Raw genomic sequence first — 57,671 nt, 5'->3', positions numbered from 1 at the left:
AGATTCTCAACGTGGTCGAACGGGCTGTCGAACGCACGATCATGGAATCACTCGGCCGCGAAGATCCCGAGTTGTCGGAAGAAATTCGTCGTTTGATGTTCGTCTTTGAAGATATCATCAAACTCGGCGATCGCGATATTCAGTCGCTGCTCAAGAACGTCGAGACCGCTCAGTGGGCGATGGCGCTCAAGGGTGCCAGTTCCGGGTTGCAGGAGAAGGTGCTCCGCAACATGAGTTCCCGAGCAGCCGAAAATCTCAAAGAAGAAATGGGCTACCTCGGCAGCGTTCGAATCAGCGAAGTCGAGTCGGTGCAACAGAAGATTGTCGACATCGTCCGGCATCTCGAAGACACCGGCGAAATCTCGAGACCATCGGGCGAAGCCGAAGAAGAATACGTCACCTAGATCGTATCCAAAAATGATGTAGGCAATGTTGCCAGGTTTGGGTTGCCAGAATTCGGTGGCGTGATTTCCGAAATCACCTGGATTCCGGTGGTTTGATTTCTGGCGAATGCAACTACGGGATTCGGGCACATCAATATTCGAAACGTTTTGACGTTTCCTGAACCCTTGGTTGCCCGACCCTCGAGAGTCATCGTTCTGCACAGACCCGTTTACGGCGTTCCGTATGCCTGCGTCAGAACGGGACGTCGTCGTTTTCGATCGCGTCTGGGATTGCTTTTTCGATTGGATACCGATCAAGGATGTTGGCGTACGCCGTGGCAGTACCCGGCGGTGGAGTTTCGGTCTCGGCAACGCCTTCTATTTCGTCGCACTCGAACAGTGTTAGTTGCGAGTCGTTTGTGTTCCGAGCAGCGCGTTTCGGTGGGATGAGTTTCTTCAGCGGAAGGGCTTCGGTCTTGTTCTTTTTCTTCGGTGCGAGCGACGCAAGTGATTTGAGAATTTCATTGTCGTATGTCGGGGCACCGTGTCGGTCGTATGCGATGGCTCCGGCTCGCTCGAGTTCTTTGAGCGCGGACATTCCATGATCGGGCGTCGGCCCGCGAGCTTTAACGACCGCATGAAGGCTGCGTTTGCGTTTGGGACGCGACTTGGCTCCGCGACCATTGAACGAACTCGCAATGCGGCTAGCGAGCACAGAGACCTCGGCAGTTGTGGGAGGTTTTACTGCGACCTGGGCCGAAGAGTCGATTCGCGTGGCCTCGAATCCGGTGCGAGTAAGCAAGTCGACGGCGTGTTCGAGGTCTTTGTCTTTGGAGGCGACTTCGAATATCGCGTCTTTGGGGAGTTCCGCGGACAGTCGACCGGCGATAAACGTCAATCCGAAGTCGGCCGAATTCTTTCCCGCCGGCATTGCCCAGATTTCGATCTTGCCTTCGGCGATCAAGAGGCCGAGAACCGACGCCATGCCGAGTGGAACTCGTGGTTCCTGACGACCATGAGAAGCGATGATCAAATCATATCGCTCTGCAGTCGTGGTAAGGTTGAGCACCTCATGAGGACAATTGTCCAAATCGATCAGCAGTACCCGCGTCCTGCCTGGAGCGACGTGTTTGTTTGTTGAATGCCTCACTGGCAAACCGCTGCGATGAAGTGAAGGTGCCGCCTGCAGAGGGGCCGACGCATGACGCATCGATCATAAGACCGCTGCGGTCGATCCTTCTCAGTCTAACGAATTGGTTGCCCGACTCAACGACCTTCACGTCTCATCGTTAGCTCGCGTTGGATTTCCTTCCCGACGAAAAACTGAGCAGGCACGAATGTATTGACGTCCAATGGAACGGTCAGGCGGACGGTGACGTCGTCGGTATCGTCGTCAATGACAGCGGGGGTGACGACGAGCGAAAAGTCTCGCAGCCCGATGGTGCTCAGAACACGTTCGGCTTCGGCTCGGACTTCCGCGTTCGTTCCGCCCGGTATGATTCCACGGCGAGCGCCCTCATACACCGCGTTATCGACCGTATGTCGAATCATCGCCACGCGGCAAAATTCAAACCCGGCAAAGAAGAACAGGAACAACAGCGGAGCGACCACTGCGAACTCAACGGCCACGGCACCGGTGCGATTGCTGCGGCGTGGTGCAACGCGTTCGATCCGGCGGACGGCATTGTTGTGATGGGGAGAGGTAATCAGAGGCATGTTGCAGTCCGGGGATTATGGTGCAATCCGGGTATTGATTTGATCAACGGCAGCGATGGGGTTACCGACAACTCCGAGCGAACCGAGGACGGGCTCGGATGTGGCGGCTCAATCCGTCAGAACGGTGCCGAGGGTCAATGCGATTTCGCGGTAGACTTCCTGCAGTTCTGCACCGGTCAACGCGTGGTAGTGTCGACCGCCACCGATGTCGGCGACCTCTCTCATGCGAGCGATGTCAGCACCGTTGCCAAACGTGATCGTGTGAATGGTGACTTTTTCGTCGGCGAGATCTTCGGCAACGATTCGAGGTTCGATGCCGCGGTTGTGTTGACCGTCGGTCATCACGATCATCGTTCTCTCGACAAACTCGGGCGGACGGCCGCGGCTCGCAATGTTTTGTCCGGCCTGCATTCCGCGCGAGATGCTCGTGAATCCACCGGTGCGAATCCGTCCCATTGCGGTGGTGATCTCGCCGAAGTCTTCGGTCAACTGGACGTCTTCGGAGGCACGGTCGTTGTACGATGCCAACCCGACCTGTTCCTCGACGGGAGTGGAACTGAGCAGATCGGTGAAGATCTGAATCGCGGCGGCTAGGTCAGCAAACTTTCGTCCCGACATCGAACCGCTGCGATCGATCACCAACGTGATGTCGCGTTCGATGTAAGTCGCCGTCGCGGTCATCGACGGTTCGAAGATATTGGTGCCTGTCACGTTTCCAAAGAGCAACGGGACGGCGCCGGAACGTGATCCCACGGTACGACGTCCGTTGACGCGAACCCCGTTGAGAGGTTCGCCACCGGTGGTGAACGCGTATTTGCCGTTTGCTTGTCGTTCGCTGCGTCCAAAATCGAAGTCACCGGGGGCGAGCAGCAGCGGATCGTTGTTGACCCGGTTGGCCGCTGCGATCTGTTGACCGCGGGCGATTGCCGCGTTGCGATCGAGTGTGTCGGCGAGCGTCGTTGCCGCTGCGTTGGCGGCCGCGTCGGAAGCAGTTCGCAGTTCGGCACGGGAGAGATGCATTTGTGCGATGTCAATCGAAAACGCCATCGTGACCAAAAACATGAACAGCATAATCGCGATCAGGATCAACATCGCCCCACGTCGTGGTTGCCCAGGACGTCTCGCGCCACCTGATCTTTTGTGTTTGCCGAGAGTTCTGCGAGTTTTCAGGTGTCCCTGCGGGCGGAATCGTTGGTCGTTCACGAGCGTTGCGGGGATGGAGGCCAAAGGATTCAAATTCATGTGAGTGATCTCCGCGCGAACAAGCGTGGGCGACTTTGTCGGATTGAAAGACAGTGTCGGGATTAAAAAGGGGCAAGCGTTATTGTTTGATCATCACGACGCGAGCGGTCAGCACGCGGTTGGCTACGAATTGGCCGATCAGCGGACTGTTCGGTGCGCTCGGTGCACTGACTTCGACGACCACCTCATCGCCACGATCGGTGTCGAGTGCTTCTCCGTTGGGGAATCGGATGTCGAACCCGTTGACCGCACGGCCTTCGAGAATCCGACGGGCCGACAACGTGCCATCGGCGGTGCTTTGTCCGTCCCGGATCGCAACGCGACTTGCTTCGTAGGCGGCAACATTCAACGTTTGCTTCAGGAAGATCATGCACGACGCTTCGATCGAACCGAAAACCAAAAGCATCAGGATGGGGAGGCAGACAGCGAACTCGACCGCCGCGGCGCCACGCCGGCTAAGACGTCGGCGGGAACCGCCACGGAGGCGAATGGATTCGTGTGGCAATCTGCGTTTGGCTCGGTGAATCATGTTTTCGTATTCGGCGGGCAATTTCGTGGGGCAGTGACGTTGTCCGTCTACTATTTCGCAGCGTTCGTCGCGTCGTTTTGTTCGGCGGAAAGGCCGGCGCGGTCGATCAAAGCGTTGAACCCGTCGGCGATTTCACGCCAGTAGTCGTTGTTGCGGAATTTCAAGTGGCGTACCGGTCGACCTTCCGCCGCGTTGTTGATTTCGGTCCGGAGTCGTGAGACCGGACCCGCGAATCGGTTGGTCAGTTTCAGCGTGTCGAGTATGAACGCGGGGAGTAGGGCTGTCGTGATCACGAAGAATGGCAAGAATCGACGGAAGCTATCGCCGACGGTTTGTTTCCAACTGACATCGGGCTGTTCGAAAAGTCCGACCCAGATCACCAACGCGATCGAGTTGCATGCGAAAAGGGCCATCCAATGCACGGCGATTTTCCAGACAACGCCGTACTGCACTTCGCGATCAATAACCGTTTGTGAACGTTTCTTGTTGGTCGGCTTGTTATTCGGTTCGGCTGACATTGCAGTGTGAATTTTGCGATATGAGTGAGAAGGTGAATCCGCGTGTCGAAAACGCAGTCAGCAAACGGCAAACTCTCCGCCGATGCCATCAACGCTAGGTCGCCCCCCTAATCGGAGAGGCAGTAAAGTCCGAAAACCGATCTGTCTGGGGTATCCCTACGTCAATGCGTGACGGTTGTGTCGGTTATCCGGATTGGCGCGAGGGCGGTGTCGGGGTGGCGAACGGGACGGTTCTCGGGCGGGGCGGATCTCAGGGCGGTGCTCGGCAGGATGGTTCCTGCGAGGGATATTGAATCGGTGATGGGGGTGGTAACTTAGGCAGTTCCGATGAAACTGACTCGAACCTTGACTGCTCCTCCGATTTGCAGGAATCGATTTCCCGATGGCGTTGAAACGAATTTCCGAGACCGTTACCGAAGAAACCGCGGGACGCACCGATGCGTTTGTTCGCCGTGTGTGTGAGACCTCGCACAGCCAGTCCAGAGGATTGGTTGATCGCGGGTGCGTTTGGATCGACGGTGAACTGTGTTCTGATTCGGCGAGGTCGCTCGAGCCCGGGGATTGCGTCGAAGTTCGGTTCGACCCGACGCAACGTTATCGAGAAAAGAAAGAGCGTCGGTGGGATGACCGAACATTCACAATCGCATACGAAGACGACCACGTGATCGTGGTCGACAAGGCGGCCGGTACGTTGACGGTCCCCACGGATCGTGGCGACCCAAATACATTGGTCGATCGCGTGTCGATCTATCTGAGTCACTCACGTGCCGAACGTGAGGCCTGTTTGGTCCATCGGCTCGATCGGGATGTCAGTGGATTGTTGATTTTCGGAAAACACCTCGCTGTCGCTGAGTTGCTCATCGAGCAGTTCAAGCAACAAAAGCCGGAGCGGATTTATTCCGCGATCGTGGCCGGAGAATTGCCTGATGACGAAGGCACTTTTCGGACGCATTTGGCAACGGGTAACAACCTCGAACGTTATGTGACGGCGCCCTCCAAACACAGCGAAGAGGCGATCACGCACTACCGTGTCCTGAAACGAATGGAGGACGCGACGTACGTCGAAGTTTCGCTGCCGACGGGCAAACGCAATCAAATTCGAGTGCAGTTCGCTCACGCTAACCATCCGATTTTAGGAGACAGAAAGTATGAGGCGAAACGAGCCGTGCATCCCCGGTGGATCCGACGAAGGATCGCGCTGCATGCGAGGTCATTGACGTTTCATCATCCGGTGACGGGCGAACAGAAAACGGTCGAATCACCTTTGCCGGCGGCCATGGAAAAGTTCCTACGTGGCAGCAAGAAGCGATAGCGCGGTTGGCCCCTCACAGCGAATCTATCACGGGACCGGTGTTATCCGTCCGCTCGGCACAATCGGAACCTTCGTGACCTATTCGACGCGAATGTTCAGTCCTGCCTTTGATTCGCGTATCTGTTCCCAAATACCTGTCCCATTGTTCAGCGTGGGGCAACGGATAGGTTGGCAAGTCTTTGCGGACCAGTGACCCGTCATCAACTAGATTACGTGGGAAAATAGAGGGCATGAACGCGTACGCTGGAATCATTAACGAATTGGAAACGCAACATCGAGAACCTGTTGCGTCACGCACAGGCAATTGCGTCTCCATGAAGCACTGCCGGGTCCTTTTGATTGAGGATGATCCGATGGATGCCTCAATCATTCAGCGATCGTTTCAAAAACAGGACAAGGCCAACATCTCGGTCGACCATGTCAGCAACATGGGGTCAGCGATCGATCAACTGCAGGCCAACAGCTACGACGTTGCCCTCGTCGATATCAACCTTCCCGATGCACGCGGCGCCGAATCGTTCGAGCAACTCCGAGCCTTGGACTCGTGCCTTCCCATCATTGTGTTGACCGGACAAGATGATGATGAACTCGCGATTCATGCGATTCAGTGTGGGGCACAAGACTACGTCGCCAAAGGACATTTCACGACCGCATCGCTGATCCGAGTTATTCGTTTTGCAATCGAGCGGCAACGCATGGTTCTTGGTTATCTCGCCGAGGCTGACAACGATCCGTTGACCGGGTTGTCCAATCGCCGGAATCTGCAACGACGTTATTCGCGTTTCCTCGCCGATACGCAAACGATGGGTCAGGCTCTGTTCGTGGCTCTGATCGATTTGGACCGTTTTAAAGAAATCAACGACACCTATGGCCACTGCGTTGGCGACGTGGTGTTGCAACGTTCGGCTCGGGTGTTGGTCGAGACCGCTTCGGATTCATCGTCGATTGTTCGTTTCGGCGGCGAAGAGTTCTCGGTGATGATGGTGGGTGACTCGTTAGCCGAGGCCCGAGAGCAGATCCAGACGATCCTCAAACGTTTGGAAGAAATGACGATGCAGATCGGCGACTACGAAATTCGAGTCACCGCGAGTGCGGGATTGGTGCAAGCCGGCAGCACTGAGAATTGGGAAGACGTTTTCAGCCGGTGCGACGAAATGCTCTACCGGGCAAAGGCGTCCGGTCGCAATCGCGTGGAAGCTATGTCAGAATTAGCCAGGACGTAGTCGCCGCGGATGAACGCGGAATTCGGTTGTATCTGCGATTGAAGATTCGCACGAGATCGTTGCAATGGCTCCTCCCCGTCGTCCTCAATTGACGAGTCCTGAACCCGGTTGGGTGATCGAAATCACCGACGATCAAAGTCGCACGTTGGTCAACGTGGAAACGGATGTGTCGTATCACAGTCGATGTGGTGCGGCGGCGGAGTGCGACCACGTGTATCGATACAACGGTGGCTTTTCGCAAGAAGACCGTGACGCGTCAACGAGGCGGCGGCCGCGCACGATTCTCGAGATCGGGTTGGGTACCGGGCTCTCGATGCTTCGCACGTTGGACCACGCCGTTTCGCGTGACTGCCCGCTGCGATACATCAGTGTCGAGGTTGCTCCGTTAAAGACCGAAACGCTCCGGCAACTCGATCTCGGAAGAGGTCTGGGGCATCCGGAGTTGGTTGAAGAGTATCTGCGCTGGTACGAGCAGCACATCGAGCCGCTGCGAACGGTCGACGATGTCGGGGTTGCTCAACAAGAGCGTGGCTTGCGCGAGCAACAGCCTCTGACGCGAGTAAGTTGGACGCCGTCGGCGAACCGACGTGTCGAGATCACCGTTGGGAACGCGGTCGATTTTTTGCCTTGCGAAGATGTACTCGTCGACACGGTTTACCTCGATGCGTTTGATGCCAAGACGAGTCCAGAGTTATGGACGGTCGGGTTCCTGCGGGCGCTCGCGGAAAAAACTCGGCCCGGTGGTCGACTGGTGACCTACTGCGTTGCGTCCGAGATTCGGCGACGGATGGAGTCCGCCGGTTTTACGGTGCAGCGTGTTCCGGGGCCTCCCGGTGGTAAGCGGGAAGTGATGATCGCGTCACGCGTGGTGGTCGATTGATGTGTTTCGGTGGCGGATCGCGCCGACCGAAAGATTAAGCCCCGGTGTTAAGCGCGAGGATGAAACTCGCGATGGACGCGTTGCAGTCGGCTGTGTTCGACGTGGGTGTAGATTTGTGTCGTTTGAATGCTCGCGTGACCGAGCATCTCTTGAACTTGCCGCAGATCCGCACCGCCGGCGAGTAGGTGGGTCGCAAAACTGTGGCGTAAAGAGTGGGGGCTGATTTCGGAAAGGATACCGGCGCGATCGGCGTATCGTTTGACCAGTCGCCATAGCTGCACGCGATCGAGAGGGCGGCCGCCTCGGGAGAGAAACAACTCGTCGCAAAGGCTCGGGCCTCTCGCTGCCAAAATGCCGCGGGCGTGTGAGAGATACAATTCGATCGCTGCGATGGCTCGACCGCCGATCGGCACCATCCGTTGTTTGTCACCTTTTCCATGGCAGCGGAGGTGCTTTTCCGAAAGCGACAGGTCGCGGACCCGCAGCGAGCAAACTTCCGAGGCACGGCATCCCGTCGCGTAAAGAACCTCGAGCAGTGCCCGATCGCGTTCCCAAAACTGATCGCTCTTCTTTACCGCCGACAAGAACGCGTCGACTTCCGACGGGGATAGGACCCCGGGCATTCGCTGCCAGGACTTTTGCGTCGCGAGCAGTTCGGCGGGGTTTTCGGTCGCGATGCCTTCGAGTTGTAGGTATTTGTAAAACGTGCGAACGGCGACGATGTTGCGAGAGATCGACGCGGGGGCGAGTTCCCGATCGTGTAAAAATCCGATGAAATCCGATAGTTCGCTCACCTTCATCGTTTCCGGCTTGCGTCCGTCGAGCCATTTGACGAACTGCATCATGTCGCGGCGATACGCGTCGACGGTGTTCTTGGCGAGGTGGCACTCTCGCTTCAGATAAACCAGGAAATCCGCACAAATCGAATCGCTCGCGTCGACTTTCTTCGGAGCGGGTGCTCCGTTTTGCAACATCTGCAACTTGGTCAGTCGTTTTGCCATGCGAAATTTCCCGTCGCCGGTTGTTTGGTCGTGGGGCCGTGAGGACGTGGGGGCTGCGGTAACTCGTGGGCCTGGACGCCCGTGTCCCGTGTTAGCAAATCACTCGATTGGTTACCATGCGATTCTTATCGACGATTGTCCCTCTCGGATTGATTTTGATGAACGTTTTGGTTGTTGGTGGAGCCGGATATATCGGTTCGCATGCGGTCGCACGGTTACTCGCCGAAGGTCACCGCGTCGTTGTTTTTGATAATCTTTCCCGCGGTCACGCGCAGTCGGTGCCGGCGGAAACGTTTGTCAAAGGTGACCTGACCGATTCCGCATTGGTCGAGAAAACGCTGCATGAGAACGAAATCGACGTCGTGATGCATTTTGCGGCGTTCGCCGAAGTCGGTGAATCGGTTCGCGAACCCGCGATTTACTATCAAAACAACGTGGTCGCGACGTTGGCGTTGCTCGAGGCGATGCGTCAGATAGACGTTAAGAAAATCGTCTTCAGCAGCACGACGGCGACGTACGGCCAGCCGGAAAAAATGCCGATCGCGGAGACGACGCCGCAAAATCCGATCAACCCCTACGGCTTCACCAAGCTGGTCATCGAACGGGCGTTGGCCGATTACGCGAAAGCCTACGGGTTTGGTTATGCGGCGTTGCGCTACTTCAATGCCGCCGGTGCGAAACCGAGCGGCGAGATCGGTGAACATCACGACCCTGAGTCACACCTGATTCCGATCGTGCTGCAAGTCGCGCTCGGCCAGCGGGAAAGTATCACGATCTTTGGCGACGATTATCCAACCCCGGATGGAACGTGTATCCGCGATTACATCCACGTTGAGGATCTCGCCGACGCGCACCTGCGGGCGCTCGAGCGGCTAAAACCCGGCGAGGGAATTTGCGTGAACCTTGGGACCGGAAAAGGAATCAGCGTTCGCGAAATCGTCGACGCCTGTCGCGAAGTAACCGGTCATTCGATTCCCGCCGTCATTGGCGAAAGACGACCGGGCGACCCGGCGGAGTTGGTCGCTGATGCGAGGCTCGCCGAGAAGGTATTGGACTGGAAAGCAAAATACACCAACGTCAAAGACGTCGTCGCTACCGCGTGGCGTTGGCATCAATCCCATCCGCACGGTTATGAGACCTGAGGCGTTCCATTTCAGAACGCTCTCGTATTCCGACGTGGCTTGGTTTTCGGGTAGGCGGTAGTGATCTTGTGAAAGATCCTGATGCATGAGGATCTTTCACAAGATCCACTACCCAACATCTGAGCCGGACATGCGGCCAACTACTCTTTCTTCTTTCGCTTCGGTTGGTTCGTGTTGTTGTTGGCCGGGATGGGGCTTTCGTAGCCTTCGTACATTTCGGGTTTGATCCCGAGAGCATGGGTTTGGTTGCCGTACGTGTTGGGTTGAAACGGGCCGACGAAATCGATGTTCAGGTCGGGCGTTATTGCCGCTTCTTGACCGATCGCCCAGAAGATGCCGTTGATCATCAGGCGACGGTATCCATCGTTGGTGAGGTCTTCCGGTGTGCCGTAGAGTGAAGTGAAGACGCGGAAGTCTTTGCCGTCGGCCGATTGGTAGGTGCGTGTCCATTCGGATGGTTGAGGGGGAAGGCTTTCAACGATGGGCGAGTCCGGCGTCATGCCCTCGAGCGGTTGTGCCATCGTTAGGATTTGTCCGTCGATCGGTTTGCCAACATACGCACCGGCTTGAACCCAAACGTCCTTGACGCCTTGGACGATCGGGTGATCTCGCATTGCATCAAGGACTGTGATTCGTGTGCTCTGACGATGATTGCGTCCGTAGTGTCCGACCCAAGTTTGGCCGAGTACTTGATGGCCGAAACCGAGTTTGTAGTCGGCTGCTTCGCTCTTGAATGAGTACTTCTCGTACGGTTGACCTTTGGGAATTTGAAACGCGTGCGTTGACGTTCGCATGCCGACGACCGGCCCGCCACGTTGCAGGTAATCGTCGAAGTGTTTCATCTGATCAGCAGGAAGGTTTTGGAAACGCAGAAAGACAACGGCCAAATCTGCCGTTTGGAGTGCTTCCATCCCAGGTATGTTCGACGGAGTGCCCGCGACGATCTCGCCCGATTTTGGGTCGATATTGAATAGGACCGTGCACTTGAATCCGTGGTGTTTCGCCAAAATCCGCGCTAGTGCCGGCAACGACTCCTCGGACCGGTATTCGTGATCACCGGCCAAGAAAACAATGTGTTTCCCCTTTCCAACGCCTTGTTCACCTTCGAATACCAACGGTGCGGCGAACGACGGTGTGCACTGAAACAAGCAGGCGACGAGAAGGATTGTTTTGATAGAGGGCATGATTGTTGTTTTTCAAATGGGGAAGTGTTTTCTGGCAATGTGGCGTGAACCAAAAGTCTTATCACCGATCAGAAAACTTTTTTCAATGGATGCGCCGGCGGCGCTCGCTGCGGTAGCGTCGTATCAACCTTGGCGAACGCCAAATGGCTGATGGGGTCTCAGAAAGACTGCTGCCATTTTCAAAGGAATGGAGTTGGAACGAGACAGTTTAACTGCAACTCGATGTGGTGTTAGCCCGTCGTGGTTGTTCGCGACTGTAGTCGTTCCGGATTGTAATCGTGTCCACCGTGCTTCGTTGATTGTGGTGGCCTGTCTCTGCGGAAGCCAGTCGCTACAAAAGCCAGTCGCTGCCAAAACCAGTCGGCTGTGGCGGCCAGTTTGCTGCGTGAATCAGCCGAGATCGTGGATTGCCGACGCAACGGTGTCTTTTGTGATGCCTTGCACGTGCACGGTTTTGACGCGTGAGGTGAGCCCCGCGGTGATTTCAACACTCGATTTACTCGTGCCGAGCCATTTCGCGATGGATGCTTCGACGGCGGAGTTCGCTTTGCCGTTTTCCGGTGGAGCGGCCACGGCGACCTTGAGTGCTCCGTCGTGTTCCCCGCCGATGGATGGTTTTTTGGCTTTCGGGGTGACACGAACCGGGAAGACGCATCCGTCTTTTGTTTCTCTGATTTCAATCATGATGTTCGGGGGTTCACTCGTGATTACTGTCCTCGGTTCTGCAAACCGAGGATGTTTTTACCTCGTAAGGTTTTGGCCCTCAGATTGCGTTTTCGCCATCCGATGGGCGAGTCTGCAGCAGACGCAGTGCGTTGAAGATTACCAGCAGCGACGCGCCGGTGTCGGCGGCAATCGCGGCCCACAGCGATGCGTATCCGAGAAAGGTCATGACGACAAATAGGAATTTGATCCCGAGCGCGAACGTGATGTTTTGGCGAATGATCGAGAGTGTTCGCAGAGAATGGTCGCGGAGCCACGGTATCAAATCGAGATCGTCGGTCATCAAAGTAATGTCTGCGGTCTCGATTGCGGCGTCACTGCCGGATCCGCCCATCGCGATACCCAGGGTTGCGATCGCGAGAGCGGGCGCGTCATTCACTCCGTCGCCGATCATCGCAACGTTGCCGTATTCTTCGACCATCAATCCGACGACTTCGACTTTGTCTTCGGGCAACAATTGAGAGTGGACGTCGTCGATGCCCGCCGCGTCGGCGACTCGCTGTGCCGCGGAATCATGGTCACCGGTCAGCATCGACACGTGTTGAATGCCGGAGGAGCGGAGTTTTGAAACGACGTCTTTCGCGTTTTTGCGGATTGGGTCTCGCAGCAGGATGACGCCGAGAACGTCTTCGCCGCGTCCGAGAATCACAACGCTGTGATCGCGATACTCGGGAGTATCGATTCGCTGTGTAATTTGTTGGCAGCCGGCTGTTTGGTCGTGCATCAGTCGCCGTGATCCCATCCAGTAAGACCGACCGTCGATCGACGCCATCGTGCCTTTGCCCGGGATCGCGGTTACGTCCGCTGCGGACTGGGGTTGGACCTGTTGTTTTTTGGCGTAGTCGACAATCGCGAGCGAAAGTGGATGGCTACTTTGGGATGCGATTGCCGCGGCGAGCGATAGGAATTCGTCTTGATCGAGTTGAGTCGATCCAGGCTGTTGTTCGGGGAGGACAACGTCGGCAACAGAGGGGGCGCCGTGAGTCAATGTGCCGGTCTTGTCGAACGCGATCGCATCCAGGTTCGCGGGTAGCTCGATAAATACACCGCCTTTGATGAGAACGCCATGTCGGGCCGCCGACGTCAGTGCCGAGATAACACTCACCGGCGTGCTGATTACCAACGCACAAGGGCAGGCGATGACCAGCAGTACGAGAGAGCGATAGATCCAACTTTCCCACGAGGCGGCGAGCAGCAGTGGCGGGACCAGCATCACGAGCAAGGCGGAGATGAATACGATCGGCGTGTAAATCGCGGCGAACTTTTCCACCCACTGTTCCGACGCGGCGCGTTTGGATCCCGCCTCGCTGACCATTCGAATGATCCGGGCGAGTGTGGAGTCATCGGCGGTTTTCGTCGTTTGGATCGTCAAAACGCCGTCGCCGTTGATGGTGCCCGCGTAAACGGTGTCACCCACAATTTTCTCGTCCGGGATACTCTCTCCGGTGATCGGTGACTGATCGATGTCGCTCGTACCCGATTTCACGATCCCGTCGAGCGGAACTTTGTCACCCGGTCGGATCTGCACTGTCGATCCGATGGGAACTTCGTCGGGTGAGACTTCATGAACGTGTCCGCATTCGGCGAGCACCCTTGCGGTCGGAGGCGTCCACTGCATCAGGGAACTGATCGCGCGGCGGGCTCTTCCGATGCTCCAGGATTCCAGTAAGAGAGACAGGGAGAACAAAAACGCGACCGTGGCGGCTTCGACCCATTCGCCGATTGCGATCGCACCGACCACGGCGACGCACATGAGCAGGTTCATGTCGGGGCGAAGTGAACGGAGTGACCGCCAGGCCTTCGGAAGTACGAGAATCAACCCTGCGACGATACCGACGATGAACGTCGTCGCCGCGGGCAAAGAAATGCCATGCAGTGACGAGTCGATGAGCAATCCATCATCCGGCATCGTGTGCGCTTCGCCGCGTTGCAGTAACCATCCGAGCAAACCGCAGATACCGCTGACCACAGTGAGGATGGTGCGTCGATGTTTTTGCCAGGACGACTGCGTGTTTTCATCGGGCGACGATTCAACCCAAGGTTCGTAGCGCAGGCCGGTGCGTTGGATCGCGGCGTCGATTTGTTCGCTGGAGAACGTTGTGTCGTTGAGATCGACGGTGAGTTTTGCTCGGAGAAGATCAAACGTTAGGCGTGATTCGTCGTTGAGCAACGGCAACAGTTCTCGCTTGAGCAACGAGACTTCTTCGGCACAGTCGAGACCGTGGATTTTGCGTTGCAACGGGGCACGAGATGGCATGTGCGGTCTTGGGGATGTCGAGCCGAAACATTCTTTAGGATGGATTGCCGAGTGGTCAGGATAACCGATACGATTGATGCCTGTAGATACCGGGGCGTTTCGCCCCTCGGGGGATTCGATCTTCCCGGTTTGTTCACCGACCTCCTGTAGAAGTTTCTTAAATGACCACAGCCGCTGAAGACAAACTGGTGCGGATTGATGCCGATGGTGCGATCGAACGATTTCTCGATTTGACAGCGATTCCGGGGCGAAGCGGTGAGGAAGCGGGAGTGGCCGACGCGATCGTCAAAATGTTGATCGATGCGGGAGCCGAGTCTGATTGGATTGTCCGCGATGATGCTCATCAGCGAACACGCATACAAGGAAACTGCGGCAACCTGATTGTGAGTTTGCCGGGAAATGCTTCGCTGCCACGTACTTTATTGTCGGCTCACATGGACACGGTCCCGATTTGCGTCGGCGCGAAGCCGGTGATGAAGGAAGATTCGGAGTTGGGGCGAGTCGTCGTTGCGGAAGGTGATACGGGGCTAGGTGGTGACGATCGATCGGGGTGTGCGGTCATCTTGACTGCCGTGCTTGAAAGACTGCGTTATCTGAAAGAGCATCCCGATGCGGATTTGCCTCCCGCGGTGGTTTGTTTTTTGATCCAGGAGGAAGTGGGGCTCGAGGGGGCGCGGCATCTCGACCCGGCAAAGATTGGCGAGGTGGATCAAGCGCTCAACTTTGACGGCGGAACGTTGGATAAAATTCGTCACGGTGCGATCGGTGGAGAACGCATGCAGGCCACGGTTCATGGGTTTGCGTCGCATGCCGGCGTGGCTCCTGAGAAAGGGGTCAGCGCGATTGCGATTGCCGCCAAAGCGATTGCGGCATTGCACGACGCGGGATTGCACGGATTGATCGAACGCGATGGCAAACGGGGAACTTCCAATGTCGGAGTATTCCACGGCGGCGAGGCAACCAACGTGGTGACGCCGGAGGTTAAACTGAAGATCGAAGCGCGAAGTCATGACGCGGCGTTTCGCAGTTGGATCGTTTCGGAAATCAAGAATGCGTTGGAGAAGGCCGCTGCCGAGGTGACCGACGTCAGCGGTCGGTGCGGTCGGATCGAGTTCAGCAGCCATGTCGACTACGAAGCGTTCGCGTTGGATTTGGAGCACCCGTCCGTTGCGGGGGCACGTCAGTGGATTTCGCTGCTCGGGCGAGATCCGGTTTGTGAAGTTGCCAACGGCGGGCTCGATGCGAACTGGTTGTACATCCACGGGATCGAAGCCGTTACACTTGGATGCGGGCAGGCAGCGATTCATACCGCCGATGAACACTTGTTGGTTGATGAGTATCTCGACGCGTGCCGTTTGGCCGCGTCAATCCTGATGGCGAAATAAGCTGCACCGGTACTAGGTTCCGCGTCTGCTGAACCTTATAATAACTTCACGAAAAACCCGCCCCGTAACTAGCATTTTGGCCGTTGTCGTTTGTCTGAGTCTTGGCATCCCGGAGTGAATGTCTCGGAGTTGACCCATGTGGGGATGCGTCGGGCAAACAATCAAGATTCGTACTCGGTCATGGTTGCCGAGTCGGCCGAGCGTTTTGAGCGCCGCGGGCATTTGTTCGTCGTCGCCGACGGGATGGGGGCTCACGCGGCGGGGGAACTCGCGTCGAAGATCGCGTGCGAACAAATCGCGATGCGATACATCAGTTCGCAAAAAACGGACAAGGGGCAGGCTCTCGGTGAAGCCGTCCATCAGGCGAACACGGCCATCTATGATCGCGGGCAGAGCAATCCCGAATTTCACAACATGGGCACAACGGCGAGTTCGTTGGTGTTGTCCCGTGGGCAGGGATATGTCGCCCAGGTGGGTGACTCTCGAATCTACCGTTTGCGAAAAGGTGTGTTGGAGCAACTGACCTTCGACCACTCGTTGGTTTGGGAAATGCACGCGAGCGGCCAGATCCCCAGTGACAGCCCGCTCGGGAAATCGATTCCCAAAAATGTGATCACTCGATCGCTAGGGCCGGGCGCCCATGTGATGGTGGACATCGAAGGTCCGTTTGATCTGAAGCTCGGTGACCGTTTTCTGTTGTGCAGTGACGGTTTGACCGGATTGGTCGACGACGAAGACCTTGGCGTGCTGATGGACAGTTTGCCGATCGATAAGTTGACGCCGGTTCTCGTGGACTTGGCGAACCTGCGCGGTGGGCCTGACAACATTACGGTCATCGTTGTCGATATCACCAGTGATCAAATGGTGAAAAAGAAGAAGCCTGCTGCCGACAACGGGCAGGGTGGTTTTCAGTGGAATCGTCAGCATTCGTCGAGTGCCCTGTTGGCCGCGACGACGATTTGCTGGATCGGTGCGGCCGGATTCGCTGCGGCTGCTTACTGGGGCGGATCCAAATGGGCCGGGTCGGCGATCGCGGCTTTCATTCTCGGCGCGATCGCTCTAGCCGTGTGGGCGAGCGGGATCTTGGCGACGGATGATCATCGCCGGGCGCTCAACGCGAGGCGGCGAAACAAATCGGCATCGCGAAGTCCCGTGCAGGGAAGCTATGAATCAGGTTTGGAGGAGTCGGTTCTCGCCACGGGAAGCGGACCTTATCGACGATATGATGTGAACCAGCATCAAACCGTTTGTGTTCGTTTGGCGGGCGTCGTTTCTGAAATGAAGCAGACGTTCGACCAAAACCACTGGATGCTCGATTGGAGCGAGGTTCAGGATTTGCAAGACAAATCCAATGCGGCCCAGAACGCGGGGCAGTGGAAGGTTGCGATCGGTCATCAGTGTGACGCTGTGATCGCCGCCATGAACGTGCTGCGTCAGCATCAAGATGACTCGGCGAGCGATACCGCGGTCGATCTTTAGTAGTTGATCGCGTTTAGTCGCGATTGGATGGGCTTTTCGCTTGGCCGTTCTCGCGTAGTGGGTCTTGTTAAAGATTCTGCTGAATGAGGATCTTTAACAAGATCCACTACCGCTGGCGTGGAAAGCAAACCGCGTTGGAATGCTTCGCGAGATCGGCTACGTCAAATCTGAAAACGTGCTACGGACGTCGCTTCTTTTTCCGAGTCATCGGGTTGAGGCTGCGTCGGACTTCGGTTGGCTCTTCGTCCTCTTTCGCTTCGAGGACTGCGGCGGCGGTCGGTACCGGTTCAAAGCCTTCGATGGAATCGCGAACGAGTTCCTTGTTGATGCGTTGTTCGATGCTCGTCAAAGTATCGCCTTCGCCGGGAACCACGAACGTGAACGCGACACCGTCGCGGCCCATCCGTCCGGTTCGTCCGACACGGTGGACGTAATCGTCGCAGTCTTGCGGGACGTCGAAGTTAACGATGTGCGAAATCGTGGTGATGTCGATCCCGCGGCCGACCACGTCGGTGGCAATCAGCAGTTTGAGTTTGCGGTCGCGTAGGTTTTGCAGAACGCGGTCACGTTCGCGTTGTTGCAAGTCACCATGGATGCACCCACATGCTCCGTGATAGGTGCGAGAAAGACGCCGATGCAGTCGATCGGTACCCCGTTTGGTGCGGCAGAAAATAATTGCCTGTTCGGGATCTTCTCGTTCGAGAAGTTGTTCGAGCAGTTCGACCTTTCGATCGTTTGCGACGGTGAAGTAACGCTGTTCAATCGTGTCGACAGCCATCTCATTGCGACAGCAATCGATCACGACCGGTTCGGACATGTAGCTCTCGGCGAGGCGTCGCACGACCGGCGGGAGGGTTGCCGAGAGTAGCAGCGTTTGTCGGTTGCGAGGGCATTTGCGTAGGATTCTCTCGATTTGCGGTCGGAAACCGATATCGAGCATCCGGTCGGCTTCGTCGAGAACGACGCACCATGTTTTGTGCAGTCGCAGGGTGCCGCGCTGCAGGTGGTCGTGAATCCGACCCGGGGTTCCGACTACCAATTGGACGCCGTTTTCGAGTTGGCGCAATTGGCGGTTCATGTTTTTTCCGCCCGACAGCACCGCGATTTCGGTGGGTACACCGTGGGCGAGACGTGCGGCTTCGCCGGCGACCTGGTCTGCCAATTCCCGGGTGGGAACGACAACGACCGCCTGCGGGTCGCGGCATTCTTCCAGAGAATCGAGTTGTTCGAGGATCGGAATCGAGAACGCGGCGGTCTTGCCGGTGCCCGTCCGGGCTTGTCCGATCACGTCGGTTCCGTCGAGTGCGTACGGAATCAGCGACGCCTGGATGGGCGACGGTTTGGTAAAGCCCGCTTTTGCAATCGCTCTCCGCATGACGGGAGAGAGGTCTAACTCGTCAAAAGATTCCATGTCGGGGGGAAGGACGACGGGTCCCACCGATTCCAACAGGGCGATTGTATCTTCAGGTTCTTCGAAGCGAGAGGCGCGACCGCCCCCGCTCTTCCGGTTGTTTCGGTGACTTCTTGAGTAGCTCATGTGGAAAGTTTATCGTGTCGCTTCGGTTTGCAACACTAGCCCGTGTCGTTGGCGGGGAGTGCATTGCCAATTTTTAATGGTTTTTGACGGCAAGATCGCGCAGCTTGGGGGAGCCGACGGGCACTTCCTTGATGAACTCCCCCTATTTTCTCAATAACCACCTCCATCAACGATAACGACTATGTTCCGTCTCGCCGCATGTTGGTCTCCCGTCTGCCTGTCGGTCGGGGTGATCACGTTGGGATTTCTCTTTGGCGGGTGTGAGGTGGTCGGACAAAGCGAGAGCGATACCGTGGCGAAGAATTTGAACGTGCCGTTGCCGACGATTGGCGGGGCTCAGTTGTGGACCGACCTGGAAAACCGCTCCGGATACCGTTTGCAACGCAACGCGTTATCGGGGCACTGCCGGGTACTCGATCCGAGCAATATTCGCCGCGGGTGGGGCACCGAAACGGAAGCGATGGAGCTGCTCGACAATCTGTGTGCCGACGTTCCGGAGCCTTCCGCAAAACCGACCGTGGTATTGATCCACGGTTTGATGCGGACCGACTCGTCGATGAAATCGCTCGAAAAAGCACTGCGTGCGGACGGGTATGACCAGGTCATTCGATTCGGATACGCGAGCACGCGATCGGGGCTCGCAGAGTCGGCGGCCGCGCTGCGCCGCGTGCTCGAAGGGCAACATCCCGAGACCGAGTTCTGTTTTGTCGGCCACAGCATGGGCAACATCGTGACGCGTCATTTGATCGGTGATTTGCAACGCGACGGTGACCCCGCGAATCTGTTGCCGCGTTGCCGGGCGATGGTGATGGTTGGGGCCGCCCAATCACGGCGCCGTGATCGCGAAACGGCTCGCGGCGACAGGGATTTTTGGTTTGGTCGCCGGTCCCGGCGCGATGGAGCTCGGAACCGGATGGGAGGACGTCGAGTCGAAACTCGCGACGCCGCCGTTTCCTTTCGCGATCGTTGCCGGCAAAGTTGGAGCCCGGGCCGATTCGCAATCCGCTCGTCGAGGGAGACAGTGACTTCGTCGTTGGGCTCGAGGAAGCGAAGCTCGATGGTGCCTTGGAGACGCACGAGGTGCCGGTGTTGCACTCGTTCCTAATGAATGACACGGACTGTCAGAAGTGGACCATCGATTTTCTCGACTCGCACGCTGTCCGTTAATCGCTGCGAAACGGCGTCGTGGTCGAAGGCTTATCCGCGCAATCAGTTTTCGGCGGCGAATCGGCGACGCAGGAAGTCACCGGTCAGTGACTCTTGGCACTGCGCGACGGTTTCGGGCGGGCCTTCGGCGATGATGCGTCCGCCTTCGGTTCCACCCTTGGGGCCGAGATCGATGAGCCAATCGCATGCGGCGAGAAGATCAGTGTGGTGTTCGATCACCAGCACTGTATTGCCTTGGTCCACGAGCCGGTCGAGAACATCGAGCAATCGTTGGACGTCAGAGAAGTGCAGCCCGGTCGTTGGTTCGTCGAGCAGGTAGAGCGTCTGACCGGTGCCCGGTCGTGCCAATTCGGTGGCGAGTTTGATTCGTTGGGCCTCGCCGCCGCTGAGCGTGGTGCTCGATTGACCGAGCGTGACGTAACCGAGTCCGACGTCATAGAGTGACGAAAGAAGCGTGTGAACCTTTGGAACGTTTTCGAAAAACTCCAATGCGGCTTCGATCGTCATGTCGAGCACGTCGGCGATGGTCGCGCCTTTGAACCGGACCTGCAGCGTTTGCCGATTAAAACGTTTGCCGCCACACCGCGAGCATTCAATCAGCAGGTCGCTGAGGAAATTCATTTCGATCCGCTCGAATCCGTTCCCTTTGCACAAGTCGCAGCGGCCGGCGGGTGAGTTGAAACTGAAACGTGAGGCGGAAAAGCCGAGCGTTTTGGACGCGCGGGTGGATGCGAACACGTTGCGAATCGGATCGAGCACGCCCGCGTAGGTGGCTGGGCACGAACGGGTGGTTCGTCCGATGGGTGACTGGTCGATGGCGATGAGTTTGTCGAGTTTGTCGGCGCCGGTGAGTTTGGTGTGCGGCCCTGCCGGTTTGCTGACCAATCCGAGGTGCGAGGCGACGGCGGGATAAAGCGTGTCAACAATGAGCGAGCTCTTCCCGCTGCCCGATACGCCGCTGATCCCGACGAGTAGACCGAGTGGTACCTTCGCGGTCACGTTGTCGAGGTTGTGCAGGCGAGCACCTCGCAGAGTCAACCATTCGTTGCGCCGGGGTTGTCTGCGTTCGCGGTCGAGTTGGATGGCGTGTTCGCCGGAAAGGAAGCGACCGGTTGGGCTGTGTTGGTCATCGGCGACCTCATCGGGGGTGCCTTGGCTGACGAGGTGTCCGCCGTGGACTCCAGCGCCGGGGCCGATATCGATCAGGTGGTCGGCGGCTCGCATCGTGTCCTCGTCGTGTTCGACGATGACGATCGTGTTGCCTTGCCCCTTGAGTTCATTGATCGCACCGAGCAACCGATCATGATCGGCGGGGTGAAGCCCAATAGATGGTTCATCGAGGACATAACAAACGCTGACCAAACCGCTGCCGATGCAGGTCGCCAAACGAATCCGTTGCAGTTCACCGCCACTGAGGGTGTCGGCGGAGCGATCGAGCGAGAGATAGTCGACTCCCACGCGTCGTAGGAAATCGATCCGCCGGACGACTTCGTCTTGGATCGGCGCGGCGACGCGTTGTTGAAGTGCCGATAGCGAATCGGTGATGTTTTGGATCCAGGTCTGCGAATCGACCAACGGCATCGAAACCACCGAAGCGATCGATTCGTCTTGGATTTTCACCGCGAGGGCTTCCGGGCGCAGTCGCCCGCCGTCGCAGTCCGGGCATGTACGCAGCGTCGTCGGTTCATCACGGGAGGCTTTTTTACGGCCTCTCGTCGCCGAGCTTTTACGGCCTGGTCGACTTTTGCGAGATTTGGAGTTATTCGAGTCCTCGACCACGCCGAGTCCGTCGCAGGTCGGACAGGCACCGTAGGGGCTGTTAAAGCTGAATGTTCGTGGTTCGAGTTCTTCGAAGCTGGCACCGCACTCGATGCACGCCATCGCGGTACTGAACAGTTTCGATTCGGGCTCGCCAGCGGGCGGTTCGATCAGGGCGGAAACGAGTCCGTCGGAGAGTCGGATGGCCAAACGCGTGGACTCGTCGAGCCGCGAATCGACGCCTTTCTTGAGGACGATTCGGTCCACGACGGCTTCGATCGTGTGGTTTTTTCGTATCGCGAGCGGCGGCACATCTTCGAGCAGATAGACCTCGCCATCGACGCGGGCGCGTACCAGTCCCTGCGATGCGATCTTCTCAAAAACATCGCTGTGCGCCCCCTTTCGACCACGCACCATCGGGCTCATCAGTGTCAGTTTGGTGCGCTGTGGATAGGCAGCGATCGATTGGACGATCGCGTCCGGCGTTTGTGTCGAGATCGTGCTGCCACAATGCGTGCAGTGCGGGGTGCCGACGCGTGCGTAGAGCAATCGCAGGTAATCGTAAATTTCAGTGACCGTTGCGACCGTGCTGCGTGCCGATTGCGTGCCGCTTTTTTGATCGATCGATAGCGTCGGTGCGAGGCCGTCGATCAGGTCCACGTCCGGTCGTGGGATCGCGTCGAGGTATTGCCGCGCGTAGGTCGACAGCGTGTCGATGTATTGGCGTTGGCCTTCGGCAAAGAGCGTGTCGAAGGCGAGCGAACTTTTCCCGCTGCCGGATACACCCGTGATCACGGTGAGCGAATCTCGAGGGATATCCACGTCGAGATTTTTGAGGTTGTGAACGCGTGCACCGCGGATGCGAATCGGTGGGCTCAAACGGATCGGCTCGAAAGTGGGACGGACGACTAACGCAGCAGCTCGAGAAGGGTCGCGCTCATGGTGAACCCGTTGAGGACGAAGTGCACCACGATCGATGGCACCAGCGAGCCGGTTTGGCGGTAGAGGTATCCTAGACCCAAGGAAAGGAAGAACAGCGGGATCGGAGCGAGCCCTTGTCCCCAGTGCATGACGGCAAACAGGATGCTCGCAACGACGATCGGCCAGATAGCCGTCGGCGTCCAGTCTGATCGGGTGGAGAAGTCTGCGGCCAGTTCGGCCGGAGTCGGTTGCTCGCTCAGCGGTGTGCCTGCAACTTCGGCCGGCCGTGGCGACGCGTAGGGATCGGTTGCGATCGGTTCGGATGGAACTGTTTCAGCGGCGATCGGTTCGGCGGGAATCGTATGCGTGTTGGCGAGCGGCGTGCCCAGCGGGGAGCTCGTCAGTTCGACGCGGGCGGGGCCGGTGGTTTCACCGTCTGCTTCGGTAGTTGCGTTTGACATCGAAGCGTTCGGTAACGCGATTGCCCAACGCCTCGTGTCGTGCATGGCGTCCGCGATCCGTTGCAGGCCGCCTTGCAGGATGCCTCGGAACCAGAACTCTTCCACGATCGGCGTCACGATTGCGGTCGTGAAGAACAACGCAGCGAAAACGGCGAAGTCCGGCGAGGAATCGGGGCCGTCCGGTTTGAGTGCTTCCAGAACCGGGTGCGAGTATTTCTGCAGGACCGAAACCAACCCCATCAGTAACATCGTCGGCGGAAGGATCAGCCATGCGGATTTGAATCCGAGTGTCACGTCGCCTTTTTCGGGCAACCAACCGATTTTGGGGCGTTCGTGTCGCACCGACCCAGTGATCTGTTCACCGGTGTGGGGGCGAATGCGAGGTCGAAACGCGAGCGCGAGCCACATCGTGACAATCGTTGCGGTCACCATCGATGCGGAACTGAGCAAGAGCTGCAGCACGGAAATTTCGGGAGCACCCGCGGTTGCCTCTTCCGCATCCCCATCACCGGCATCTGCCTGCGTGACGTCATCGGAATTGATGACGTTGTCGGCCGTGATCGTGGGTTCCGCCGTCGCCGGAATGTCGGCCGATGTGTACTGCTGAGCGAGTTGGTTGTACTGCAGGTTGGCGACGATCAGGACGGCAAAGAAGAACAGGAAGTAGAGCGGGTTCCAGTACGGACGGGCCCGAGGACGCTCGGGGAGCAACGCACCTTCGCCGAAGAAACGAACGCGGCGGCGCAGCAACGAGATCCACTTGATGAGCGAGGTCGTAAAAGCAAAAAGGATCAGGAGTGAGATTCCGGTCAGCAACCACTCGTATCCGGAGAGTTCCGCGACTTCGATAGCGGCGGTTGCATCAGGTGCCATCGCCTCGGTGGAGGCGTCGGGCGAGGTCACAGGGTTTTGCATGAGACTCAGGTTCGATCCGAGAGCGAGTCAGCCGTCGTCTCGTCCTGGCGAGGTGCCGGGGGTGACGAGACGGCCGGTTCGTCGGGTGCCGATTCGGACGCAATCGCATCAGCGGCAGTGGTTGGAGTCGCGGCGGCTTGGGTCAGCGTTTGCGGGGAGGACTGCATCACGCGAGCGGCGATGAGTGTGTAGTCGACGCCGGAATAAACGGTGATGAAGATCGCGCCCCAGAGAAGCACCTGAGTCGCGATGCTCAGCCAAGCCGGAACCGGAAGGATCACAAATGTAAGCAACGCGGCAACGACGGCGGCGCACTGAACCACCATTTTCCATTTGCCGAGCCAACTCGCCGAGAAGTCGCCGCCGGCCCCTTCGATAATTCCACGAAGGCTAGTCACCAGCAGTTCGCGGGCGACAACCACGGTTGCCATCCAAGACTTTACCGGACTGTCGTCGACTTCCACCAACGCGATGAACGAACCGCAGATGATGATCTTGTCGACAAAGGGGTCAAAGATACGGCCGAGTTTGGTGACCTGGCCGTACTTTCGTGCCCAGTAACCGTCCATCCAATCCGTCGAAACGGCGATCAAGAAAACGACCAACGCGGGCCATGTCTCTCGCATCGGGATCAAGACAACCACCGCGATCGCCAACGCGAATCGCACTGTCGTCAGTGCGTTCGGCACGTTGTAGATCGAGGGACTCGGCATGGAAGTGTCCGTGGCGAAAGGAGTGGGAACAGCCGGGAAGGGGCGATGCGATTGTTGGCGACGACTCGCAATGCCAGCGTCGCCAAACGGTATCGAACACCTGATTGACGATAACTTATCCCACCGCTCGGCTCTCGCCAACCGAGCGTCACTCCTTGCCCCGGCTACCTATCTCCGCCGGCGCTCTGTTTTTTGTCCGCTGAGGCTCTGTTTTTTGTCCGCCGAGGCTCTATTTTTTGGCGTGAGCAAGCGCCATCAGGCAGTATGCGGTCACCAGTTGGCGGTCACCTTCCATCCAACGGTCACTTTCGCGGTTCACCCACGATCCGTCTTCTTGTTGAGACGCTTCGAGGGTGTTCACCAAATCGGCTCGCCAATCGTGTGTTTCGCCGCCCTCGACATCGACCACTTCGAGGCCGGCAACGTCCAACGCCTTGGCAAAGGTGTGGTAGTAGTAGAACAGCCCCTGTGCTCCCATCCCCGGGTTCTTATCGAGCGAATAGTTTTCGCGGATAAAACCGAGTGCCGCTTTGACGCGAGGGTCGTCCGGCGTCAGGCCTGCGTAGATCATGCTTTTCAAACCCGCGTAGGTCATCGAGCCGTAACTGCGGAGTCCGCCGTTGGGTTCTTCGCCGGCTTTGCTTTGACCGCCTGCTGCGGGGGTGTAGTAGAAGCCGCCGTCGCCGATTTTTTCGCCATGGGCGGTGTCATTTCCGACGTCGGTGCCTTCCGGTGGGGCGAGATTTTGCGTGCGAGCGACGAACTTCAACGCTTTTTGAATCGCCTCATCGTCGGCGTCGTTGCCCAATTCATGGAGAGCCTCGATCAGGAACGAGGTGTTCGAAAGGTCTGGTCGCGAGTGGCTGCCGTAGCCGGCGCCTCCGTAGGCGGTGTCATCCGGCGAGACGCCTTCTCCGGCATCCCACTGGATCTCTTTCAAGAACATTTCTGCCCGGCGAAGAATACTGTCGTACTTTTCTGCCCCGTCGTCGGAGGCATTCTTCGCGGCCACGAGGGCGAGAACGGAGGACGATGTCTCGTAATTGCGATACAGGGATCCGGTTTCGTAGATCCCACCATCGGGCTGGATCTTCGATTTGAGAAACTCCAGCGATTTCTTGACGACCGGATCATTGACCGCCGCGGCGGGGCGGTGCTCCAAGATGGCACGGACGCAAAGCCCCGTCACCGCGGCTCCGGTTTCCCCGCTGAAGGCCCCGTTTTCGGTTTGGCCGCGGGTCCGCAGGAACTCGATGCCTCGGTCGACCATTTGATCGATCCGGTAGTCCAGGTTCTCGGGAGCTGCCGTTTTTCCGGCCGACTCCGCACGTACGAGGGTGATCGGGGCGAGTGATGCCGCACAGACAACCACGGCCAAAGTTGGGGTGGTCATTCCGCGAAAAATGCGAGTCATCATGGGGGATTGGTTCTCCACAGCGTTCAAGTTTTTGTTTGAGAAACGGGGAATCGGTTGCCGGGGCCACGCGAGTCAACGAGGCGGCTCTTTCGGGACGTCAGCGAGATTCGCTTTGGGATCGCTCACGTCGAAATGGGCACTCGCATATTGTCAGTCGTTGAGAATGCTATCGATGAGTGTAGCGAGATGTTCGTTAGCCGGGCGGTTTTGCGTCGGGTTCGATCGCCTCGAAGGCCGGTCGGCCGCGCTGGCGCCACGCCTGCCTGGCGTTGTGCCGGGGGATGGACGCAATTCTCGTTCCTTTCGTGCAGAGAATGCGAAGGTTACCCCTAGAACAGATCGTTCGTCGACGCGATACTCAGTGAAACAATTCGCCCCTCGCCGAATCCGTGTGAACTCGTTCGAAATGCGGCCAATCGCGAGGGTGCCTTCCGCCATGAAGACATTGTCTATGACCCATTCAAATCAAGCTTCCAAACCGGCAAAACTCGCTCTCCAGGATGGCACGGTCTACGCAGGCCGCTCCCTCGGTGCCACCGGAGAAGTGGCCGGAGAGGTGGTCTTCAACACGTCGATGACGGGGTACCAGGAGATCCTGACGGATCCGAGTTACTGTGGTCAAATCGTCACGATGACCTATCCCGAAATTGGAAATTACGGCGTGAACTCGATCGACGTCGAGCGCCACCAGACCTCGCTGGCGGGATTCGTCATCCGCAACGAAAGCCGAATCCACAGTAACTATCGGTCCGAAGGGGCCCTCGCTGAGTACCTCGCGAAAAACAACGTGATGGGACTGATGGGCATCGACACCCGCGCCCTCGTTCGCCGGATCCGCAGCGAAGGAGCGATGCAGGGAGTCCTCTCGACCGACGATCTCGATGACGAGTCGCTGGTCGCGAAAGCCAAAGCGGCACCGAGCCTCGTCGGACGCGATATGGTCCAACAGGTCATGCCGGCCCAACAAGAGAAGTGGACCAACGAACTCGACGAATGGACCGCGGTGGAAGTTGCTCGCGGAGCAACAATTGTCACCAACGCCGACGACCTCGACGACTCGGATCGTCCTCACGTCGTTTGCATGGACTTTGGGATGAAATGGAACATTCCGCGGCATCTGCGTTCGCGCGGCAACCGCGTCACGATCGTCCCAGGGAACACTTCGGCGGACGACATCCTGCGTCTCGAGCCGACCGGTGTGTTTCTCTCCAACGGACCTGGCGACCCCGAGCCGCTGACGTACGCGCACGAGTCGATCTCGAATCTGATCGGCAAGGTTCCGGTGTTCGGTATTTGCCTCGGGCACCAACTGCTCTCACTCGCCTGTGGGGCGAAGACGTTCAAACTGAAGTTCGGCCACCGTGGTGCGAATCAACCGGTGATCAACGTCAAAACGGAGAAGGTCGAGATCACGACCCAGAACCATGGGTTCGCGGTCGATGACAAAGACCTGCCGGATTGCCTCGAGGTGACCCACCGTCACTTAAACGACGATACGATCGCCGGGGTGCGTCACCGAGACGCGGACGCGTTTGCGGTGCAGTATCACCCGGAGGCCGCCGCCGGTCCCCACGACAGCCACTACCTGTTCCAACAGTTTCAAGAGAGCCTGTCCGCCGCACAGCCGGCCGGCTAGCCGATGTCGGACGCGGTCCGCTGCACGGGAGCGTTGACGGTGTAGATGTTTTTCGACTCCGTCATTAGCCGCCCGATCTTCGAACCTAGCGATTCGAACCTAGCGATTCAGACCAAGCGTTCGAACCAAGCAACTGCCACCAGCCCGCGGATCATTCCAATGATCCATCCCATGCGGGCTGGCGTTGGGCCGGTTTTCTGAGGCCGCGAGTGGTCTTCTCAAAACGGCAGCTACGCTGCTAAAAGCGTCAAACGCTCATCAGGCGTTTGATTTGTTCATCGTCGACCATTCCTTCCCATCTCTTTTTCTCTCGACCTCGACCTATGGCCCCAAAGACAGCGATCAGCCCAACCCGTGCGGTGGATTATCCCGAGTGGTATCAGCAGGTGATTCGTGCGGCCGATTTGGCCGAAAATTCGCCGGTCCGCGGGTGCATGGTGATCAAACCATGGGGCTATCAGCTTTGGGAGAACGTCCAGCGAGCCTTGGATGACATGTTCAAGGCGACCGGTCACCAGAATGCGTACTTCCCGCTGTTCATCCCGATGAGCTACCTCGAAAAGGAAGCCGAGCACGTCGAGGGATTCGCCAAGGAGTGCGCCGTCGTCACTCACCACCGGCTCGAGCCCGATCCCGAAGGCGGATTGCGACCGGCGGGCAAACTCGAAGAACCGTTGATCGTTCGCCCAACGAGCGAAACGATTATCGGTGCGACGTACGCGAAGTGGGTGCAGAGCTATCGCGACCTCCCGATCCTCGTCAACCAATGGGCCAACGTGGTTCGGTGGGAGATGCGGACACGGATGTTCTTGCGAACCGCCGAGTTCCTGTGGCAGGAAGGTCACACCGTTCACGCGACTGCGGAAGAGGCGATCGCGGAAACGGAGCAAATGGTGGATGTCTATCGTGACTTCGCCCAGGATTGGATGGCGATGCCGGTCATCGTCGGCAGCAAGACGCCGAAGGAGCGATTCCCCGGTGCGGTCGAAACCTTGTCGATCGAAGCGATGATGCAGGACCGCAAAGCATTGCAGGCGGGGACGAGTCACTTCCTCGGGCAGAATTTTGCCAAGGCGCAAGAGATCAAATTCCAAAGCGAAACCGGAGGCATCGAATACGCGTGGACGACGTCGTGGGGCGTCAGCACCCGGTTGATCGGAGCACTGATCATGACCCATAGCGATGACGACGGGCTCGTGTTGCCACCGCGATTGGCACCTTCGCATGTCGTGATCCAACCGATCTACAAAGACGACTCGCGCGCCGAAGTGATGGAGTACGTCAATTCGCTTCGCGATGAAATCGCGGCGCAGACTTTTAACGGCGCACCCATCCGTGTGATCATCGATGACCGGGACATCCGCGGTGGCGAGAAGAAGTGGTATCACGTCAAACGTGGCGTCCCGATTCGATTGGAAATCGGACCGAAGGATATTGCCAAGAACAGTGTCTTCTGCGGGATTCGTAACCAACCGAAGAGTTTTGGGATCTCGCGTGAGGAACTCGTGCAAACGATCTCAACCAAACTCGACACGCTGCAAAACGAACTGTTTGCCGCCGCCTTGAAGCTTCGCGAAGACAACACGGTTAGCATCAAGAGCGAGGCCGAGTTCCGAGACTTCTTCGCGACGAAGGACGAAGACGGAATCCACGGTGGTTTTGCGAATTGCTACTTTGCCGACGAAGACGCACTCGATCCGCTGCTGAAAGAGTTGAAAGTGACGATTCGTTGCGTCCCACGCGAAGGGAACGACGAACCGGGAACGTGCTTCTTCACCGGCAAACCCGCCGAGAAAATCGGCGTCTTCGCCAAGGCGTACTAAAGCATTCTGGATGATGATGTGGCCGGGGTCGCCAGACTTCGGTGGCCTGAATTCCGGCGAATCCAGCAACCATGATCGGCCCGTCAAATTTCAAAACTCGCTACGAACTCATCCGAAAAACTCGGTAGACCGATCGTTCCTGGTTACCCTATGGAACCCTCGGCTATTGCCGATCGGCTGATGAGTTCTCGGGGAGGTTCCACGACCTAGCCGGCTATTTCTTTTTCCGTTTGGTTCTCAGCAAGTCAAACAACCCGCACACCCACGCCATGCCCATTGGCAATGCGAACGTCACTCCGTGCCGCACGTAGAGACTGACGCGGTCATCGATTTGAGGTGTAGCGACGATGGTGCCCGCCGCGTCGAGAGGCAGCTTTTCGACGATTCGTCCGCTGCTGTCGATCCACGCCGTCGGGCCTCCGTTGGCTGCGGATAAGATCGGTCGCCGGCATCCAATCGCGACCAATTGAGCGCACCGGAGATGGTGCTCAACAACCGATGAGTGATCGAACCAAGCGTCATTGGTCAGCGTCACGATCACGTCCGGAATTCGCTCGGGCGTCTTTTGCCATAGCGTCCGCATGTGGTTAACGGAAACCCTTTCGACGGCCGTTTCAATGCAAAGGTTAGGGAGAACGTCCAACGATCCGACTTCGAACACCGCAGGGCCGACTCCCGCATCGAGTCCGAGCCCCGGGGGAACCATGTCTTTTGCGATGGGAATCGATTTAATCAGCGGGATGTATTCGCCGAACATGACGAGGTGGTTCTTCGCGTAGGTGTTCGCGACATTGCCGTCCGGACCGATATGAATCACTCCGCTGAATTGTTTCGCGGTTTCGCCATACCGGATCAATCCACATCCACCGATGATCGACGGCGACCGTGATGTGTCACCACCGTTCAACGCGGAGATGAGGTCTACCGAACGACGATTGAATTCGAGTTGCGACTGCGCGATGATTTCACGCATCTTTCGGTCGTCCATGCCGGCGTCTCGCATGTGTGGCGGGACGGTCAGGTTTTCTTCGGCGATGTTCCATGGTTGCCCACCGGACAGCATCGACTCTGGCCAAATGACCGCGTCGATCGTTTTCTCGCTGGCGCGAACCGCCGTGATGGATTGGCGGGCATACGCCGAAAAGATGTCCACTTCGCGTTGGAAATCTTGTTGGTATTCGGTCTGTTCGTCCCGGCCCACCAGCAAAAATGTGGTGTCTGACGGTTTGGTCGGATAATCGAGTGCACGCGACCCGTATGCGTACGTCAGCCCGAGGGCGATGACGGCGATCGGTACCGAAGTGATGTAGCCGTTGCACGCGAGAGGCCACCGAGATGAGGTGACCGGCTCACTGTCGCTCGACATTGGATCAGACGACTCGGCAGCCTGATCAAAGTCTTCCGTTGATGCGGGGTTGGAAGCGCGAGTCGAGTTTCGAAAGACGACGTCGGCAACGGCGACATTGACCAGCACGATCAGGAAGCTAACCCCGTACGTGCCAAAGCAGTCTGCGATCTGTAGCAAGATTCCCGACGGCATCCCGGCGAGTGAATGTCCGAGCATCAAAACCGAGATGCCGGTGGCGAAATAGTTTCGAACGAGCTCGCCTCCCACCCAAAGGATCGCGGCGACAATCGAAAACGGAACAGAGCGAATTGCGTTGGATGCAGCGGACGTTGAGCCGGGTGCCCCCGTCGTGATCCGTCGCAACATTGCCACAAACAGCAATGGATAGACCGACAGGTAGGCGGCAAACACGATCAACGGAACGATCATCAGCGGGTGTGCGTGTCGCAAACCCTGCAGCGAGATGAAGTAGAACGCGAAGAACGAAACGTACACCGCCGACTTCCATCCCGGCAAATTCGTGCGGCCGATCTGCAAGATTCCAACGAGACCGATGAAGCACAACGGCCAAAGGTTGGTCGACGGGCCGCACAGAGACAGCAGTACTACCGATGCGATCGCGGCGAGCCACGTCGTTTTCTTTGACGATTTCCATACCGACGGTTTCATTACGGCACATCCATGTGGACAAAGTGAGTCGTATCGTGGTGCCCGGGAAAGTCGCGAGGGTCATCGTCCACGTGCGGACTCGCGTTGCGATTTTTTCCGGGATTCAATGGGGCGGGATCGATTGAGCCTGCATTTCGCAGACACGAGAAAACATCCGAGAGCTTATTGGCCTGTCGGCGTTCGTCGCGGCTGCTACTCGGCAACCATGGCGAATGCCCAACGTCGAATCAGTCTGCCGAGATTCTCGGATCGGTACTTAGAGTAACCGATCCGGGCCGGTTGTTTCATCCCGTCGATACCGAAGTCGGGATCGGGTTGCGAAAGAGCGATGATTCCTGGTGCTCGTCGCTTTTTCGGTAGAGCAACGACGGCTTTCTAATCCGCAGGCAATAGAAGGTGGGCTCGCAACCGAGTTTCGATCCGTTGATCGGAAATGTATTCCAGGAAGTCATGGTCGGTTCCGACCGCTCGAGATGCGTTAAACTGGTCCACGCGGTAGGTGTGATCGGGCAACCGGCTGAGTCCACAGACACCGGTGTAGCCGAGTGCTGGGTTCTTACCGCCGAACCGCGTGAATTTGAAAAGGTTCAAATAACGATCGCGATTGTTGTAAACCAGAAACAGCCGGTTGATCTGGCTGTAGGCCTGGGCTCGAGTTCCGATCAGACAGTTGTTGCGGATAGCGGGCACCACCAAAGTCAGGTTGATCCGCTGCGACACACCACTGAACGCGGGCGGGGCATTGGAAAGGTGGTAGCCGTCGATCCGTCCGCCACCCATCAAATGCAACGCGCCGAGCGAAACGCGGCCGCCGTAGCTGTATCCCACGACGGATAGCGGGGTGGGTGGAGCGACGCTTTGAAGGAATCTCGCGAAGTGGAACGCGTGTTGATCGGCTTTGGATGCTTTGGTCTTTACGTCGCGAATGGGCCCCGGAATCGCATCGGATGGCCACGTCCAAATGACAAAACGCAGCGACGGTGCATCGCGCCACGGGAAGATCGTTTGATCGTAGGTTTGGAGCCCTCGTCGGATCGCTTTGTCGAGGGGCCATCGATTCCCGTGGACGAAAACGACAATCGGGCGATTCATCCCGGTCGGATCCGGACCGAGAAGACTGTGTACGGATTCGGTTTTCCAGTGCGAGCCGTTGACGCGTTTCTTGACGTCGAGACTTTCGATACTCGCATGGCGGGAGCACAGATGCCGGCTGCTGATCAACCAAATCTCGTCGCTCGCCCGTTTATCGAACGCGGAGTTGGGTAACGCCTGAAGTCGCTGTTCGATGACCTCGTCGGGCAGCCCGGTAGGGACTGCCGGTTCGATCGTGGAGGACGGAATCCCTCGCTCTAATACCACCGGTCCCGATACGGAAGGATTCCCGTAAAGGACATTCTGCCCGTGGCTCGCGTTGGTCTGAGCAAGACCGCAAATCGCGAGGATGAATCCGAACAGACGATACGATGGCATAAAAGAACTCGCGAGACATTGAAAGACGCCGCGTAATCTTACGCCGGAAAGCAGGCCCGGGAGGGGTGAATTTTTAGCGAATATTCAGTTGTTGGTCGCCATCGAGTTGGGCGGTGCCGATTGCCGGTTTGGCAGAAGGGCGGTTACCACAGGCGGAATTCGATCGACCCGGAAAGGGCGACCGCGTCGTCGGTACCGATCTGGCCTGCTTCCCAAGTAGTCATGTCGTTGAGGTAGTCGATGCCGGCGATGAAACGCATCGGGATGCGAAAGTGGTCGCAGTCGGCTTTCACGTCGAGTCCCCACGTTGTCGTGACCTCCGAGACGGTATCGCTGTTCACGCCATCGTCATAGCTGCCATCGAAGTCGTAGATCCCGAGGGTCAGGTCGATCCAGATCGGTTGGCGACCGAACGTCGTTTCCCACCCGCCGCGGATTTTCGCTCCGGTGTAATCATTGGTGATTCTTCGGTGTCCCCAGTCGCGGTCCCATTCCATTTGGCTGAAACCCGTCCCGGCCGACAATTCACCGATTTTGAATGACCACGTGTCACGCAGCAAGAATTCGTATCCGAACATCTCAACTGAATTGGTGACCCCATATTCGACACCCGCCTCGACGCTGGTCAGGTACCCGTCAAAGCGATGGTGGCCCGACAGTTCGAGCAGCGTGCCGACCGAATCACCCGAGTCGCTCGCACCCCCGGCCTCCGTCAATTCCGGCAGCAACGGGGCCCACAAACCAACGCTGCCTTCGATCACGGATCCTTGCACAGCGTAGGCCGGGCAAGCGCCGAGTCCGGCGATCGCTGTCGCCAATAGGATTGCGAACGCGATCGGATTGCGTGTCACTCGAGATGACCAAGGAATGACAGCAAACGAGTGATTGGGATGAGTAGGCATTGGTGACGGCCGTATGATCGCGGTCGAAGAGTCTGTGTTCTTCGTCGGATCGGCCCGTCAGCTAATCGGTCTGCAGGCAATTCGGCGTAACTCGAACGGAGGTCTCTCCGTCGAGTCGGACTGTTTCCCAAAATTACCTAGCTTCCCGTCGGCAACGCCCTTCCGTTCCGTTTTCGGTTGTTTGCTAGCATGTTATCAGTCGCAAAATAACGCGCGGCAAACGTCCGATATGCGACCGCGGAGACGAAACCGCTACGCGTCTCTGGGGCGATCCGAGAGCAGGTCGAGCAGTTGCCGATCACCTTCTGATTCGTCGCTACCTGATTCACCGCCGTTCGCGGAAAAGTCATCGGCGAAGATCTCGTCAACGGAATCGGACGCAATGGAGGAGAACGCGAAGTCCGTTGCTGTCGCTTTCGTGGGAGCAGCGATTGCCCCCACCGCGATCGCCTCGGCAATCGTTTCGAACTCGTCGGGCTGGCTCGCAGCCATCGACGTGTTGGCCGGAGACGTTGCCGGTGCGGGTGGTACGGGGTCGCCCTGGATCGGTTCGCTGCCTACAGAATCTCGATTGTTGAGGTAGTTGATGACTCGCAAAGCGTCTAACGCCGTGATGCGTTGATCGCCCGACACGTCATAAAAACTATCGCCGCTGACGGCCGACGAGTCGACGGAGACGCCATCGCCGGCCGAGTTGAGTTGGTTGATGATTTGCAACGCATCCGTTTCGGAAACCGCACCGTTTCCATTGACGTCCTGCGGGAACAAGACGTTCGTCCAGGGCATCGACGCGCCGAGCCCCGCGGGATACGTGATGTTGAACGTTCGCGTGGTTAGGCGTGGTAGAAAGATCAACGCATAGGGTTCGCCTTGGGTCAGCGGAGTCGACGCCAGACCGGTGGAAGTGTATTGGCCGATGATCTCTTGGTCTTTGTCGATGAGCAGGACGGCTTCGCTGATCTGGTCGACGTTCGAAGCGGTCACCTGCAGGTTTTGTGAGGCCGTGGCGCGGAAGACGATGCCGCTGGCTTGGTTGTTTCCGGCGATGGTGAGCGGATTCGAGACCGCAGCGGGATCGAGTCGTGGGACGGTTGTCCAGTCGACTCCATCATCGTCAAAAATGGTTAACCGAAAATCGGTTGTCGAGCCTTGAATCGCACCGGACGCACCGAGCAAAGAGACCGTCACCGCTTCGGTGGTTTCGTCAGCCGTGTCATCGGTAACCTCGATCGTGATGGTCGCGGTTCGTTGATTCGCCGCGAAAACGAACTCAGTCGAAGAAAGCTCCACGTCCGAGGTGGCGGCCCCCGACATCGACACCGGAATGGTGATCGAGCTGGCGGACGTCTTCGACAACGTCGCGGTGACCTGCAGCGAACCGACGCCCTCGGTGACGACAGTGGATTGGGTGGTGATGTTGACGGTCGGTCGTGAGTCTCCGGTCACTTGCCAACCGATGTCATCGAGAACCGCAAAGTCGAGTGCCGAGAACAAGTCCGGTGTGTTGATGCTCGCCGTCATGATCGTCGATTGTTCGTTTTCGACCGACTGAGCGATATGTTCGCCGTTGAGCGGCACGCTCCCCGAACCCACGTAGGCGGCGTTGGTTTTAGGACCGTTGAAACGACCGCCACTGACCCGAGTGATGAACGAGTCGGCTACACCATGTCCGAGAATGTGGGCGAGTTCGTGTTGTACAAAGGTAACGAAACGAAGTTGATTTTCTTCGAGCGGTTCGTCGTCAAAATTCCATGCGTTGACGGTCTCACTTCGCGTGTCGAAGCTGATAGAACCCACAAAGGGGGCAAAGTCGTTTGCACCCACGCCCATTGTTGTTCCTTCACCGCGCGTCAGTAGCGTCGATCCGAACGCATCGCACTGCGCCTGCGTGCCGGTGGCGCAGTTGTAGCTGAATGGCGTGTTCACACCGTCGGCGTGTGCACGTGTTTTTAGTTGTGCTGATGCATCGAGACTCTGCAGATTGCGTGACCCAACGAAAACGACAATTTCATTCGCGGCAACTGAGAACCCATTGGGGACCTTCGTGTTCGCGCCGTTTGACGGGTTGGTGTAGTGCGCCTGCCACGAGTAGTTCGAATTGGATGCCGGGATCGCTGCGAGCGTATCGCTCAATCGATCGGTTAAGTATTGCCCGGCTTCTTCGAGCAAGGCTTTTCGTTCGGGGTGGTTGTTGAAGAAGCCCGTGTCATGTCGGTAGTCGAACCGGAAATGAACAGTGCTGGTGTCTTCGCCCTCGGCGGCTCGCTCAACGCTCTGAGCGATTTCAGCGGCCGGTGACGCGACATCGCCCGCGAGCAACTCGCGTTTCTCTAATCGCTCGAGCCGAACGAAGCGTTGGGGCCATTGGCTCATCCGGGAAGTTCTTCGTGGCTTGCGTAGCATAGAGAGGTCTCGAAAAGCGATCGATAAGCGGCTGGAGAGTTTGAAATCTCGCTCGTCCTCTCGCGTGTCGGCGAGCACGAGCAAGTGAAATCAAACGCAACTGATGTACCGTACTCGAAATGGACGGTTGACCATCAGACATAAAATCGCAGCCATCCCCTCGCAAGGTAAGTGGACGTGTGTTTACATTTGGTTTTTCAAGCTACGCTGAAGGGGACGGTCAACTCAGGTTCAACGGGTTGTAATCCGATAGGTCGGTGACTTTAATGTCCGCTGGTTTTTCGTCCACGTGACACCCACTTTTGCTTCAATCTCCCGAGTCGTTTCTGCATGTCTACCAAAACCGTCGCCAAGGGAATCACCCGCTTTGAAATGGAAAATCGCAGCGGGTACATGGTACGGATCTCCCGAAACGGTAATCGGGTAAATAAGTATTTTTCGGACAGCAAATTCGGTGGCAAACGCAAGGCGTTCGTCGCGGCGAAAGAGGCGTATCAAGATTTGCTCGAAGAGATGGGGCCGCCTGAGAACTCGACCCGCAATCGTTTGACGTCGCGCAACAGTACCGGGGTTGTCGGGGTCCACGTCGCCTATTCACAAGACAATCGCTATCCGGGTTGTGCTTACTCCGCGTACTGTGCTTCGTGGGTGACTGAGGATGGACGACGCGAGAAGGCGAGTTTTGCTTGGAACAAATACGGCCAAGATCACGCGTTTGAACTCGCCGTGCTGGCCCGTGAACAGCAAATAACCGACCGGGATCAAGTGGTCGCTCTTTTCGAAGGAAGTGGTTCGAAGAAGAAATCGAAGCGGAAGACGGTGAAGAAGTCCGTTAAGAAATCGTCGCGAAACGCCGCTAAAAAAACTTCCAAGAAAACCGCGAAGAAGAAGTCGGTTAAGAAGCCAACCAAGAAGTCAGTTCGTAAGTCGGCGAAACGATCCGCCAAAAAGCCAGTGAAGAAATCTGTCAAACGGTCCGTTAAAAAGACGACCAAGAAGGCAGCGAAGAAGGCAGGTAAAAAATCGGTGAAGAAATCGGCAAAGAAGAAAGCCAAAAAGACTAGCCGACGACGCTAGAGGAATGAATCGGTGATCGGACCGCGTCGGATGGATGATGGACGCGTTGGATGTCGACCGGATAGAGTTCCGAGTCGATCGGAGAGATACAATAGCGAGGCAACGAATTCATCTTTTTGCATGTGGTGTTGGCCGGGTAAAAAAAAGGATCTGCGATGGCGACACTGCTCGATACAATTTTTGGCGACGATCATATTGCGAAGCGATTGGCTGAGATGCCGTCCGATGCCAAGACGATCACGTTATCGTTGGCCGACAATCGTCTGAACTTGCAGCACCCCGAATGGTCCGACGACCAACCGCTGTCGTCGACTTTGCATAAGACGGTTGATGAACCGTTGGACGTTGCGGCTCTTCGTGCCGACGAGGGCTTTATCCCGCCTCGCAAAGTGATCTCTCTGGGGCAATTGACCATGGGAGCCGATTCGGCGTTGGGGGTAACATCTTCCGCCAACCCGATGGGTGGCGAAGATGTGGAATATCGCCTGATCGGAAAGCTCGGCAGTGGCGGTACCGGGATCGTTTACCAGGCACACCAACGCGCGATTGACCGCGAGGTGGCTGTGAAGGTGTTGCGACACGAGTTGGCGGGTGACCGCCAATCGCGTCATCGCTTTCTAACCGAAGCCCGCGTGATCGGTTCGCTCGACCATCCCAACGTGATCGCGTTGCACGATTTGTGTATCGACGCCGACGGGCATCTGTTCTACGCGATGAAGCGTATTGACGGCACGAGTTGGGACCAACAGATCGACCAATTCAGCGTGGAGGAGAACCTCACGATCTTGCTCCGCGTTGCCGATGCGATCCGATATGCCCATTCGCGCGGGCTGATTCATCGCGACATCAAACCTGAAAACGTCATGCTCGGACGGTTCGGTGAAGCCCTGGTTGCCGATTGGGGGCTCGCGATCCAGCTCGGTCGGTCCAAGAAAGAGGCCGCGCCGCAGTGGTGTGATGGTGGCAGCGCGATCGGAGGAACCCCGGCCTACATGGCTCCGGAACAGGCGTCCGGAGGGCTCGAACAAATCGGCCCGTTGACCGATGTTTATCTGCTCGGTGCGATCCTATTTCAGGTTTTGACCGGGCGTCCGCCGCACCACGGCAACAGCTTGCTCGAGTGCATTCATTCGGCGGCGAACAACATTATCGTGCCGACCGAAGTCGTTGGCGAGTTAATGGACGCGGCGATGAAGGCGATGGCTACCGACCCTCGCGACCGCTATGCAACGGTCGAAGAGTTCGTTTCGGCGATCACCGACCACCGGACGCATCAAGAAAGCGAGCGGCTCGTGCGACGTGCCAAGCGACGTGCGTGGCCGGATGAAAACGACCGTTCGCGAAAACCGATCGCGGAACTCACGACGGAAGAGACTTACGAACGCTTTCGGATCAGCCAAGCGTTGTTGCACGAAGCGATCGAGTTGTGGCCAGAGAACACAAGAGCCACCGAGACGCTCAAGAAGGTGCAACTGGAGTTTGCGCGGTTCACTGCCGGGCGTGGTGATCTCGACCTGTCGCTGCGTTTGTATGCCGCCGCCGGTGAAGGCGACTGCGAAGCCGCGGTGCGGGTTCGTCGCGATCGAGACCGGCGAGATCGGGTTCGCGAAAGTCACGCGAAGTACTCTGCCCTCTTCACTCAATCACCCGAGGCTGGTTTGTTGATCCAGTGGGCGGACGGCGTCGTGTTGGAAGCCAACAAAGCGTGCCTGACGATGCTCGGTTATGAAGAGGGAGAACTCGTCGGTAGGGAGATCGCAAAGCTCGCCATTTGGAACTGCGACAACCATCGTCAAAATTTTGTCGAGACGTTGACCCAAGATGGTCATATCGAAAACTTCGAAACTCGGTTCCTGCGGAAGTCCGGTGATCCGAACGATCTGATCGATGTTCTGATTAGTGCTCGGACCGTTAGCGTCAGTGGCAGCGAACTCTTGTTGTCAACAATCCGGGATATCACCCAGCGGCGTGATGCCGAGCGGAATTTGGAACAAAGCCGTCGTCGGCTCCGCGATCTGCAGAGTCTCGCTGGTCTGGGGACGTGGTCGTTTGATCCACGAACCAAGGTGATTCAATGGTCGTCGGAAACATTCCGCTTGGCCGGTCGAGATCCGGCGAAAGGCGAGCCGGACTACGACGAGTTTCTCGACCAAATTCATCCGGAGGATCGCGACAAACTCCACGTCGTTTTGGAGCAAGCGATCGAAACCGGTTCGGCTTACCAACTGCCGATCCGTCAGCGAGACGACGATGGAAACTATCGCTCGTTGCTCACGCGTGGCCGACCCGCCGTTGACGACCAAGGGAACACGTTCGAGGTCTATGGCATCGTGATGCCGGGCAATTGAGGAGACGTCCTCACGCGGACACCGGAAAACTTCATGCCGTTTCGCGAGTCGTCGCTGGATGATTTGTTCGAGCGGGCTGAAATGTTTGGGATTCGTGAAAGTCGCAACACGACGCTCGGGTGGTTCGATAAGATGAACCGTTGAGTCTGTTCTCTGTTCTAACCTCCGATTTTGAGAGACGTCGATGGTCCGCGACTTCGTATTTTCGTTCGCCCGTTTCCGATGCATTTTGTTGGCGTTTGGAGTGGGGGCGCTGCTGAACATCGGCATCGTCGCTAACGCGATGGATGATTCGTCCGCAGCGACAAAGCAGGCTGATACTGCGACCGATGAGAGTGACGAACCCAAGGATGATCCCGCAGAAACAGAGGAAGAAGACGCTGCGATTGAAATTCCCGACGGCACGGCGGAAGAACTTTTTGCCTTTGCGAGCGAAACGATGCGCAACCGCGGGCGGACGCGAGAGTCAGTGCTGCGATCGGCACGCGCCGTTGTCGACACCGCCGCCAAGATTCGCGAGATGGATGACATCTCCATCGAGACCGAATTGAAAGCGATCGGAATTCAGATGCCGGCGCTCAAGTTCTTGGCACGAATCGATCGCGATGCGAGAGCGGAACTGGAAGAGTTGATTGAATCGTTTGCCGAGGACAAGCGTCCCGAGATTCGCAACTTTGCCGTCATGGAAAAGCTCGTGACACAGGTGCGTGGCGTTCGTGGCATGGACACGGCAGAACAAAAGGAACTGGTCGGTCAGGTTCTTCAAATCGCAGACGAAAGCGGCATCAACTCTCAGCTCTACTCGATCGCGTCGCAGCTCGCCGCAGGATTGAGTGCGGCGGACCAGACCGACATGGCGGTGAAGTTGTACAACAACATCGCAGATCGGATGGAAGATTCCGACGATGAGCGGATGCAACAAATGGCCTCGCGGGCGAGAGGATCGGCACGTCGGATTGGTTTGCTCGGAAACGAGATGGAACTCGAAGGCACGACGGCTGAAGGCGAAGCGTTTGATTGGTCGGAGTATCGCGGCCGCGTGGTGTTGGTGGATTTCTGGGCATCGTGGTGCGGTCCGTGCCGGGGCGAGATCCCCAACATGAAACGGAACCTCGAAGCCTACGGCGACGAGTTTGCGATCGTCGGAATCAACATGGACCGGACGGTTAAAGCGATGCAGGAATGCATCGAGGAAGAGGAGATCCAATGGGTGAATCTCGTCGGCGATAAAGAAACCGGAACCGGGTGGGACCATCCGATCGCCCGCTACTACGGCGTTTCGGGAATTCCGACGGCGATCCTGGTCGACCGCGAAGGCAAAGTGGTTTCACTGTCCGCTCGAGGAAAACGTCTCGACGCTTCGCTCGAAGAGTTGCTGGGGCCACCAAAAAAAATCGAATCGCCCGAAGCAGATTCGGATACCGAGGAAGGTTCAGGCGACGATTCGGAAGATGGCGAAGAGGCCACTTCCTAAAGCATTTTGCAAGAAAAAGTGACGTAGGGCCGGTTCCTACCGGCCGATTCGGTTTCGTCCGGTAGGAATGCTTCATTTGGGGACACAAGGCAGAGACGCCCCCGACAACGGCCTGGGAACCGGAATGAAAACATGCCGCCAAGCCACAGCGGGGCGGCCCTTTACGCTTTCAACGTCTTTGCCAATCGAACGTCCGGCGACAGCGAGCCGGTTGCGTTGCGAGTGTCGACGATGAATTGGGACCAATCCGCGAGTTCGTTGATGTCGAGGCATTCGTGCCAGGTAGAGATCACGACGAGGTCGTAACTCGCGATGGTGGCTCGGTCCCAGGGCACGCTTTCTTTGCCCGCCCAATGCGCGTGTTCTCGCGATGGACGAATGACGGGAACGTAGGGATCGTGGTAGTCGATCTCGGAACCGGCGGCCTGGAACCGTTCGAGCAATTCGTACGATGGCGATTCGCGGTCGTCGTCCACGTTCGGTTTGTAGGCCAGACCGATCAATAGCACTCGGCTGCCGTTGAGCGGTTTCTTGTGTATGTTGAGTGCGTCCGAACACCGGCGGACCACATGCGCCGGCATCGAACGATTGACTTCTCCGGCGAGTTCAATGAACCGCGTGTGGATACCGTACTCACGCGCTTTCCACGTGAGATAAAACGGATCGATTGGGATGCAGTGGCCGCCTAACCCCGGGCCGGGGTAGAAGGGTTTGAACCCGAACGGTTTGGTGCTCGCCGCCGCGATCACTTCCCAGATATCGATCCCCATCGAGTCCGCGACCAGTTTCAGTTCATTGACCAAACCGATATTCACGCTGCGGTAGATGTTCTCGAGCAGTTTGGTGAGTTCGGCGACCGCAGTGCTGGTGACCGGTACGATTTGATCAAAGACACTGCCATACAGAGTCGATCCGGCGTCGAGGCAGGACGGCGTGTGGCCTCCGACGACTTTGGGAATATTGGTCGCGGCGAACTCGGGGTTGCCGGGGTCTTCACGTTCAGGCGAATAGACGACAAAGACGTCCGAGCCAACCGATAGGTCGGCCGCCTCCACTCGCGAGACCAGTTCTTCCTCGGTCGTTCCCGGATAGGTGGTGCTCTCCAAACTGATCGTTTGTCCGGAACGCATGTGGGGGACAATCGATTCGATCGTGCCGACGACATAGGAAAGATCGGGCTCGAAATGCTCGTCCAGCGGCGTCGGAACGCAGAGGATGATCGCGTCGACTTCATTGATTTGGCTGAAGTCCGTCGTTGCGGCCAGTTTGCCGGCGCGAACACGATCCGAAATGGTGTCCGCACCGATGTGTTTGATGTAACTGCGGCCGGCGTTGATTTCTCGCGTCTTTTTGCCGTCGATGTCAAACCCGACGGTGTTGAACCCGCCTTCGGCGAACGCGATGGCGAGTGGCAGACCGACGTATCCGAGGCCGACGATTCCGATTGTGGCTTGTCGGTTTTTGATCTTGTCGATAAACGCCGAGGCAGCTTCCGTTTGTGTATTCATGGTGCGTCATTCTAGTCGGCGGCTATCGCGAGTTGTTGAGGATCGCGTCGACTTTGCTGCGATCGACACGCGGTTCGTTGATCGGTTGGTTCAACGCTTTGCGTTCGGCTTCGGCGATTTGGTCGATGAATCGTTGGAACTGCGGATTTTCGGGGAGGCTTTGGCGACCCTGACGGGCATACGAAAGTGCTTCTGCTGGCTCATCTTTGGCGAGCAGGTGTTTGATCAAATCGATCCGGTACCGGGCTTGGTCGGGTGCCAATCGGATCGCCCGTTGATAGTAGTCCTGTCCCTTTTCGAGATCGTCTAGGTAGAAATAGACGTTACCGACGACGGCATGACAGGCGGCACGCTGCTGCATCGAATCGCCTTCACCGCAGCGGATGGTTTCGACTGCCTTGCGGAAAAACTCAGGGTCCGCGTTTTCCCATTTCAAATACTCTGCCGCGGCGAGCCGCATCGGTTTCGACTCATTCGGGATTACCTCATGGATCGACAGTTCGGGATGCTCCTCTAACAAACGCATGACCTGGGTCGTGAGGTTCGCGTTGCTTTCGATTGCTGCGTGAAATGCCTTGGTGGCTTGATCGAAATCATCCCTCGACAACGCGTCTTTTGCCAACGCGAATTGCCGCACCGAGTCACCGGCGTAAAACGTGAGCAAGTGTGTGGCCGCCACATCGGCAACCGCATCTGGGGATGGTTGATTGGGCTGTGTCGTCGACTCGGATGTCGTCATGACCGGTTTGAGTCGCAGGAGGCTGCCCCGGGGTTCCTGTGCGAGCGGACAGACCGCGAGCGTCGCCAAGCAGGTTTCCCACGCGTTGTTGTAGTGCGTCTGACTCTCGAATTCAGTTGTGATGATCGAGTCGGGCTCGGGCGGATAGGGGAGCGTTCGATTCTGCAGATCGACTTGTTGGTAAACGTCGAGCATCTGCTCTCTCGTCTTCGGTTCCCATTCGGTTGTTTCGGCGAGTCGTCCGCGGTCACGCTGTACCGCCGAAAGACGAGCACGCACTAGCGGTGACGGTCGCGTCTGGACGCGTTCGGTCAGTGCCGTTTCCATTTTCTCGAGCGATGCCGGATTCAAACGCCACTCGCCGTACTCGTCCTTCAATCGGCTCAACATCGAATCGGAAATGGCGTCTTGCCGCAGTCCGGGCAGAGTCAACGCGCCGGCAAGGATCGTGAAGGCGGCTATCGCCGAGGCACCGATCCACTGAGACGACGAGAGGTGGGGGATGCCCATGCTGCCCAGGTTCGTTTTCAACCGGATTTTCGGCCCACCGGATTCCGCGTCTTTCGCCGTGTCCGATTTGTCGTCGTAGTCGTCGAGTTCGTGGCCGTGATAGCTTTCCGCGGTCAGTGGCGGTGGTTTCGCGGCGGCGCCTCCGTTGGCCATGTCGCGGGTGATGATCGCGGTGCAGATCAGCAGTGCCGCGATCAAGTTTGCGGGGATCGCCATTCCCATGTCGAAGAATTGAGAGACCGCGATTGCCGTGATCGCATACCAACCGGCGACACGAACCCCTTGGTCGATCGGGTCCGCTGAATAAGACAACCGGTTCAACGCGATCAGAAGGATCGTCAAGAACCAAGCGGAAATGATGATGCCGATTAACCCGGTTTCCACCAACATTTCCAGCCACAGGTTGTCGGCGTGTTCAAACCACGAACTCGGGGATACGACTTGATGCGGCAGGTAAGCGTAAGCGTAGGCGGAAACACCTGCCCCGCCGGGAAGGTGAGCTTTTGCCGCTCGCCATCCGTCCTGCCAATGCAAAAGCCGACCGTCGCTTTGCAGCGTGTCTGCTTCTTCGGAGAAGAACTCCCACCGGGTAACCGATTCCAGGTTCAAGTTCATGGGCGTGATCAACACCGCCACCGAGATAGACAGAACCACCAGGAGCACCGGAATGCTGATCAATCCGCGGCGGGGACGGACATATCCGAACGCCAACATCAAACCGAACAAGGCCGCGACGACTCCTCCACGAGATCCGTTGACCAGCAGTCCGGCGACGCATGCCGTTCCAGAGATCAAACCCACGAACGATTCGCGATCGGATATCAACGCTAACAAATCGTTGAACTCAAAATCAGGATCGTCGAGTTCGACCGCGTGAAGTGCCATCATCCGCCACGACAGCAATCCGAGGCTCGCCGCGAGTCCGAGGTTGAGCATCAAGGCTGCGTTGTTGCGGTTCACAAAGCCGCCGAATGAACTCGCGACAGGTTGGAAAATCCACAGGTCCGCGGTCGGATCGAGTTTGCGATAAAAACCGAGAACCGCAACGCTGGCGCCGGCGATCGCGATCGCGCTGAGCAGCATCTGCAGTCGAATCCGAGCATGAAAAACGATCGAGGCAGCAAAACACAACGGCAACAAGATCGTGAACAACGAGGCGACATGGATCGTGTCTTCCGGCGAGATCGAAATCGGAATCTGTCCGGCGGTTTGACTCACCAATCCGTCGAGCCAAGTTGTGTAGGCCGCGTACGATCCGGGACTGAGCCACGAGACAATGCCGCTCGGCAGAGGCACGGTTTGAAACCAGGCCCACGCAGTCAACAGTCCCAGTGGAACCAAAATCGCATGCTGTCGAACGCCCGAAGACGCGGTGGAGTCGCTCAGGCCGGGCAGCGCGAACACCACCGCGACCATGATGCCGATCCCGGCAAGGTACTGACTCCAGTGATAGACGCCGCCGAAGTCGACCGCGAGAAGGATCGGTATCGCCACCAAAATGCTGGCCGAGATCCACAGACAAATACTTCGTGCGATAGCAATCAAGGTGAGTTCGGGAAGGACAGGGGGAATAGGCAGCGTGGGAGTGCCGGCATAGAGCCAACCCAGCGGAAGAGCGGGGGCATTCTCTCAAAAATTGCAATCGGATGCGAGCCATCGATTGAGGCGATGGGGGTGTGTGTGGATGACAAGATGGCTGCCGTTAACAGTAAACTTGGTCTGTCGATTCGCATCGCGTTTTTATTGCGTGCCTGTTGTTTCACTGCATCATGCTCTCATTCGATATTTCGCAGCCATTGCCATGCGTGACAACAGCGTCTTTCGCGTCAGTAAACGTTGCGTCGAGTCTTGGGGCGGTAACCAGCAACAATATGGGCGGTAACATAGGAAAGGGGGCTGAGGTTATCTTGAGACTTCAGCGATTCGTTGCACTTTCGACTCTCTGTCGCACTTTTAACGTGAGCGACACGCAATGATTCGGGATCGCCACACGATTACTCAGGAATGCCACACGATGTACGCGAAATTCGAACGCTTTTTCCGCCGATCGCTCGCCTCGTTGCCAAGGGACCGCTGCCCGTTGTTTGCCCGTCCGTTATGTGCACGCCCGTTATGTGCCCGCACGCTGTTCGCCGGTCTGCTGGTTGTCGCCCTCGGTGTGGTTCCTCCCGCGAGCGTATCGGCTGCGGAAGTTGCCTCAGCCGAGGCCGGTTCGGGACCCGACGTGGGCAGCGTGTCCAAGGAGTTGGGCACGTGGTTGGACGCTGAGATGACCAACGTGCTGCGTCTGTACACATGGTTGCACGCTCACCCGGAGGTTTCGTTCGAAGAAGATGAAACGGCCGCGAAACTGAGTCAGATGTGGACCGACGCCGGATTGAATGTGACCGGCAGTGTCGGTGGTCACGGCATTGTCGGCATCCTCAAAAACGGCGACGGACCGGTCGTGATGTTGCGGACTGATCTCGATGGATTGCCGGTCACCGAAAACACACCCGTCGCCTACGCATCCAAACAAACGACCACTCGCGAGGACGGCAGCACCACCGGCATCATGCACGCCTGCGGGCACGACATCCACATGACCAGTTTGACGACCGTGGTTCGTTGGTTGACCGAAAATCGTGATCGGTGGTCGGGCACGTTGTTGGTCATCGGCCAACCCGCCGAAGAACGTGGGGCCGGTGCCAAAGCGATGCTCGAGGACGGGTTGTTCGAAAGGTTCCCCAAACCGGACTATGCCCTCGCCATGCACTGCAGCAGCGACACGGCCACCGGCCAGATCAAGATCCGCCCCGGTTATGCGTTGGCGAACGTGGACAGTGTCGACATTACGATGCGCGGTCGCGGCGGTCACGGTTCGGCTCCTCACACGACGATCGATCCGGTCGTGCAAGCCGCCGAGTTGGTGATGTCGTTGCAGATGATCGTCAGCCGTGAAATCTCTCCGATCGAGCCCGCTGTGGTGACTGTCGGTTCGATCCATGGCGGGACGAAACACAACATCATCGGCAACGACTGTCACTTGCAACTGACCGTTCGCAGTTACAGCCAGGAGGTTCGTGAGAAAGTACTCGCCGCGATCAAACGCCGAACTTTTGCGATCGCTCAGGCAAACGACGCTCCGGAACCGACCTACGTCGTCAGCGAGGGAACCCCGTCGCTGAAAAACGACGATGAGTTGGCCGGACGGATGAGGCAACTGTTCGGCGAGTTGTTCGGCAGCGAGAATATCCTCGAGGACGACCCGTCGATGGGCGGCGAAGACTTCAGTCGCTACGGAATCGCGGGCGTGCCGATCCTGATGTATCGCGTCGGAACGGTCAGTCAGGCGAGGCTCGATCGATTCGAAAAGCTAGGCATCCCTCCGGCTTCACTTCATTCGGCGGTGTACTATCCCGACGCCGAGGAGACTTTCCGGGTTTCAGTCCCGGCTATGGTCACCGCGGTGCTCGATCTGATGCCGGTAAAGAATTAGGGAGTTTTGAAATTGGACGTTTCCCATCCCTGTGGCTGAATTCGCCCAAACTCGGGGCACCGAACTTTGAGGAGAAAAGTTTGGCGAGCGGAGTTTGGCGAAATCGGCTTCGTCCTTTTTGATAACGTGCTGGGGCGATCGCTGCGTGACTGCGACGGTCGGTTTGTTCCCAGCGACCGGAGTGATCAACTATACTAAGGTTCTTCTCGGTTTAATTCGTGGTATCGGTCGTTCCGACGACTCCCCGTGTTGGGTGGATTCAACCTGCCTGCAGGTGGAAAAGGAAATTAGCAAATGGGCGTTCGTTTTGCTTGTCATGCGTGTGGCAAGCGACTGAACATAAAGTCAGAGCTGGCCGGGCGTCGGGGGATTTGTCCCTCGTGTTCGGTGCGTTTTCGCATTCCAACTCACGACACCGAAACGTCCACGCCGATTGATTCGCGAGCTTCGTACGAATCGGAATCCGAAGGCGACACGGGTCCGCTCGCCACATCCGCCAGGCAGTCACCACAAACGACACCGTCCAACGCCGTCGCGGCGGTGAATGGGGAGTCGGGTTCAGTTTCCGGCGCGGGAGCAACCGCGGTCGCGGATTCCTCAGTGGAACGCGAAATTGCGAGCCGACCCTCCTCGGTTCGGGGAACCGGGCCGGCGAGCGAATCTGCCGAACCGGTGGCGACGCCGTCGCCAGCCCCGAACGTGATTAACGGCCCCGCCCCCTCCACCCAGGAAATTCTGGGTGACGCGAGTTCAACGTGGTACGTTCGCCCGCCAAGCGGCGGTCAATACGGCCCGGCGAACGGCCCGACGTTGGGGCAGTGGATCGAGGAAGGCCGCGTCGCCGACACCGCGATGTTATGGCGGGATGGTTGGCCCGATTGGCGGATCGCCAAAGAAGTGTTGCCGGTTTTCTCGAATGGCGCGACGGGCATCGTCAGCGATCGGGCTGCCGTTTCATCGGCGCCGGCTGCGACGCCTCCCGGTGTGGAGGCTCCAGCCCCAACCGGTACCGTTTCGGGCGATGGTGTTCCGGATGAAGCGTCGGATTCACGAGTCGAGATTCGTGCCGGAGGCAAAGTACTCGACACGAACAAAAAACGCATGTCGCGAAAACGGGTCGCCATCAGCGCGACGCTCGCGTGTGTTTTTATTGTATTGTTGGTGGCGTTGATCGTCGTGTTGAAACAGGCCTAGAGTTCCATCTCTCTCTACCAATCGTAGCAATCGTAGGCCGGACCAAGCGCAGCGCCGTTCCGGCATCCGCGCCGTTGCCGGATGTGCGTCGCAAAGCCTCCTTCGCCCGGCCACCCACTTCGATCGCCAACGGGGTTTCGGAGGAAAGTAGTCCGGACCAAGCGCAGCGCCGTTCCGGCATCCGCGCCGTTGCCGGATGTGCGTCGCAAAGCCTCCTTCGCCCGGCCACCCACTTCGATCGCCAACAGGTTTCGGAGGAAAGTAGGCCGGACCAAGCGCAGCGCCGTTCCGGCAATCTCACCCGCGCAACCGCTCCACCCTAGGTAGACAATCGAATCACCAGCGTTCACGATACGCGGATGACTTCAGAAACAAATTTTACCGCCCGTCGACTGCTCCGTCACGCTCATTCGCTCTTCAACGGGTCGTGGCAAAACGCGGACGATTTTCGGTCGGTCGGTGTTAATATCGCCGGTGCGAAGATCCTGGATTGTGGCGTCAATTGTCCCGGATCGTTGCAGGCGGGGCTGGTTTTGGCGAGGCTTTGTTTCGGCAATTTTGCGGACGTTTCGATCGTTCCGGCGGAGCCTGGCATGGTAGCGGACAACGCCGTTTTGGTTCGTACCGATCGGCCGATCGAGGCTTGCCTCGGCGGGCAATACGCGGGATGGCCGGTTTCGGTTGACGACTTCTTTGCGATGGGAAGCGGTCCGATGAGGATGCTGCGTGGTCGCGAAGAGATGCTCGAACATCTCGGTCTCGTGCAGCCTGCCGGCGAGGATGATTACGCCGTCGGCGTTTTGGAATCGGACAAACTCCCGGGCGAGGAGGCGATTCACGCGATCGCGTCGGAGTGTGGTGTGCCGCCGGAGCGAATGTGTTTGGGGATCGCGCCGAGTACATCGATTGCCGGCAGCGTTCAGGTCGTCGCCAGAAGCGTCGAGACGGCGCTCCATAAACTGCACGCGCTTGATTTCGATGTCACGAAATTGATCTCCGCATCCGGAGTCGCTCCCCTGCCGCCGGCGTCCAAACCGGGCGATACGATCGGCGGGATCGGACGAACAAACGACGCGATGTTGTATGGTGCGAAGGTGAGCCTTTGGATCGATGCCGACGACGAGGCGATCGAAAAAGTGATCGACAAGGTGCCGAGCCAATCGTCGAGCGACTACGGACAACCGTTTGCAAAGGTTTTCAAGCAATACGATTACGATTTCTACAAAGTCGACCCGATGTTGTTCAGCCCAGCGGTGGTGACGATCCACTCATGCAAGAGCGGTCGGTCGTGGCGACGCGGGACGCTCGATCGGGAAGTGCTCGGCGAATCGTTCGGGATCGAAACATGAGGCACCAGATGACTCGGTGGTTTTCCACGTTAAGTGTTTGCGAGTGGAGCGTACGGGCGTGACTTCGCCGCGTATCCTTGTGCTTGGCGGCAGGACGAATCCTCGTGCGCCGTTGGTGCCGCTGGGGTGGCATTTGTCTGAACTGAATCACGCTGCGAGCAAACTCGGTGTCGAGCTTTTTTTCGCCGACTACGAATCGCTCACCGCGGAAATCGAAAGCACCGGACCCCGCACTCGGGCGACGTGCCGATCGGTGGAAATGGATCGTCCCGTTTCAATGTGTTTCGATGAATTCGATTGCGTGTTCACCCGAACCATGCCCGCCGGTTCCACCGAACAGTTGGTCTATCGGTTGGCCACGCTGCACGACGAGTATTATCGTCGCAGAAAAAAGGGGCAACCATCGAGTTTTGTGAACCCTCCCGCGGCATTGGAATTGGCGATCGACAAATACGCCACGCTCGCGAGAGTATCCCGGATGGGGATTCTAACTCCGGCCACGGTTGTCACCCAAAGTCGCGCTGAAGCGATGGACGCGTTTGATCGTCTCGGCGGTGACGTGGTCGTCAAACCGATTTTCGGCGGAGAAGGCCGGGGCGTGATGCGGATCAGCGACAAGGAACTCGCGTGGACCGCCTTCACAGCGCTGCAGCAGATCGGCGCGGTCTTCTACGTGCAGCAGTTTTGTCCACCCGGCGGTACCGACATTCGGTTGCTGGTGATCGGTGATGAGGTGTACGCGATCAAACGAGTCTGTAAGGATGACTTTCGGACTAACGTGCGGGCGGGGGGAAAACCCGAGCGGATCGAATGCATCGCCCCGTGGCGTCAACTTGCGTTGCAGGTTTGCCGTGAATTTGAACTCGCCTTTGCCGCCGTCGACCTGGTCGAACTCAATCACAACGCCGGCTACTGTTTGATGGAAGTCAATGCGATCCCCGGTTGGAAGTCGGCTCAATCGGCATTACCGGTTTGCGTTGCCGAGCAAATTGTTTCTGTCTTGAAATCGAGATCGGTATGAACCTCTTTGATGATGAACGTCCATCGGATCTCCAGCGGGACGCGTCGTCCTCGTGTTCGGATACGCCGCTGGTGGATTTGTCCGGTGGCAATGTCGCCGATCGGTTGACGCAGATTGCGAAAATGTTGCCCGGCGCGATCGCGATCGCCGAGCCCTCGGGCCCACCGAAAGCCGGCGGCGTGGATCGCGACTACACGCTAACGACGTTCAAAACACTCGATGAACGCAGCACCGTGATCGCGCGCGGCCTCGCCAAGTGGGGCGTCCGTCCCGGAATGCGATTGATCAGCCTGGTGCCGTTCGGGGCCCAGTTCATCGAGTTGGTGTTTGCGTTGATGAAAGCTGGGGTGACGGTCGTGCTGATCGATCCCGGCATGGATCGCAAACACCTGGTCAATTGCCTTCAAGAAATTGAACCTGATGGGTTCGTCGGCATCCCCAAGGCGCAAGCGATCCGCACGATTCTTCGCAGCCGTTTTCCGACGGCGCGTTGGAACGTGACCGTCGGTCGGCGTTGGTTTTGGGGAGGCAAGACCCTGTCGCAGATTGCCGCGATGGGGGCTGATCGCGATGTCGATTTACCGAGTATCAACGCCGACGACGAGGCGGCGGTGATTTATACCACCGGCAGTACCGGTCCGCCCAAAGGCGTTGCCTACACACACGGCACGTTTCACTCTCAAATCGATCGCATTGCCGATCGCTATGGGATCCAGCGAGGATCGCGTGACCTCGCGTGCTTTCCCTTGTTCGGTTTGTTCGACGCGGTAATGGGTGTCACGACGATCATTCCCGACATGGACCCAACACGTCCGGCTGACGTGGATCCACGCAAACTAATCGCCGCCGCTCGGCAATGGGAAGTCGATCAAGCGTTCGGATCGCCCGCGTTGTGGCGAACGGTTACCCGGTGGTGCGAAGAGAACGCGGTCGGTCGTCCGTTCCCAACGCTTCGCCGTGTGTTGTCGGCCGGGGCGCCGGTTCCGGCTGCGACGCTCGCGAGCCTTCGTCGGTTTGTTCATGAAGAGGCCGACATTGAAACGCCCTACGGCGCGACCGAGGCCCTGCCGATCGCGTCGATCGAATCCCGCCAAGTCATTACGTCGACCGGTCCGGCGGCAAACAAGGGCAAGGGAGTCTGTGTCGGAACACGGTTCGAAAGTGTGCAGTGGAAGGTGATCGAAATCACCGAGCAACCGATCCCAACACTAGATGGAATCCAAGAGATGCCGCGTGGCAAGATCGGCGAACTGTTGGTCACCGGTCCGATGGTGACCCGTCGGTACGTGACGCGAAAGGATCAAAACGCGATCCACAAGGTTGCCGACGGCGATCGTGTTTGGCACCGGATGGGCGATGTTGGATATCTTGATGCGGAGGATCGGTTCTGGTTCTGTGGCCGGAAGGCTCATCGGGTCATTTCGAAAGACCGAACATTCTTCACCGTGCCCTGTGAAGCGGTGTTCAACGTTCACCCGGATGTGGAAAAGTGTGCTCTCGTTGGACGCGGTCCCGTTGGCGAACAGACACCGGTCATCATCATCCAACCTACCGATTTATCGGTCGCTCAGGACTCGGCAAAGCGAGAGGCTTTAGTCGAGGATCTACGCAGTGTCGCGTCCCGAAATCCGCTGACGCACCGGATCAACGATTTCGTAATTCGAAGTACACCGCTGCCGGTCGACATCCGCCACAACAGCAAGATCTTCCGCGAGAAGTTGACCGCCGAAATCAATTCGTGAGGGGCGGTTGTTCCTGGACGCTTCGCCGTTTGGGGCGAGTGGCTCAGCGGGCAATCGTGCGGAGGAGCGTCCACGCTTTGCGATGCCCGGGCAGATTCTCGATCGGCGCAGCGAAAACGGCCAACGCGTTTGCGATGGCCGTGTGTTCGTTGATTTGTATTTCGGGTCGGGCGAGCCGAGCGAGGAGATCAATCCTCGGCTTTCTTCACCTTCTTCTTTTTCTTCAGCGAGATCTTTTGCACGCGGGTTTTAGGCATGCCGATGATGCTCGCGTCTTCGTCGAACTTGTCGAGTTCTTTCAGGCGTGCGATGCGCTCCGCGCGAGTCAAGACGTTGCGACTTTTAATTGCCCCGGCTTGCACCTTGAGGCTACGATCCATGGTCATGGCAGCGAATCTGAAATGAGAAACGGGAAGGGAGGACAGGGGATTTTCGAAGCGACGAAGTCTACCGAACCGCTTCTAGGTTGACAACCTCACCGGAATGAATCGGCTTTTTCCCGGGGCGAAAATCGGGGAAAAATGGAAAAAACGTTTCGTAAAACGCCGTTTTCGGGAATAGATCTTCAGCGGCGGGCCGGGATAACTCCGGTGGTGGGCCGGGATGAGGTGCCTTCATCGGGGCGTTTCATTCTGCAATCCCGCTGGGTATAGTGCGTCCGCGTCTCTGATAGAGACTGCCCCGCCTTCGCTCTCCCACCTAGTTTGACCAGCATGCCGACGCCGCGCACCGCGATACGTCCGGCCGGTTTCGCGGCTGTGATCCGAAATCCGCTCACTGCCCCGACCGGTTCTCAATGCCCCGGCCACCGATCCCTGCGGCCGCCTCGCTGCCTGACGCCGGACCGCTCTATGCCACCGGACCGCTCTATGCTGCCGGACCGCTGCCACGGCAACGCATCCGTGGGATCAGTCGAGGGTGAACCCGATTTTCACCGTCACCTGCCAATGGGCGACTTTGCCTTCACTGATGGTGCCTCGTGTCTCCACCACTTCAAACCAACTCAATCCACGAACGGTCGACGATGCGTGTTCAACGGCGTTGTTAATGGCATCTTCAATCGACACCGTAGACGTTCCGACAATCTCAATTTTCTTATAGGTATGATGAGGCATCGTGTTCTCCTTCCGAAGGGCGTGGATCCAGTGATCGCTCGTTAAGGCGTACTCGGCATCATAACGCGCTGGCGAGGTGGTCGAGGGTTCGGATGTCGACGCAAATTGTCGCAGCCTCAGTATCATTCTTGGCAAGCCGCGTTCGAATGCAGATCGATTCCATCTGACACGCGTGTCCCAATCCACCTGCCACCTATTCCTTTCCCCTCCTAATCACCTCCCCACCTTTCCCTCCATTCCTTCTCGCGTTCTCAACACCCCCAGTTCTCTCCTCAACACCCCTGAACCCTATGTACAATCGTCGTCAGTCTTTGAAGTTGCTTGGTGCGTTGTCCGGTACCATCGTTGCCCCCGCGATCGCTGAGGAGGGGCAGGCCACTGATACTCAAGATAGCACCGGGCTCGACGTCAATCCGCATCAGTCGACGTGGCAGCAAGACCTCGATCGGATCTGGTTAGGGGCGAAGTATTGGGCCAACCCGATGGAGAATTGGGCCGTGGTCGATGGGGCGGCCGAGTTGGTTTCTGCTGCGGGGTATCGCAACGTTCATCTGTTGACGCATCAACTGACTAACCCGGCGGGCAGCTTCCGAATGCAGGCCGCCGTCAGCGAAGTCCAACACGGCGATGTCGACAGCAGCGTTGGGTTCCTGATCGGTGTGCGAAGCGAACTCAATGAGTTGAAAAGCAACTGCTTTGCCGCCAACAACGGGCCACGCAAAACAAAGAGTGCTGGAGGAGCGATCAGTTCCGGGCCCGTGGTCGCCGGTGTCCGCGACGGTGAATTGTTCATCAACGAATCCGCTGTCAAATTCAGCGGCGATGTGGCGTTGGGCGATGTCACGATCGAAGTGACCGGAACGCCTCAAGGCGACAATATCGAATTGACGCTCAACGCATTCGATTCTCAGCAGGACTCGGTCGGGTCGATGACCGCGTTGGTAAAGCCGGATGTGCTGCTCGGCAACGTCGCGATCGGGTGCAACTTGTTTTCGAACTTTCGCGTTCGCAAAGGGATGTCGCGGTATCGCATTCGTCAGTGGAACGTGTCGGGCGATGCGTTCTCGGTCGACCCCGACGCCGCTTGGGGACCGATCCTATGGACGATGTATTCGCTGTCGGACTCCCGGAGCGACGAAGGGTTTGTCTTGAAACTGACCGCGTTGACTCCGCCGCTCGGTGAAGACGATTCCGACGAGGTCCGGTTGGAAGTTCAGCGTGATGGTCAGTGGGAATCAATCGCGGATGCGAAGTTGGATCATGACGCGTGGACGGGGACGTTCCGGATCGCCAATTGGGACGCGTCGACGGATGTGCCGTTTCGCGTTGTCTATCAACAGTCCTATCGCGACGGCGAGCCGAGCCAACATGAGTGGACGGGAACGATCAAGGCGAATCCGACGGGCCGTCCGCTGAAGTTTGCGGGACTGACGTGCCAGCACGATTCCGGGTTCCCTTACGCGCCGGTTGCTGAGAACTTGATGCGTCTCGACCCGGACCTGCTGTATTTCTCCGGTGACCAGCTTTATGAAGGTAACGGTGGATACAGCATCATCCGCGAGCCGGCCGAGAAAGCGATCGTGAACTACCTTCGCAAGTTCTACATGTTCGGTTGGGCGTTCGGCGAACCGATGCGGCACAGCCCGACGCTCTGCCTGCCTGATGACCACGACGTCTTCCAGGGAAACATCTGGGGCGAAGGCGGCGAGCCGATGGATATGTCCGATGGCAAGGACCAAGGGGCGTCCTCCAAAGGCGGCTATCGCGAACCGGTGCGAATGGTCAACGCCGTGCACCGAACCTGCGTCGCGCATCACCCCGAACCGTTTGACCCAAGTCCGGCCGAACAAGGCATGAGTGTTTACTTCGGCGACATGGTTTACGGCGACGTGAGTTTTGCCATCGTCGCGGATCGCCAATTCAAGAGCGGCCCGGGACACGTGGATACCGGAGGCGGTCGTGCTGACCACGTGACCGAACGTGACTTCGATACCTCGATCCTCGATAAGCCGGGGCTGGAATTGCTTGGTGAACGTCAGGAAGCGTTCCTAAAACACTGGGCCGATGATTGGCGTGGTGCCAAGATGAAGGTATTGCTTTCGCAGACCGTTTTCGCTGGCGTGGCAACGCACCACGGCAGCTACAACAGTTTCCTGCTCGGCGATCTCGACTCGGGAGCATGGCCACAAACGGCTCGCGATCGTGCGATTGATTTGGTTCGCAAATCGAAAGCGTTGCACATCAGCGGTGACCAACACCTCACCACGCTCAGCCAATACGGAGTCCGCGAGCAACGCGATTCGAACTGGTCGTTCTGCACGCCCGCGATCTCAGCGGGTTATCCGCGTTGGTGGCGTCCCGATGAGGAGGGCATCCCTCACGAAAATCGTCCGATGCATGACTTGCCCAATACCGGCGAATTCGTCGACGGTTTCGGAAACCTGGTTTACATCTACGCCGTCGGGCACCCGATCCCGGCGAAGTCCAAGCATCGCTACGAACGCGCTCATGAAAAAGGCAGCGGGTTCGGTTACGTGCTAATGGATCCCGAAACGGAAACGTTCGAAATCCACAGCTATCGCTTCCTCGTCGATGTTACCGATGGCAATCCCGAGAACGAGTTCCCCGGTTGGCCCGTCACGCTGCATGCGGACGACAACTCCGGTGCACGGCGTTTGTTCAACGGAGTAAACACTGAGGGTTGGCATGGACGTCCTCACTTCGATCCGTACAAATTCGATGAATTGTCCGCCGAAGAGCAGAAAGCCAAAATCGCTCAGTGGAACGATGAGGCGGAGAAGCACTGGAGTGTTGAGAACGGCGAGCTCGTCAACGACGGGGCGGGGCCGTACCTGACGACGAACGAGGAATTCGAAAACTACGAATTGCAGCTCGAGTACAAGACCGTTCCGGAAGCCGACAGCGGTATCTATCTCAAGGGCACACCGCAGGTCCAGATTTGGGATTCGACTCAGGAGGCCAAGTTCTCGATCGGTGCGAACCTCGGTAGCGGCGGGTTGTGGAATAATTCCGAGGGCAACCCGGGCAAGAACCCGCTCGTGCTCGCGGACCGTCCGTTCGGCGAGTGGAACAAGGTTCGCGTCGTTCAAGTCGGGGCGCGGACCAGCGTGTGGCTGAACGATCAACAGGTCGTCGACCGTGCGATCATGGAAAACTACTGGCGACGTGATGAGCCGTTGCGGCGACGCGGTCCGATCCAACTGCAAACGCACGGTGGCGAGATCCGCTGGAGGAACATCACTCTGCAACCGCTCGATACCGAGGCGGCCAACGCGTTCCTGGCTCAGGACGATGACACCGGGTTCAAGCCACTGACCGACGGCAAAACGCTCGACGGTTGGATCGGAGCGGTCGACAATTACGAAGTCACCCCGGAAGGCACGATTCAGTGCCGGCCCGGCCACGGCGGTAACTTGCTGACCAAGGACGAGTACGATGACTTCGTCGTCCGTTTGTATTTCCGATTGCCACCGCGAGGCAACAACGGGTTGGCGATCCGATGCCCGCTCGACGGTGATACCGCGTACGTGGGAATGTGTGAGTTGCAGGTGCTCGATAACGAACACCCGGCGTACGCGAAACTGGATCCACGTCAGTACCACGGTTCGGCGTACGGAATGGCAGCGGCCGCACGCGGATACTTGCGTCCGGTCGGCGAATGGAATTACCAGGAAGTGCGAGTGGAGGGATCCACGATCCGAGTTGAGTTGAACGGGAACGTGATCCTCGACACGGATCTATCTAAGATCACCGACTACGCATCCGGCCGCCCACACCCCGGTAAAGACCGCAAGAGCGGCCACTTCGGCTTCGCCGGCCACAACGACCCCGTCGAATACCGAGACGTCACCATCCGTCGCCTCAAGTAGCGGGCTCGTTCGTGGCAATTGCGACGCGACGTGTCCGTTTTGGATTTGCGTGATTGAAGGGGCAACGCCCCGGTGGTTTGCATCGCCCAGGGCAACGCCCTGGGATGCGAAT

42 protein-coding genes (1 of these 42 running past the window's edge) are annotated in these 57,671 nt (G+C 57.8%); 20 read left to right on the top strand and 22 right to left on the bottom strand.

The window, feature by feature from the left end; genetic code table 11:
* Positions 1–404: the final stretch of a flagellar motor switch protein FliG gene (gene fliG, locus RSSM_RS22605; RefSeq protein WP_008684525.1), read on the top strand. 622 nt of this gene lie to the left of the window's left edge; only the last 404 of its 1,026 coding nucleotides appear in the window; its start codon lies beyond the left edge, outside the window; its stop codon occupies positions 402–404.
* A 232-nt stretch (positions 405–636) separates the two neighbouring features.
* On the opposite strand, the gene RSSM_RS22600 is transcribed toward fliG, so the two are convergent.
* The 5 genes from RSSM_RS22600 to RSSM_RS22580 all read right to left on the bottom strand — a co-directional run bounded on the left by RSSM_RS22600 (position 637) and on the right by RSSM_RS22580 (position 4,388).
* Positions 637–1,533 carry a PIN domain-containing protein gene (locus RSSM_RS22600; protein ID WP_008684519.1) on the bottom strand — a complete coding sequence of 299 codons (897 nt, stop codon included), beginning with the start codon at positions 1,531–1,533 and terminating at the stop codon, positions 637–639.
* Between the two features lie 116 nt (positions 1,534–1,649).
* A complete protein-coding gene (locus RSSM_RS22595; RefSeq protein ID WP_008684517.1) occupies positions 1,650–2,099 on the bottom strand; it encodes a TadE/TadG family type IV pilus assembly protein in 450 nt (149 codons plus the stop codon).
* 108 nt (positions 2,100–2,207) lie between these two features.
* The gene (locus tag RSSM_RS22590) at positions 2,208–3,341 is read right to left on the bottom strand and encodes a vWA domain-containing protein (protein WP_008684515.1); all 1,134 of its coding nucleotides are present in this window, start codon (positions 3,339–3,341) and stop codon (positions 2,208–2,210) included.
* Positions 3,342–3,420: 79 nt separating this feature from the next.
* Positions 3,421–3,870, bottom strand: a complete 450-nt coding sequence (locus RSSM_RS22585; RefSeq protein WP_081613867.1) for a TadE/TadG family type IV pilus assembly protein — start codon at positions 3,868–3,870, stop codon at positions 3,421–3,423.
* Positions 3,871–3,920: 50 nt separating this feature from the next.
* A complete protein-coding gene (locus RSSM_RS22580; RefSeq protein WP_044303311.1) occupies positions 3,921–4,388 on the bottom strand; it encodes a hypothetical protein in 468 nt (155 codons plus the stop codon).
* 382 nt (positions 4,389–4,770) lie between these two features.
* On the opposite strand from RSSM_RS22580, the gene RSSM_RS22575 reads away from it, so the two are divergent.
* From RSSM_RS22575 to mnmD, 3 genes are all read left to right on the top strand, one after another.
* A complete protein-coding gene (locus RSSM_RS22575; protein ID WP_008684507.1) occupies positions 4,771–5,700 on the top strand; it encodes an RluA family pseudouridine synthase in 930 nt (309 codons plus the stop codon).
* Positions 5,701–5,930: 230 nt separating this feature from the next.
* Positions 5,931–6,923: a GGDEF domain-containing response regulator gene (locus RSSM_RS22570; RefSeq protein ID WP_008684505.1), complete on the top strand. Its 993-nt coding sequence runs from the start codon at positions 5,931–5,933 to the stop codon at positions 6,921–6,923.
* 64 nt (positions 6,924–6,987) lie between these two features.
* Positions 6,988–7,803 carry a tRNA (5-methylaminomethyl-2-thiouridine)(34)-methyltransferase MnmD gene (gene mnmD / locus RSSM_RS22565; RefSeq protein WP_008684503.1) on the top strand — a complete coding sequence of 272 codons (816 nt, stop codon included), beginning with the start codon at positions 6,988–6,990 and terminating at the stop codon, positions 7,801–7,803.
* A gap of 47 nt (positions 7,804–7,850) precedes the next feature.
* Here mnmD and xerD read toward each other — a convergent pair whose 3' ends face one another.
* Positions 7,851–8,804: a site-specific tyrosine recombinase XerD gene (xerD, locus tag RSSM_RS22560; RefSeq protein ID WP_008684501.1), complete on the bottom strand. Its 954-nt coding sequence runs from the start codon at positions 8,802–8,804 to the stop codon at positions 7,851–7,853.
* Between the two features lie 116 nt (positions 8,805–8,920).
* Here xerD and galE point away from each other — a divergent pair, with 116 nt between their 5' ends.
* Positions 8,921–9,946, top strand: a complete 1,026-nt coding sequence (gene galE, locus RSSM_RS22555) for a UDP-glucose 4-epimerase GalE (RefSeq protein WP_008684499.1) — start codon at positions 8,921–8,923, stop codon at positions 9,944–9,946.
* Between the two features lie 140 nt (positions 9,947–10,086).
* Here galE and RSSM_RS22550 read toward each other — a convergent pair whose 3' ends face one another.
* The 3 genes from RSSM_RS22550 to RSSM_RS22540 all read right to left on the bottom strand — a co-directional run bounded on the left by RSSM_RS22550 (position 10,087) and on the right by RSSM_RS22540 (position 14,110).
* Positions 10,087–11,130 (bottom strand): ThuA domain-containing protein, encoded by a 1,044-nt coding sequence (locus RSSM_RS22550; protein ID WP_008684495.1) that lies wholly within the window; start codon positions 11,128–11,130, stop codon positions 10,087–10,089.
* 390 nt (positions 11,131–11,520) lie between these two features.
* On the bottom strand, positions 11,521–11,814 hold the full coding sequence (locus RSSM_RS22545) for a DUF167 domain-containing protein (RefSeq protein WP_008684493.1): 294 nt from the start codon (positions 11,812–11,814) through the stop codon (positions 11,521–11,523).
* A 79-nt stretch (positions 11,815–11,893) separates the two neighbouring features.
* On the bottom strand, positions 11,894–14,110 hold the full coding sequence (locus RSSM_RS22540; protein ID WP_008684491.1) for a heavy metal translocating P-type ATPase: 2,217 nt from the start codon (positions 14,108–14,110) through the stop codon (positions 11,894–11,896).
* Between the two features lie 161 nt (positions 14,111–14,271).
* Here RSSM_RS22540 and RSSM_RS22535 point away from each other — a divergent pair, with 161 nt between their 5' ends.
* Positions 14,272–15,495 (top strand): M20/M25/M40 family metallo-hydrolase, encoded by a 1,224-nt coding sequence (locus tag RSSM_RS22535; RefSeq protein ID WP_008684488.1) that lies wholly within the window; start codon positions 14,272–14,274, stop codon positions 15,493–15,495.
* 90 nt (positions 15,496–15,585) lie between these two features.
* A complete protein-coding gene (locus tag RSSM_RS22530) occupies positions 15,586–16,974 on the top strand; it encodes a PP2C family protein-serine/threonine phosphatase (protein WP_236621313.1) in 1,389 nt (462 codons plus the stop codon).
* A gap of 178 nt (positions 16,975–17,152) precedes the next feature.
* Here RSSM_RS22530 and RSSM_RS22525 read toward each other — a convergent pair whose 3' ends face one another.
* Entirely contained in the window at positions 17,153–18,511 is a 1,359-nt protein-coding gene (locus tag RSSM_RS22525; protein WP_044303310.1) for a DEAD/DEAH box helicase, read from the bottom strand.
* Between the two features lie 181 nt (positions 18,512–18,692).
* On the opposite strand from RSSM_RS22525, the gene RSSM_RS22520 reads away from it, so the two are divergent.
* The gene (locus RSSM_RS22520; protein ID WP_008684483.1) at positions 18,693–19,616 is read left to right on the top strand and encodes an esterase/lipase family protein; all 924 of its coding nucleotides are present in this window, start codon (positions 18,693–18,695) and stop codon (positions 19,614–19,616) included.
* Positions 19,617–19,720: 104 nt separating this feature from the next.
* Here RSSM_RS22520 and uvrA read toward each other — a convergent pair whose 3' ends face one another.
* From uvrA to RSSM_RS22500, 4 genes are all read right to left on the bottom strand, one after another.
* Positions 19,721–22,315, bottom strand: coding sequence for an excinuclease ABC subunit UvrA (uvrA, locus tag RSSM_RS22515; protein ID WP_008684481.1), 2,595 nt, complete (start codon positions 22,313–22,315; stop codon positions 19,721–19,723).
* 29 nt (positions 22,316–22,344) lie between these two features.
* The gene (locus RSSM_RS22510; protein ID WP_044303308.1) at positions 22,345–23,733 is read right to left on the bottom strand and encodes a CPBP family intramembrane glutamic endopeptidase; all 1,389 of its coding nucleotides are present in this window, start codon (positions 23,731–23,733) and stop codon (positions 22,345–22,347) included.
* A gap of 5 nt (positions 23,734–23,738) precedes the next feature.
* On the bottom strand, positions 23,739–24,446 hold the full coding sequence (gene pgsA, locus RSSM_RS22505) for a CDP-diacylglycerol--glycerol-3-phosphate 3-phosphatidyltransferase (protein WP_008684477.1): 708 nt from the start codon (positions 24,444–24,446) through the stop codon (positions 23,739–23,741).
* A gap of 229 nt (positions 24,447–24,675) precedes the next feature.
* Complete coding sequence (locus tag RSSM_RS22500; RefSeq protein ID WP_008684475.1) at positions 24,676–25,863, bottom strand: prenyltransferase/squalene oxidase repeat-containing protein; 1,188 nt, start codon at positions 25,861–25,863, stop codon at positions 24,676–24,678.
* Between the two features lie 451 nt (positions 25,864–26,314).
* Between RSSM_RS22500 and carA the strand changes: the two genes are divergently transcribed.
* A complete protein-coding gene (gene carA / locus RSSM_RS22490; protein ID WP_008684472.1) occupies positions 26,315–27,499 on the top strand; it encodes a glutamine-hydrolyzing carbamoyl-phosphate synthase small subunit in 1,185 nt (394 codons plus the stop codon).
* 323 nt (positions 27,500–27,822) lie between these two features.
* Positions 27,823–29,322 (top strand): proline--tRNA ligase, encoded by a 1,500-nt coding sequence (proS, locus tag RSSM_RS22485; RefSeq protein WP_008684468.1) that lies wholly within the window; start codon positions 27,823–27,825, stop codon positions 29,320–29,322.
* Positions 29,323–29,536: 214 nt separating this feature from the next.
* On the opposite strand, the gene lnt is transcribed toward proS, so the two are convergent.
* The 4 genes from lnt to RSSM_RS22460 form a co-directional block, all read right to left on the bottom strand.
* A complete protein-coding gene (gene lnt, locus RSSM_RS22480; RefSeq protein ID WP_008684464.1) occupies positions 29,537–31,339 on the bottom strand; it encodes an apolipoprotein N-acyltransferase in 1,803 nt (600 codons plus the stop codon).
* A 375-nt stretch (positions 31,340–31,714) separates the two neighbouring features.
* Entirely contained in the window at positions 31,715–32,809 is a 1,095-nt protein-coding gene (locus tag RSSM_RS22470) for an alpha/beta hydrolase family protein (RefSeq protein ID WP_008684460.1), read from the bottom strand.
* 143 nt (positions 32,810–32,952) lie between these two features.
* On the bottom strand, positions 32,953–33,711 hold the full coding sequence (locus RSSM_RS22465) for a hypothetical protein (RefSeq protein ID WP_008684459.1): 759 nt from the start codon (positions 33,709–33,711) through the stop codon (positions 32,953–32,955).
* A 252-nt stretch (positions 33,712–33,963) separates the two neighbouring features.
* Entirely contained in the window at positions 33,964–36,084 is a 2,121-nt protein-coding gene (locus RSSM_RS22460; protein ID WP_144060034.1) for a dockerin type I domain-containing protein, read from the bottom strand.
* Positions 36,085–36,444: 360 nt separating this feature from the next.
* Here RSSM_RS22460 and RSSM_RS34330 point away from each other — a divergent pair, with 360 nt between their 5' ends.
* The 3 genes from RSSM_RS34330 to RSSM_RS22445 all read left to right on the top strand — a co-directional run bounded on the left by RSSM_RS34330 (position 36,445) and on the right by RSSM_RS22445 (position 41,013).
* Complete coding sequence (locus tag RSSM_RS34330; RefSeq protein ID WP_008684455.1) at positions 36,445–37,191, top strand: hypothetical protein; 747 nt, start codon at positions 36,445–36,447, stop codon at positions 37,189–37,191.
* Positions 37,192–37,346: 155 nt separating this feature from the next.
* Positions 37,347–39,539, top strand: a complete 2,193-nt coding sequence (locus tag RSSM_RS22450; RefSeq protein WP_008684451.1) for a protein kinase domain-containing protein — start codon at positions 37,347–37,349, stop codon at positions 39,537–39,539.
* A 184-nt stretch (positions 39,540–39,723) separates the two neighbouring features.
* Positions 39,724–41,013 carry a TlpA family protein disulfide reductase gene (locus RSSM_RS22445; protein ID WP_008684450.1) on the top strand — a complete coding sequence of 430 codons (1,290 nt, stop codon included), beginning with the start codon at positions 39,724–39,726 and terminating at the stop codon, positions 41,011–41,013.
* Positions 41,014–41,174: 161 nt separating this feature from the next.
* Here the strand turns inward: RSSM_RS22445 and RSSM_RS22440 are convergent, their stop codons facing one another.
* Positions 41,175–42,521, bottom strand: coding sequence for a nucleotide sugar dehydrogenase (locus RSSM_RS22440; protein ID WP_008684448.1), 1,347 nt, complete (start codon positions 42,519–42,521; stop codon positions 41,175–41,177).
* A 22-nt stretch (positions 42,522–42,543) separates the two neighbouring features.
* Positions 42,544–45,315, bottom strand: a complete 2,772-nt coding sequence (locus RSSM_RS22435) for an O-antigen ligase family protein (protein WP_008684445.1) — start codon at positions 45,313–45,315, stop codon at positions 42,544–42,546.
* Positions 45,316–45,742: 427 nt separating this feature from the next.
* On the opposite strand from RSSM_RS22435, the gene RSSM_RS22430 reads away from it, so the two are divergent.
* The 5 genes from RSSM_RS22430 to RSSM_RS22405 all read left to right on the top strand — a co-directional run bounded on the left by RSSM_RS22430 (position 45,743) and on the right by RSSM_RS22405 (position 52,554).
* Positions 45,743–47,248 carry an amidohydrolase gene (locus tag RSSM_RS22430; protein ID WP_008684443.1) on the top strand — a complete coding sequence of 502 codons (1,506 nt, stop codon included), beginning with the start codon at positions 45,743–45,745 and terminating at the stop codon, positions 47,246–47,248.
* A gap of 294 nt (positions 47,249–47,542) precedes the next feature.
* Positions 47,543–48,442 (top strand): GYF domain-containing protein, encoded by a 900-nt coding sequence (locus tag RSSM_RS22425; protein WP_044303305.1) that lies wholly within the window; start codon positions 47,543–47,545, stop codon positions 48,440–48,442.
* Positions 48,443–48,801: 359 nt separating this feature from the next.
* Positions 48,802–49,791: a methenyltetrahydromethanopterin cyclohydrolase gene (gene mch, locus RSSM_RS22415; RefSeq protein ID WP_008684434.1), complete on the top strand. Its 990-nt coding sequence runs from the start codon at positions 48,802–48,804 to the stop codon at positions 49,789–49,791.
* A gap of 133 nt (positions 49,792–49,924) precedes the next feature.
* Complete coding sequence (locus RSSM_RS22410) at positions 49,925–50,812, top strand: ATP-grasp domain-containing protein (protein ID WP_236621312.1); 888 nt, start codon at positions 49,925–49,927, stop codon at positions 50,810–50,812.
* Complete coding sequence (locus RSSM_RS22405; protein WP_008684429.1) at positions 50,809–52,554, top strand: fatty acid CoA ligase family protein; 1,746 nt, start codon at positions 50,809–50,811, stop codon at positions 52,552–52,554. Before RSSM_RS22410 ends, RSSM_RS22405 begins: the two co-directional genes overlap by 4 nt.
* A 188-nt stretch (positions 52,555–52,742) precedes the next feature.
* On the opposite strand, the gene RSSM_RS22400 is transcribed toward RSSM_RS22405, so the two are convergent.
* Positions 52,743–52,940 (bottom strand): small basic protein, encoded by a 198-nt coding sequence (locus tag RSSM_RS22400; protein ID WP_085980021.1) that lies wholly within the window; start codon positions 52,938–52,940, stop codon positions 52,743–52,745.
* 410 nt (positions 52,941–53,350) lie between these two features.
* On the opposite strand from RSSM_RS22400, the gene RSSM_RS35230 reads away from it, so the two are divergent.
* Complete coding sequence (locus RSSM_RS35230; RefSeq protein ID WP_008684424.1) at positions 53,351–53,476, top strand: hypothetical protein; 126 nt, start codon at positions 53,351–53,353, stop codon at positions 53,474–53,476.
* Here the strand turns inward: RSSM_RS35230 and RSSM_RS22395 are convergent.
* Positions 53,463–53,669, bottom strand: coding sequence for a dodecin (locus RSSM_RS22395; RefSeq protein WP_044303312.1), 207 nt, complete (start codon positions 53,667–53,669; stop codon positions 53,463–53,465). The genes RSSM_RS35230 and RSSM_RS22395 overlap by 14 nt on opposite strands.
* Before the next feature lie 290 nt (positions 53,670–53,959).
* Here RSSM_RS22395 and RSSM_RS22390 point away from each other — a divergent pair, with 290 nt between their 5' ends.
* A complete protein-coding gene (locus RSSM_RS22390) occupies positions 53,960–57,559 on the top strand; it encodes a 3-keto-disaccharide hydrolase (protein ID WP_008684420.1) in 3,600 nt (1,199 codons plus the stop codon).
* Positions 57,560–57,671 lie beyond the last annotated feature (112 nt).

It is taken from the genome of Aporhodopirellula sallentina SM41 (assembly GCF_000346505.1).
Lineage (GTDB): Bacteria > Planctomycetota > Planctomycetia > Pirellulales > Pirellulaceae > Rhodopirellula > Rhodopirellula sallentina.
The sequence above is the reverse complement of the archived record's forward strand: the minus strand, read 5'-3'. Positions and strand labels throughout refer to the sequence as shown.

Excerpts from the sequence above, each read along its gene's own strand:
- xerD (WP_008684501.1), bottom strand. The coding sequence starts at position 8,804 with ATGGCAAAACGACTGACCAAGTTGCAGATGTTGCAAAACGGAGCACCC.
- RSSM_RS22535 (WP_008684488.1), top strand. The coding sequence starts at position 14,272 with ATGACCACAGCCGCTGAAGACAAACTGGTGCGGATTGATGCCGATGGT.
- RSSM_RS22540 (WP_008684491.1), bottom strand. The coding sequence starts at position 14,110 with ATGCCATCTCGTGCCCCGTTGCAACGCAAAATCCACGGTCTCGACTGT.
- RSSM_RS22545 (WP_008684493.1), bottom strand. The coding sequence starts at position 11,814 with ATGATTGAAATCAGAGAAACAAAAGACGGATGCGTCTTCCCGGTTCGT.
- RSSM_RS22520 (WP_008684483.1), top strand. The coding sequence starts at position 18,693 with ATGTTCCGTCTCGCCGCATGTTGGTCTCCCGTCTGCCTGTCGGTCGGG.
- proS (WP_008684468.1), top strand. The coding sequence starts at position 27,823 with ATGGCCCCAAAGACAGCGATCAGCCCAACCCGTGCGGTGGATTATCCC.
- RSSM_RS22465 (WP_008684459.1), bottom strand. The coding sequence starts at position 33,711 with ATGCCTACTCATCCCAATCACTCGTTTGCTGTCATTCCTTGGTCATCT.
- RSSM_RS22400 (WP_085980021.1), bottom strand. The coding sequence starts at position 52,940 with ATGACCATGGATCGTAGCCTCAAGGTGCAAGCCGGGGCAATTAAAAGT.
- RSSM_RS22550 (WP_008684495.1), bottom strand. The coding sequence starts at position 11,130 with ATGCCCTCTATCAAAACAATCCTTCTCGTCGCCTGCTTGTTTCAGTGC.
- RSSM_RS22525 (WP_044303310.1), bottom strand. The coding sequence starts at position 18,511 with ATGAGCTACTCAAGAAGTCACCGAAACAACCGGAAGAGCGGGGGCGGT.
- RSSM_RS22395 (WP_044303312.1), bottom strand. The coding sequence starts at position 53,669 with ATGCCTCATCATACCTATAAGAAAATTGAGATTGTCGGAACGTCTACG.
- RSSM_RS34330 (WP_008684455.1), top strand. The coding sequence starts at position 36,445 with ATGTCTACCAAAACCGTCGCCAAGGGAATCACCCGCTTTGAAATGGAA.
- RSSM_RS22510 (WP_044303308.1), bottom strand. The coding sequence starts at position 23,733 with ATGCAAAACCCTGTGACCTCGCCCGACGCCTCCACCGAGGCGATGGCA.
- carA (WP_008684472.1), top strand. The coding sequence starts at position 26,315 with ATGACCCATTCAAATCAAGCTTCCAAACCGGCAAAACTCGCTCTCCAG.
- RSSM_RS22425 (WP_044303305.1), top strand. The coding sequence starts at position 47,543 with ATGGGCGTTCGTTTTGCTTGTCATGCGTGTGGCAAGCGACTGAACATA.
- RSSM_RS22450 (WP_008684451.1), top strand. The coding sequence starts at position 37,347 with ATGGCGACACTGCTCGATACAATTTTTGGCGACGATCATATTGCGAAG.
- mnmD (WP_008684503.1), top strand. The coding sequence starts at position 6,988 with ATGGCTCCTCCCCGTCGTCCTCAATTGACGAGTCCTGAACCCGGTTGG.
- RSSM_RS22585 (WP_081613867.1), bottom strand. The coding sequence starts at position 3,870 with ATGATTCACCGAGCCAAACGCAGATTGCCACACGAATCCATTCGCCTC.
- RSSM_RS22590 (WP_008684515.1), bottom strand. The coding sequence starts at position 3,341 with ATGAATTTGAATCCTTTGGCCTCCATCCCCGCAACGCTCGTGAACGAC.
- RSSM_RS22390 (WP_008684420.1), top strand. The coding sequence starts at position 53,960 with ATGTACAATCGTCGTCAGTCTTTGAAGTTGCTTGGTGCGTTGTCCGGT.
- RSSM_RS22440 (WP_008684448.1), bottom strand. The coding sequence starts at position 42,521 with ATGAATACACAAACGGAAGCTGCCTCGGCGTTTATCGACAAGATCAAA.
- RSSM_RS22575 (WP_008684507.1), top strand. The coding sequence starts at position 4,771 with ATGGCGTTGAAACGAATTTCCGAGACCGTTACCGAAGAAACCGCGGGA.
- RSSM_RS22580 (WP_044303311.1), bottom strand. The coding sequence starts at position 4,388 with ATGTCAGCCGAACCGAATAACAAGCCGACCAACAAGAAACGTTCACAA.
- RSSM_RS22595 (WP_008684517.1), bottom strand. The coding sequence starts at position 2,099 with ATGCCTCTGATTACCTCTCCCCATCACAACAATGCCGTCCGCCGGATC.
- RSSM_RS22500 (WP_008684475.1), bottom strand. The coding sequence starts at position 25,863 with ATGATGACTCGCATTTTTCGCGGAATGACCACCCCAACTTTGGCCGTG.
- RSSM_RS35230 (WP_008684424.1), top strand. The coding sequence starts at position 53,351 with ATGCCCCGGCCACCGATCCCTGCGGCCGCCTCGCTGCCTGACGCCGGA.
- RSSM_RS22445 (WP_008684450.1), top strand. The coding sequence starts at position 39,724 with ATGGTCCGCGACTTCGTATTTTCGTTCGCCCGTTTCCGATGCATTTTG.
- RSSM_RS22470 (WP_008684460.1), bottom strand. The coding sequence starts at position 32,809 with ATGCCATCGTATCGTCTGTTCGGATTCATCCTCGCGATTTGCGGTCTT.
- RSSM_RS22430 (WP_008684443.1), top strand. The coding sequence starts at position 45,743 with ATGATTCGGGATCGCCACACGATTACTCAGGAATGCCACACGATGTAC.
- RSSM_RS22570 (WP_008684505.1), top strand. The coding sequence starts at position 5,931 with ATGAACGCGTACGCTGGAATCATTAACGAATTGGAAACGCAACATCGA.
- RSSM_RS22460 (WP_144060034.1), bottom strand. The coding sequence starts at position 36,084 with ATGAGCCAATGGCCCCAACGCTTCGTTCGGCTCGAGCGATTAGAGAAA.
- galE (WP_008684499.1), top strand. The coding sequence starts at position 8,921 with ATGCGATTCTTATCGACGATTGTCCCTCTCGGATTGATTTTGATGAAC.
- mch (WP_008684434.1), top strand. The coding sequence starts at position 48,802 with ATGACTTCAGAAACAAATTTTACCGCCCGTCGACTGCTCCGTCACGCT.
- RSSM_RS22405 (WP_008684429.1), top strand. The coding sequence starts at position 50,809 with ATGAACCTCTTTGATGATGAACGTCCATCGGATCTCCAGCGGGACGCG.
- lnt (WP_008684464.1), bottom strand. The coding sequence starts at position 31,339 with ATGAAACCGTCGGTATGGAAATCGTCAAAGAAAACGACGTGGCTCGCC.
- pgsA (WP_008684477.1), bottom strand. The coding sequence starts at position 24,446 with ATGCCGAGTCCCTCGATCTACAACGTGCCGAACGCACTGACGACAGTG.